We start from the raw sequence: 53,479 nt of genomic DNA on the forward strand, positions 1-53,479 counted from the left end.
CCCGGCGTGCGCGGCGCGCGCTGCCACGACGTGGGACTCGAAGACGCGCGCGTCCAACTCGCCCTCGCCGACCCGCAGGAGATACCCGGGCGGCATGGCCCGCAGCCGCTCCGGATCGTCGAGGAGTCGCCGCAGCCGGGTGACATGGTTCTGCAACGAGGCCTGCGCCGACGCGGGCGGCGCCCCGCCCCACAGCGCGTCCTTGAGCGCGTCCACCGAGACTACCCGGCCCGGCTCCAGGAGCAGTGCGACCAGCAGCGCGCGCATCTTGCCGCCGCCGATCGAACGGACCTCGCCGTCGGCGTCGTACAACACCGGCGGCCCCAGCAGCCCGAACCGCAGCCCGTACCGCATAGCCGCCCCACTGCCTTCCCGTGCGACCGACCCGACCGGTTCAGACCGGTACCGACCACACCCATGGCGACTTCGCGCCTTCTTGCGACGACTTCACGCCGACCGACTTCCGGTTTCCGGGTTTCCGGATGGAAACCCGTTGGCGACATGTTAGCGATCCGTTGGCGCGGGCTGATGAGATCACTGCATCGGATCTGGCCCGACGGTGCGCGCGTACAACGCGTAACTCGGGGGAGTGTCGCCGCCGTGGCCAGATCCGGGGACAGAGAGGGCCCCGGTCGTCGGAGGTGAGCGACCGGGGCCCTCGTCCGCTTTTGTCGTCCCGCACACGGGCGGAGGCGTGCGACCCGTACACGGGCAGCGGCGTGCGACCGGCCCGCGTTCATCAGATGACGGGCGGGCGTCCCAGCCGCGTGAGCCGCCACACCGTGCGCCACCGCATCGGCCGCCGCTCGCCGCCCGACTGCCGCAGCCCTTCCGCGAAGCCGCCGAACCAGGCCCGCAGCCCGCCGAGCGACCGCGTCCGTGCGAGCGTCAGCAGCATCCAGATTCCGAGGTGTACGGGGATGAGCGGCAGAGGCAGCCTGCGACGGGTGAGCCAGACCCGGTTGCGGGCGGTGACCCGGTAGTAGATGGCGTGCCGGGCGGGCGAGGTCTTGGGGTGCTGGAGCAGCAGTTCGGGCTCGTAGAGCACGGTCCATCCGTCGTCGACGGCCCGCCAGGCCATGTCCGTCTCCTCGTGCGCGAAGAAGAACTCGGCGGGCCAGTCCCCGATCCGGGCGAGCATCGGCATGGACAGCGCGTGTCCGCCGCCGAGGAACCCGGTGACCGGACCGCCCCGCATCGGGTCCTTGGCCCCGACCCGGGGCACGTGCCGGCGCTGGGTCTCCCCGTTCTCGTCGGCGATGCGGAAGCCGACGATGCCCAGGCGCGGATCGGCGGCGTACAGGTCCCGCACCTTGCGCAGCACATCCGCGTCGACCAGGAGTCCGTCGTCGTCCAGTTCGACGACGACGTCCACGTCCGCGAACTCCCTGAGCCGGGCGAGGCCCACGTTGCGGCCGCCCGGGCAGCCGAGGTTCTCGTCGACCTCGATGCCGGTCACCTCACCGGGCAGTCCCAGCCGCTCGGCGAACTCTGGCAGGGGACACCCGTTCCCCACGATCACGATCCGCGCGGGCGCGACGTCCTGCTTGGCCACCGAGGTGAGCAGCGCGTCGACCTCGTCGGGCCGGTTCCCCATGGTCACGACGGCAACGGCGATCCGAGGCCCTTCCGACACGACACCACTCCATCCCAGGCCGACAACTCTGCCCGCGATGCTAGCTGTTAACCCTGGGGCTCCCTCAGGTACGCCGCGTTTCCTCGCGCTCTCCGCATCTACTCACGCCGTACGAAGCGTTTTGCGCCGTACGAAGCTCTTTGCGCCGTACGAACTTCAGCCCCGACCAATCCTTCCCCAGCGCGGCCACCTTCACGTCGACCACCCCAAGCGGCAGAAAGTTCTCACGCAGGGCGTTCTCGGTGATGTCGCCGCGGTGCCCGGCCGCCTTGCGGGGCCAGGCGATCCAGAGCATCGCGTGATCGGCGAGGCCGTCCACCAGCGCGGGAGCCTCCGCGACCAGTTCCCCCGGGGACCGGTGGAAGACGACGGCGACACCGGCCCGCGCGGCCCCGTCGCCCCCTGTCTCCCCCGGACACGGCACATCCCTCGGGCGGTCCGGGGATCTCCCACCGTTCCTTTGGACTGAGCAGGTGTGAGCCCGATCAGCCGCACGTCCCGAACGGTCTTGGGCGCACTGGTCCCCGGCGTACTGGTCCCCGGCGTACTCGACCCCGGGGCGGCGACACGCATCCTGTGCGTGGTCCGATCCCGGGAGGCCAGTTCCCTGCGCGACCTGGCCATGTGGATACGGCCAGAGGCGACGGGGAGGCCCTGAACCATCACTCCGGTGGAGCAGGGGCCCCGCACGCCGACACCGCACCCGGCGTCCCAGATCGCACGACGACGCCAACCCGGACGGCCCAGGGCCCCGCAAGCCGACCATCACACGATCGGGCTAAGTATCCGGCCGATCACGGCGGAGACGCGGGGGCCACGGCCCGCGTGCGCGCCCCGAGTCTCGTCAACTCTCACCGACTCTTGCCGTGCGCACACCCACGCGGCCTCAGGCCGCGTACGCGCCCCGCACCTCGAAACGCTCGGCGGACGGCGGGGCGGCCAGCCAGTCCTTCAGGCCCGCCTGGAACTCACGGAACTCCTGGATCGCGGAGAGCGGATTCTCGATCCCGTCCGCGATCTCCAGTTCCGCGAGGTAGGTGACTCCGTCGGGGAGCCGGTACGACGCGTAGCGCACGCCCTTGGGCCGCACGGCCCCGATCGCGGTGAACATCTTCCGCAGCGCCGCTTCGAGCTCGTCGACGCATTCGGGCCTCACCGTGGCACGCACCATCAGAACAGCCATGTCGTCATCTCCTTCTCGTCCCTGTCGCATCTGTCGCGCCTGTCACACCGCTACCGGGTCACGTGGGTGGCGCCATCTCCCTGACGCGCCCGGAGGCGGAGGTGTGACGGGGAGGGAGAAGGAAATCCCCGACGGGTCAGGCGTTGGGGTCGAACGAGATGCCCGCCGGCATGGCCTTCGTGAGGTGGGCGGCGAAGTTGGCGTCCTTGAGGCCGAAGTTGGCGCTGCCGAAGTCGTAGGCGCTCAGCTTGTCGCGCAGACCCGCCGGGTAGCCGTTCCAGCCGACCAGGGCCGGGTACTGCCAGGTGTGGTAGCCGTTCTCCGGCGGCTCGTCGCCCGAGTTCGCGAGCCGGAAGTCATGGGTGCTCAGACCGTCCTTGTGGTAGACGATCTCGGGGTGCGTGCCGTCCCACAGGACCTGGTCGGCGCTGTAGACGTTGAAGTCCCCGTGCGCGGACGTGGAGACGTACTTGGCCTGGTTGTTCTGCACCCAGACCGCCACGTGCTCCCAGTCGTTGCGGTGCCCGCCGATCGTGGCCTGGTCCTTCTCGAAGTAGAGGCCGTAGAGGATCACGCACCAGCCGTTGTTGCACTTCTCGCGCGAGTAGCCGTTGGTGTTGTCGAGATCCGAGGTGTCGTGGCACTCACCGCTGGGTGAACCCGACGGCTTGAGGCCGCCGTTGATCGTCCCGTCGGGGCCGATGGCGGGCGTGGGGTAGCAGCCGTCCGTGTCGTAGTCGTACGCCGGTTGCCAGGTCTTCTCCAAGTCGTCCGCGTCGGCGGGCAGGGCCTTGGGCGGGGCGGCGAGCGCGCTGCCGGGGAAGGCGACGACCAGCGCGACAGCGCTGCCGAGGATGAGAGAGGCCCTGCGTACGCGCGAGCTCTTCTGCACTGCGTCCTCCTGAGGGACCACGAGGGGGGTGGGGCAAGCGGTTTCATTGGCATGCCCCAATCACCCTCACGTGACTCGTTGAGCACTCAAGCGGTGCCGGGTGTCCCGGGGGTGAAAGATCAACCAATAAAGGGGACGGGGGAGTTGCAACAAAGGGGACGGGGGAGTTGGCGCCAAACGGAAGCGGGGGCTCCTTCCCCAAGGGAACGCGAGAACAGGCGAAGCGACTGACAACGCCACCGGCAAAGCGACCGACGCGTGACCAGCAACGCGCACGCCACCTGGGTCGACACCTCAGCCGACACCTCCACCGACACCTCAGCCGACGTCTCAGTCGACGTCCAGGGGGAGTCGTTCGGATCGCCTCGGATCAGGCCGCGGCGCGTGGTGCGGCGCATGGTGCGGCGCGCCGCAAGGCGGAGCATCACCCGCGTACTGGGCGTACTCGGGTGAGGCGACAACACGGCGAGGTGCCGCGCCAGGCGTCACGGACCCGGGGTGATCCGAACAACACACCCCCGGGCGGCGCCGCGGCTCTCATCACGCCGTTCTGAACCACACCGGAGCGGGCCGGAGAACCGGCCCGCCCGACTCCCCCGCCCTCCCCTTCACCTGCTCAGCTGCGCGGCCAGGGACGCCCGTCGAGACGCTCGATGTCACGGTTGAAACGGCTGAGATAGGCGGCGAACTCGGCCACCTCCTCGGGATCCCAGTCGGTCATGATCTTCTCCAGACCGTCCAGGTTCTCGGCGCGGTGGGCGTCCAGTCGGCGCCCGCCCTCCGCGGTGATGGCGAACTTGCGGGCGATGCCCCCCTCGGGGTCGGGCATGCGTTCGACGACCCCGGCCCGCAGCATCGCGGCGGTCTGCCGGTTGAGGGTGGACGCGTCCAGGCCGAAGGCCTCTCTGAGCTCACCGATGGACATCGGGCCTTGCACCTGAATCCGGCTGAGCAGGACGTACGCGCTGCGGTCCAGCCGCTCCTCACTCATCCCGCGCCCCCGCGGGTTGATCATGTGCATGTGGCGCCCGAGCAGCATGGTCTCGAATTCCAGCAGGTCAAGTGGCTTGTCCACGCGAGGCATCCTTCGGCTCCCGGCTCGCTTCCCCTACAGGAAAGCTACCTCCCGCCAGGTATACCACCGTGATGTGTATGCTGCACTAGGCGTGCATGATGCACATCACGTGCAGCATGCAACTCGCGTGCGCCTTGCCCGCGAATCACCGTGATCCGGAGACACAGCCGGCCCGGAGATCCAGCCGGCCCCGAGATCCAGCCGGCCCGGAGATGCGGCCGGCCCGGATACGCAGCAGGCCCGGATGCGCAGCACAGCAACAAGCCCGGAAGAGCAACAGGGAGTACCCGTGGACAGTTCCCAGCCCGCAGCCCGCTCCGGCGGTGTTGTCGGCATCCTCGCCTTCGGCGGCATCGTGGCCGCGATCACCCAGACACTGGTGGTGCCACTGATCGGGGAACTCCCGACCCTCTTCGACACCACCGCCTCGAACGCCTCCTGGGTCGTCACCGCCACGCTGCTCGCGGCGGCCGTGATCACCCCCGTCGCCGGCCGCCTCGGTGACATGTACGGCAAGAAGCGCATGCTTCTGGCCTCCCTGGTCCCGCTCATCCTGGGCTCCGTGGTCTGCGCCCTGTCCTCCTCGGTCGTCCCGATGATCGCCGGACGCGGTCTGCAGGGCCTCGGCATGGGCGTGGTGCCCCTCGGCATCAGCCTGCTGCGTGACGTCGTACCGGCGGAGAAGCTCGGCTCGTCCATCGCGATGATGAGCGCGTCCATGGGTGTGGGCGGTGCGCTCGGCCTGCCGTTCTCCGCGGCGATCGCCGAGAACGCCAGCTGGCGCGTGCTGTTCTGGGTCGTGGCCGCGCTGACCCTCGCGGTCGCCACGCTGATCTGGTTCTTCGTGCCCGCGGGCCGCGAGAGCACCGCCTCGGGCAGCTTCGACCTGCTCGGCGCGATCGGCCTGGGCATCGCGCTGGTCTGCCTGCTCCTCGGCGTCTCCAAGGGTGCGGACTGGGGTTGGGGCAGCGGCACCACGCTCGGCCTGCTCGCCGCCGCGGTCGTCCTGCTGCTGGCCTGGGGCTGGTGGGAGCTGCGCAGCGCCGAGCCGCTGGTCGACCTGCGGGTGACCGCCCGTCCGCAGGTGCTGATGACGAACGCCGCCTCGATCCTGGTCGGCTTCGCGATGTACTCCCAGTCCCTCGTGATCCCCCAGCTGTTGCAGCTGCCCAAGGAGACCGGCTACGGCCTCGGCGAGTCGATGCTGGCCATGGGTCTGTGGATGGCCCCGGCCGGCCTCATGATGATGATCATGTCCCCGATCGGCGCCAAGCTCTCCGCCGCGAAGGGCCCGCGCATCACCCTGTCCGTCGGCGCCCTGATCATCGCCCTCGGCTACGGCCTGTCGTTGCCGCTCATCGGCAACGGCTCCCCCTGGGGCCTGCTCGCGGTGACCATCGTCTGCAACACGGGCGTCGGTTTCGCCTACGGTGCGATGCCCGCGCTCATCATGGGCGCGGTGCCCCAGTCGGAGACCGCCTCGGCCAACAGCTTCAACACGCTGATGCGTTCGATCGGCAGCTCCGTCTCGGCCGCCGTGATGGCCGTGGTCCTGGCCCAGATGACCACGAAGTTCGGCCCGGTCTCCCTGCCGTCCGAGAGCGGCTTCCGTGTCGCCATGCTGATCGGCTCCTGCGTCGGCATCGCCGCCGCGATCGTCGCCTTCCTCATCCCGGTCCGCCCCACGGCCGCCCGCCCGCAGGCCGAACCCACCCAGGACACGACCCCCGAGACGGTCGAGGCAAAGGCCTGAACCCGACCGGACCCCACCCGCGCGCCTGAGCGACAGTCAGCATCACAGAACCAGAGAAACCGCAGGTCGGATTCCCGGCCTGCGGTTTTCGTTTCCCCAGGTCAGGACCTTGGGACGTCCCCACGCGCCCCTGGGACGCCGGTAGGTCCGGCGCCCCGCCGACCTCCGATCCGGCAGTCGTGACCGCCCCGGGAAGGTCCCGGTTCAGGAAGGATCACGGTGAGACGTCGGGTGTGCCCCGCGGGCACCTGCGAACGGACGTACACGCGGCCACACGCCGCACCGCGGCGGGGGTGCACGGCTGGCGCGGGTTCCGGCTGACGCACGCGGCCCCCGGCGACGGCTGGTCATCCCGCGGGGAACGGTGTCCTTGGTGATCGGCTCCTGGCCGGAACCGGAGCCGGGCGGGCCGATGGGCGACCATGGCGGAGCGCACGTCCGCGCCACCACCTCCCTGGCGACCGATCTGCACACGCGGGCCCGGCACTTCGCGCGCCAAGAAGCCCTGCACGGCATCGAGATCACCCGCGCGCCCGCTGGGTCGCGCACCAGATCTCCGATGCGTCCATGAGCGATCTGGCGGACACCGTGGTCGCCCCCGGCCGGCCCGTTTCGCGCTGGTCGACTCGTCGCCGGTGTGGTGGACATGGCTGAGGCCTGTTTGACCGCCGGCAGTTCCGCACGCAGCGCTTCAACGGGTCTTCCGGCGGATGCCCCAGGGAGAAGTGCCCGAAGCCACAGTTCGCAGCGGATCCGCACGCCGAGATCATCAACATCTCGATGGGAAGCACGGCCCACCCAAAGCAGCGGACCGAGTCCGTCGACTACACCCTGTCCAAGGGAAAGTTGTTCTTCGCGGTCGTGGGCAACACTGGCGATGCATCACATACCGTGCAGCGAAGAAGAAGGGGCCCAAGGCGGACGGACCGGACTCGCGCGGGCCCTGTATTGGGCCCCATCGGGCCGCCTCGGGACCCGATGGGTATGCGGTCAGGCCAGAAGCCGTTCGAGGAAAAGCAAAAGCCCCAGGTCACGGCGAGTGAGAATCCTGGGGCTTCCACAGAGCCGCCTTCGGGATTCGAACCCGAGACCTACGCATTACGAGTTTCCTTGACGAGTGGTCACCGTAGTGCGCTGCCGGTCGTAAGTGCTGGTCAGAGCACATCTTTCGCGTCCGCGACCACCCCCGACCGAGGGCGAACCGCAACTAGGACTGCAACTTCGCTCGGCCTAGAGCTTTCGGTGCGCCCACGGGTCGCGACGACGTCACAGATCCGTGCGCGCGCCCTGCCCGGGGCGCACGAAACGGACGACGGTCTGCGGCCGCCAGACGGGAGACCGGTTGAACATGCGGTCCTCTTTCGGCAGCTCGCCCCGACCGCGCGAGCGATAGGTACGGATGGTCTGTGGGGTCACGCCCCAGTAGTCAGCCACGTCATTGATCGTCCAGTAGTCGGCGCTCACGTCAGCCATGCGGCACTCCTCGGATGCATGCAGTCAGGAACTTTGTCCATGCCGAGTCTACATAGTCGCAAGCAAGTGGCTCCACGTACTTGCGCGACCCTCCCCGACCCTCTACGATTCGAGTAAGCGACACCGCTTACGCAAGCGGCCCCGCTCGGTGCTACCAACACCGAACGGGGCCTCACGGAACTACCTGATCTCACCAGGAGCCCGCTGTGATCCACCTTCTCACGAGCCCCCGCACCACCCGCACGGTGCGCGGCCTGATCGGCACGGTTGCCGACGCCGTCCGCTCCGTCATCGCCCCCGCCTCGCTCGTCGAGGAGCAGGCGCCGGCCGTCGAGACCGTCCCGGACCCGGTCGACGTCCTCGCCGCCGACGAACTCCCCCCGGTCGAGCAGATCGAGGCCGCCGCCCGCGAGTACGAGCGCGCCGCCGACCAAGCCCGCCGCGCCGACCGCGGCAAGCGCGCCGCCAAGAAGGTCCTCGACAAGCTCCCCGCCGGCATCTACGGCACGTGGCGCGTCTTCCGCACCCCGTCCTCCCGTCAGACCCCCGACCTCGCCGAGATCACCCGCATCTTCAAGGCCAACAACCTCGGCCCGGTCCCCATGAAGCCCTGCGCCCCGTCCCTCAAGGTCGAGCTCGTCGAGGTCGCCCCGATGGACGTCGAGACGCTGGCGGGGGTGGCTGCCTGATGACCGAGACCGTGAGGCAGGCCCGCCCCGAGCGGGCCGCCCCCGGCCGACGCCTCGTCGCCGCGGGCATCATCCGCCGGACCCCCGACCGCACCATCACCTTCCGCGTCACCCAGGCCGGCGCCACCGGAGTCATCACTAAGCAGGTGACCCGATGATCCACACCTCCATCCACACTGTGGATAACCCCGCCGAGCCCAGCGAACTCGCCGTCGCCATCCGCATCGGCCAGTACATGCTCCACCAGTACGGCACCGTCGACACCGCCGACGTCTTCGCCTACGCCCAAGCTCACGGCGGGCTCGCCGAGTCCCTGCGCATCCTCCTGCGCGCCCTCGGCGCCGCGCCCACCGCGGAGCAGCAGGCCGCACCCCGCTGCCCGGCCGCCCACCCCGACGACCCGACCCCGTGCGACGGCCCGCCCGTCGTCCACATCCACGACTCGGCCAACGCGGGCGCCGAAGGCTGCGAACACCACGGCGCCCAGCTCCTCGCCGTCATCAAGGACGGCCGGTCTGTCGCCCTGCCCCACGCCGAGCCCGGTACCGCGTCCCGCGTCTTCACGGCCGCCGCGTCCATCCGCTTCTTCGCCTCGCACGACGGAGGTGGCCGATGACCGACCTCGACATCCCCGAGCCCCTCCGCCAACTGCTTGCCGCAATCGACGAAACGCTCACCCTCCCCGACCCGGCCGGCGACCGGGACGACCTCGTCCGCTACGAGATGTGCGTGTCCGACCGCATCCACCTGGTGCAGCTCGCCGTGCGCGACCTGCTCGCAGGCAAGTCCGCGAACGGCGTGCAGTGGGAGGCGGACTACCTGCGGAAGAAGAGCGCCGACAACCCGCCCCGCTATCGCAACTCCGAGCAGTACATCGCCGACCTCCGCAAGGCCGTGGCCAACCTCCGCACGGTGACCGACGAGGAGGTGGGCAGGTGACCGAGCCCCGCACCATCACCCTGCCCACCGCCGACTACGGCGACGTCACCCTGCCCGAACCCTCGTGGTGTATCGGCCACCCCAACCACCGGCCCGACGACCAGCGCGCCGACATCCACCACAGCGGCCCCGACATCACCCTCGCCTTCCGAGGCCACCACATCACCCACGCCTGCCTCGCGCAGTCCCCGTTCACACAGATCGACATCCCGGAACTGAGCAGCCGTACGCCCGGCGTGTCCGTCAGCGTCATCGCCCGCAACCTCGACCCCACGAGCCTGTACGAGCTCGCCGCGACGCTCGACACCTACGCCGACCAGCTCCGCGACCTCGCCGACCAGCTCGACACGCTCCTCGCCGGCGGTGACCAGTGAGCAGCCGCCACCGCTGCGGGCACATGCGCGGAGCCAAGGGCCGCCGCAAGCGCCTCGACCTCGCCAGGCGTGACGGCGCCCGCTGCTTCTACTGCCGCACCCCGTTCACCGACCCGGCGACCGAGGGGACGTTCGACCACTACCTGCCGTACGCGCTGTGGCCGACGAACGTCCGCTGGAACCTCGTCCTCGCCTGCCAGAACTGCAACACCGCCAAGGGCGACGCGCTGCCCCTCGGCCTGCTGCTCGCCCTGCGCCCGTGGCTCACCCGCGCACAGCTGGCGGTGGCCGCATGAGCCGCTCCCGCTCCCGCATCGCCCGCCCGACCGAGCACGCCGCCATCCGCGCGGCCTGCCGGACGGCCCGGCCACTCCCGTCTGTCCCCGCCCTCATGGCCGCGCTGCTCGACGCGAACACGCGCGGCGACCGCGAGGGCACCACCCTGGCCGCGCACCGTGTAGTGCGCGCCGCCGCCCCGGAGGTGGGCGAATGAACCCCGTACTGATGTGGGCCCAAGCCCACCCGCTTCCCACCGGCGCCGCCGCCACGCTGCTGCTCGCCGTCCTGGTGACGCTGCTCCGAGCAAGCCGCACCCCGGCCGCCGTGCTGGTCGCCTCACTCGCCGCGATGGCGTGCACCGCCTACAGCGGCGACACGTCCTGGCGCTTCGCCGAACACCGCCTCGGCATGACGTCCGCCGCGGAGCGCGGCGCGATGTTCGCCGCCGCGGAACTCGCCCTCTTCTCCTGCGCCCTGATGGCCAGGCAGAACCTGCGCGGACCGCAGGGAGCGCCCGGCACCCCGGGACTCCTCGTGTGGTTCATCACCGGTGTGCAGGTCATCCCCGCCTACTCCGAGTCCGGGTTCGTGGGCGGCACCGTGCGCGCCGTCGTCGGCCCCGTCATGGCCGCGATGCTGTGGCACCTCGCCATGGGCATCGAGCTGCGGCACGCCAAGCCCGGGGCAGGCTCGCAGTCCCTGCCCGCGGTCATCGCCCGGGAGCTCCGCGAGCGGCTGCTGTCCCGCCTCGGCCTCGCCACCCGGGACCGGACGGCGGAGCAGATCACCCGGGACCGGGCGACCGCCCGCGCCGTACAGCTCGCCTCCCGGCCGAAGCTGCGCCGATGGGGAAACGCTCGGCTTGCCGCCGCGGTGGCCCGCTCCGGGGTCGGCACGGACCCCGAGCAGCTGGACGTGATGATGCGGATGCTCGCCGCCCGCCGCGGCGCCGGCCGTCTCAGCGAGGTGGAACTCCGGTCGCCGTTCGAGCCGGAAGCGCCTGAGGTGGCCATCGAGGTACACCGTGTATCTGAGGTACCCGAGGCGTACCCGGCGATCGAGGTACACGTACCTGCCGTGCCCGAGGCTGTCCCTCCGGGCGCCCGGCTGCTGCCGCTGATGTCCGCCTGCGGACTCCGCCCGGTCGTCCGCGAGCCGGTCGTCGAGGAGCCCGTCCCCGCCCCTGAGGTACACGTACCCGAGCCCGAGGTACACCGCGGCTGGCGGCCGGTCGGAGCGACCGGCTACCTCGCGCCTCACCCTCGCGAGGAGCCGACCGAGGAGCCCGAGGAGGAAGAGGTGTACCCGGACCCGCTGATCCCTCAGGTACGGGCCGACTTCCCCGACGAGGTGCCCGGGGTACGGCGGCTGAAGGACACGTACGGCATCGGCCAGCCGCGCGCGCAGCGCATCCGCGACGAGCTGATGGGGGTGCGGGCATGAGGTGGCTTCTCCTCGGCGCCCTGTTGGGCCTGCTGCTCGTCTCCCCGCCCCTGCTGGCCCTGGTCCTCGCGGCCGTGACCGCGGCCCTGTCCAAGCCCCTGCTGGTGGCCGTTGGCCTCGGCCTCGCCGCCCGCCCGTACGTCGCCCGCAGGGCGCGGAGGTGGGCGCGATGACTGAGCCCGTACAGCGGCAGCAGATCGGCTACGACCTCGCCGGTAACCCCATGTACGCCGCGCCCGTCCAGTACGTCCAGCAGCCCGTCCAGCAGCAGCCGTTGCAGCCCATCAAGGCCCACCCGTGGGGCGCGTACATCGCGGGCGGATGCCTCGGCCTGCTCGCCCTGACGCTCGTCGTCGTCCTGGTCATGTTCGTGGTGTTCGGGTTCGCGATCCTCGCGGCCGTCCTCGGCCTGGTCGTCGTCGCCCTCACGATCTGCGTCCTGGTCCTGAAGTCCATGTGGACCCAGTCCCGCAAGGGCTGACCTGCCCTTCCGTCCTCCGCAGGGTTTCGCCACAACCGAAACCCTGCGGGGGTGCGGTGGGGCCGGACAGCCCGGCCCGTGACCAGGGAGACCCCCATGCCCCGCTACGTGTACACCGCGCCCGTCACCACGACGAGCGGCGAGACCCGCTACGAGACCGGGACCGTCGAGCAGCCCAGCCCGCTGTTCGTTCCGGCCCGCGCCCGGACCGAGGTCTCCAACCACGTCACGAAGACCGCGCTCAAGCCCGGCGAGACCGTCCAGACCGACAACATCCAGCTCCGCTCCTACTGACCCCGGAGAACTGACCATGCCCGAGCCGAAGACCCGACAGGACTACCTCGACACCGCCGACAAGGCCCTGCAGAAGGCCGGCCAGCTGGCCGACTACGCCGAGAGCGCCGCCCACAACCCCACCCCCCAACGCAAGGCCGCGGACCTCGCCGCCGCGGGCGCCCTGTACGCCGACATCGCCCGCAGCGCCGCCGCCATCGCCCAGGCCATGCCCGAGACCCCGGAGGACACCGATGCCTGAGCCGAAGGTGAAGCTCACGTTCTGGGAGAAGGCCCGCATCGTCGCCATCGAGGCGCAGGGCGTGAAACGGGCCGCCGCCGGCATCGAGCACCAGCCCGACATCGACCGCCGCGTCGAACGCGTCCGCGAGCAGGCCCGCAAGAGGGCCAAGCGCGGCAAGTAGGTACACCCCGGGGACGGCGTCAACCGCCAAGCAGACCGCCGTCCCCGGGCCCCGGACCGCCCAACAGAACGACCGGAGAGACCAGGATGACGGACACCGTTGCCCGACCGACAGACACCCCGCCGGGTACACCCGTACCCGCCGCTGCGAGTACACCTACCGACCCCGTACCCGGAGCGGCTGGCGGCACGGGTACACCCACCGATGCCGCGCCCTCCGCGCCCCCTTCGCTGGCCGTCGCGAGCGACACCGCGGCCGCCTTCGAGGGCGCACCGGGTACACCCGTACCCGTCGACAACCCGGCCCTGCCCGAGCCCGGGGTACGGACCGAGAAGCGGCGCCCGATCCTCGCCCCGTGGCTGCGCTCCCGCAGCGACTTCTCCGCCACCGTGTCCCGAGCGTCCGGCCACGCCGGGTACGCCACGATGTACCACGGGCTCCGCCTCCCCTGGTACGGCGTGCAGCTCGGCATGATGGCCCCGCGCGGCGCGGCCCGGTTCGTCACGTCCACGAACCGGTGGGTATGGGACCGCGAGGCCGCGCCCCTACGGGACTACGCCGTGCGTACCGAGGACGCCGAGGAATACATGCGCCTCGCCCGCCTTCGGGCCGGACGCGTCCGCCTGCGCGGGTTCGTGACCGTGGTCGCCGCGGTGTTCGGCCTCAGCTTCGCGATCTGGCTGTACGTCATGGCGCCCGAGTACCTCTACGTCTTCGCGGCCGGCGGGGTCCTGACGCTCGGCTACTTCGGCCAGCAGCCCGACGCCCCGGTCATCGGGCCCGCGGTCATGCGTACCGAGCTGCAGAAACTCACCGGCTCCATCGTGCTGCGCGCCCTCGACTCCATCGGCAACCCGAAGATCTCCGCCGCCGTGAAGAAGGGCGGCGACATGAACGGCATGCGCTTCACCAGCGAGATCACCCGAGACGGGCCCGGCTACCGGGCCGACCTCGACCTGCCTTACGGCGTGGTGCCCGAGGACGTGATGGAGGAGCGCCAGGCCCTCGCCTCCGGGCTGCGCCGCAAGCTCGGCTGCGTCTGGCCCACCGGTGACCCTGACGAGCACGAGGGCCGCCTGATCCTGTGGGTGGGCGACAAGCCTATGAACGAGACCACGAAGCCCCCGTGGCCGCTCCTGAAGGAGGGGCAGGTCGACCTCTTCAAGCCCGTGGTGTTCGGCAACGACCAGCGGATGCGGGACATCGTCGTCACTCTGATGTTCGCCTCGATCGTGATCGGCTCCATCCCCCGCATGGGTAAGACGTTCCTGCTCAGGCTGCTGCTGCTCATCGCCGCCCTGGACCCGCGCGCGGAGCTGTACGGGTTCGACTTCAAGGGGACCGGCGACCTCGGCCCGTTGGAGCCCGTCATGCACCGGTACCGGTCGGGCGAGGACGACGAGGACATCCTGTACGTCCTGCACGCCCTGCGGGAGCTGAAGGAGGAACTGCGCCGCAGGGCGAAGGTGATCCGCAACCTCCCGCGCTCCCGCTGCCCCGAATCGAAGGTGACCCCGGCCCTGGCCAGCGACAAGACCCTTGGCCTTCACCCGATCGTGGTCGGCTTCGACGAGTGCCAAGTCCCCTTCGAGCACGAGAAGTACGGCGCGGAGCTCACGTCGATCTGCACGGACATCGCCAAGCGCGGCCCGGCCCTCGGCATCGTCGGCATGTTCGCCACCCAGCGACCCGACGCGAAGAGTCTGCCGCCCGGCATCAGCGCGAACGCAGTACTCCGCTTCTGCCTGAAGGTCATGAGCCACACCGCGAACGACATGGTCCTCGGCACCGGCGCGTACAAGGCCGGCATCCGCGCCACCATGTTCAGCCGCTCCGACCGCGGCATCTGCTGGATGTCCGGGGAGGGCGACGACCCGCTCATCGCCGCCTCGGCGTTCGTCGATGGCCCGGCCGCCGAACTGGTCGTTGCCCGGGCCCGGGTGCTGCGCGAGGAGTACGGCAACGTGAGCGGCCATGCCCTCGGCCAGGGGCCGTCCGAGTCGCGCGGGATGGACGTCCTCGGCGACGTGCTGAAGGTGTTCCGCGCCGACGAGGACCAGCTGTGGTGCGAGCGGATCGCCGCCCGTCTCGCGGAGTGCTGGCCGGACGTCTACGGCGAGTGGAACAAGGGGAACGTCGCCCCGGCGCTGCGCCCGTTCGGCATCACCACCGCGGACGTGTGGGGCACCACCGACGAGGGCGAGAAGACCACCAGGCGCGGCATCAAGCGGGCCGACGTCGCCGCCGCTGTCACTCGCCGTGACGCCGATCGGGTCGCCGCGTAGCCCACGGACGGCAGCTAGGCCTAGCACCGCGTCCTGCTAGGCCTAGCACCCCCGCTAGCACCAAAACATGCCCTTGACCTGTTACCTAGCGCCTAGCAGCACGGGCGCGGGAAACGGGAAACACCCACCTCAGAGAGGAAACCCGCCCTCATGCTCGCTGCTTGCGCCCTGCTTGTCCTCGCGCTCGGATGTTACGCAGTGTTGTGCGCGGTCAAGCCGTTCGCTCCGTGCCGGAAGTGCGCGGGCACGGGACAGATCGAGCGCTTCCGGAAGGTGCGCACTTGCCCGCGCTGCCATGGCCACAAGCTTCGGCTGCGGGTCGGCCGGCGGGCTCACAACGCCTGGCGCCGCACGCACGACGCGGGCACCCGCTGACGCCCGTCGACTGTCAGAGCAGCCTCGTACCCTGAAGCTAAAAGCGCCCCCTGCGCGGTCATTACGACTGTGCAGGGGGCCTTCGCATGTCCGGGGCGCTAAGCCTCGCTGCGCCGCGACCAGGAAGCGGACAACACCGCCGCGTGTCACGAGACAGCCACACCGCGTACAGGCGCGCCCCGTCCGGCGCATGATGCCCCCTCAGCAACAGCACGTCCTTGGGGGGACCATGTACGCCCGTAGAGCCGCCGTAGCCGCCCTGCTCGTCGCAGCCACCGTCACCGCCTGTAGCAGCAACAGCGCCGACGATAAGGCGCAGAGCAAGCCCACCAAGGCCGCCGCCAGCAAGGCCCCGGCCACGGCAACGCCGGCGCCGGGCCCTCTGAAGTTCGGCTCTCAGTGGCGCTGGTCCGACACCGACGACGACGGCAAGCCCATCAGCGGCACCACGACCGTCCTCAGCTACACCCAGCCTGCCAAGGACGTCGACCTCACGAAGGAAGTCTCCGACTTCGCACATCCCGTCTGGTCCGTCCTCGAAGTCAAGGTGTGCGTCGCCGCCAAGAGCAGCCCCGTGACCGTCTCCCAAGGCCCTTGGGCCCTCGGCTTCCCCGACGACACCCGCCTCGACTCCCCCAACATCAGCGGCTCCGGAGTGCCCAAGCCCGAGTACGCCAGCAACGGCGCCACCGTGAACGCCGGCAGCTGCCTTCGAGGCAAGATCACATACTCGGTCGAACGAGGCACCCGCCCCGACCGTATCGTCTACGGCTCAGCAGGCCGCGACACCGTCGAATGGGCAGTGCCCAAGGCGTAGACGGAGGCGCTCGCTGCCGGGCGTTGCGAGTTGGGCGCTGACGCAGTTGCGCGCAATTGGCAGCAGCTCGTCGTGTCGAGCAATCCTGAGCAATCCGCCAGCGGCCGCGTGGAACTCCGAGCATCCTGAGACCTCCAACCCGGCCAGACGGAGGACGACATGACGCTCAGGTTCATCGGCACGACGAGCGACGATGGCGACTGCCCGACCCTGTACGAGATCCCCGAGACCGATGAGTGCCTCGTCCAGGGCGAACGGGAAACCGACCCCGAACACCTCGCCGCGCTGCGGGACGTCAAAGAGTCCGAGACCTTCGTACGCGTCCCCCGCTCCCTCCTCACCCGCTACGCCCCGAAGGCCGAGGCGCCCGAGCTGGTCCCGTTCGCCGAGGTGTCCCACCTCTTCCGCGAGTTCCGGCACACGGCATGGCGCCTGGAGACCCGCCGCGGCTATGCCTCCGACCGCAACAGCCCGAAGTGGGCGCGCTTCCTGGCAGGCGAGGACATCGCCGCCGACCCAGACAACGCGTGGCGTGACAACGTCCGCGCGCAGACGGCGCAGGGCAAGCGCTTCGAGCGCGTGCGTCTGGTCGACGAGCCGCCCACCCAGGGGCAGAAGTTCCTTCTGGCCAGCGGGCTCGGGAACGTTGCTGCGGGCGAGGACATCCGCAACCTGCCCCGCGCCGAGGCCGAGCGGCTGCGCCTGCCGGACTTCGACTTCTGGCTCTTCGACTCGAAGACCCTCGTACGGTTCGCCTTCGACGACGAGGACACCACCTTGGGCGTCTACGTCACCGAGGACCCTGCCGAAGTCCTCGCCGCCTGCCAGGCCAGGGATACCGCGTGGCACTACGCGACCCGTACCGCTGAGTTCCAGCAGCAGGTACGTTCGGCCATGTGAGCACGGACTTCCAGTCGTCGCGAGAGGCGCTCGGTGCGCGGCTGCGTGAGCTGCGCACCGAGGCCAGCGTGGAGGGCAAAGACCTGGCCGCGAAGCTCGGTTGGCAGGCGTCGAAGGTCTCCCGCCTCCAGAACGGCAAGCAGACTCCCACAGCCACCGACATCGCCGCATGGGCGCAGGGAGTCGGCCGCCCGGATGCCGAGGCCGAACTCCAAGGCCTGCGCGCCGGGCTGGAGATGAAGCACCGGTCCTGGAGGCGCCAGCTCGCCGGCGGGCACCGCGGCCGCCAAGCTGTGGCCATCAAGGAGACCGAGGCCACGCAGACGATCCGCGGCCTGGAGGTCTCACGCATCCCGGGGCTGTTCCAGACGCAGGAGTACGCGCGTGCCATCTTCGATGCGAATGCTGAGTTCCGCGGCATCCCGTCGACTACCGAGGCCGCCGTCGAGGCTCGGACGCGCAGGCAGGATGCGTTGTACGAGCCGGGCAAGAGCTTCCGGTTCCTCGTGTGCGAGGCCGCTCTGTACTACCGGTCGTGCCCCGCAGATGCGATGGCTGAGCAGCTCGATCGGCTCTACAACGTCGTCGGCCTGCGGTCGGTGGAACTAGGCATCCTCCCCTTCGGGGCGGAGCTGCGCCGTACCGTGCCGCACGCTTTCTGGATCTATGACAAGCGGCTGGTCATCGTCGAGACGATCAGCGAGGAGCTGTGGCTTACCGCCGAGGACGACATCCTCCTGTACGAGCGGGCATGGGACTGGCTCTCCGAATCAGCTGAGTACGGGCCTCCCGCGCGGCGCCTCATCGGCCGCGCAAGGGCCTCTCTCGACCTCGCGTAGCAATCAGCCGCAAGCCCCCGGCCTGTAGGCGCAATCCCGCGCAATCGATCATCCGAGGCGCAATCGGACTGTCTACGGTCCTGGTCATGGCCCTACACCCCGCCTCATACGCCCGGGAAGCAGGACAGGACTGGCTCCTCTCCTGCGCCGACACCCCCGCCCTGATACGGACCCGGTGGGACGCTGACGAGCTCGGCGAATTCCCGAGCGGCGGCCACTGGATGGTGGCCGAAGCGTCGCTCGCGTACTCCATGGACGCGCTCAAGCGCATCGACCCATCGCGCCGCGGCCCGGTCCTGTCCGACGTCACCCAGGGGATCGCCTGGTGGCTGCTGCCGCCGACCCTCGGCGACGAACTGGACGACGTCCACACGATCACCGTGCACCGCCGGGGCTGGGTGCTTCGGTGCCCGCCGGTGCTGTATCCGGTGCGCGGGCGCGTGTGGATCGAACGGCCAGACGGCACCGGCCGGCTCACCGACCCCGTCCTCCTCGGCGCCGCGCTCGGCCCCGCTGGCGGGCCCCGACTTTCTGCGGAGGCATTCGGATGACCCTCACCTCAGCCGAGACCACGGACGGCTTCATGCTCGAGCGGCGCGGGAAGAGGCTGATCGAGTCGGCGAAGTCCGACCGGGAGCGGGCTGCCGCGCAGGCCCTCGTCGAGGAAGAGACGATCCTCGCCCACAGCAGCGTGCAGGGCGCGCTCGGTCTCCTGGACATTCCCAGCAAGGCCAAGGTCGGGTGGGAAGGACTGATGGGCCGCGTCTACAGCCTCGGCCTGGACGACGAGCAGCGCGCGTTCCTCGGGCTGACGCTGTCGATGGTGGGCATCGGAGGCGTCTCCCTGGCTGCGGTGTCCGAGCTCGGTGAGCGCCGTCTCGCCGTCATGCTGCGAGCAATCGCACGGCTGGCGGGCAACGACACGATCGCGGTAGGTACGCGGATGTGAGCTCTCGCCGTCGGCTCCCCTGTCCGGCGGTGAGAAGGGGCGGCCGCCCTACGTCCCCGCATGGGGCGGCCGCCCTACGAACGCCCGCCCGTCCTCGGCCCCCCAGGCAAGAGGGCGGGCGGGTGACCGCGTCCGCTACGCCGGGCGCCTGGCACTGACGCCGCGGTGTTCGCGTCTCCGCCGCGCGTCGCCCGGGGCCTCCCGTCCGAATACCGGCGGGAGGCCCTGCTGTGTCCGGCCCGACGAGGCGGCCGAGGAGCGCGATACGCCGCGCCCCCTGCGTGCCAACTCCGTGCCGAAGGCTCGTAAAACAGCAGCTCAGGACACGTGCAATCGCATCCACTATGCGGTTGGACCCTTGGGGTATCCCGGGGCAGGAAGCCTTGGAACAGCAGCGAGGGGCGCACCAGACCGGTACGCCCCTCGCCCACTACGGGCGTCCAGTGAGGACGACGTTGACGTTGCCGCCGCGGACGCGAATCGAGCGGCGCAGCCGCCTCAACAGCAGCTCGTCCTCGTCACTGCCGCTGGAGCGGATCTCCAGCTCCACCCGCGCCACCCCGCCACCTCCGCCGGCCATGCGGCGCGAGTCCGGCCCGGACCACACCCGCGACCCGACCGGGAGATCGAGAAGCTCGGGCTCGTGCTCGCCGACCCACGTCAGGCCCCCGCGGAGACCACCTGACGCCGCGGCGCCGACGATGCCGCCGGCCGCTTTCTTCCCGATGGCCTTCGAGATCGACTTCTCCATGACCGACGCCAGGTGCGCCATGGCCTTTTCCAACTTGGCCTGCTGGCCCTTCAGGGAGTCGACCAGCTTGGCCTGCGCCTTGATTGCCGCCCCGTACACCGCGTCCGCTGTGGTTGTCCCGGCGCTGGCCGCGGCCTTCGCGATCTGCCCCTGAAGGTTGTTGATCGAGGAGATCTCCGACCCCGAAGCCCCCAGCAGCGCGCCCGCGGTCTCCAGGCCGCCGCCGTTGACACCCGCTTCGCCGATCTGCTGAATCAGATCCTTCGACAGGCCCTTCGACTTCAGGCCCTTCAGCGCGTCGGCGAACGCGCTGGCCTTGTCCCGGGATTGGGTGAGGCCGCCCATGATCGAGGCGACGGTGACGGTCTGACCGCTCGCGCCCTGGGTGATGTTCGCTGACGACAGCACGTTGCCCTTGACGCTGTCCGACAGCTGCGACGCGCTGTTCTTGAGGCTGTCCAGCTTGGACTTCGCGCCGTCGAGACTGCGGGTGACGTTGTACAGGCTCTTGTCGTACCGGATCAGGCTCTTGCCTACGGAATCCAGTTCCTTGAGCAGGCCCGTTTCTTTCCGCCCGCTGAACGCAGCCTTGATCTGGCTGGCGGCCTCGTTCAGCGCCTGCGTCAGGCTTCCCAGATCGGCAGGGCTCCCGAGGGACCGTTCGAACGGCGTCGTGTGATATCCGGCCATCCGGCCGAAGTGGGAAATCCCGAACCCGCCGGCCAACGCAGAGCGGGCACTCTTCTCCGCCGCGGTGACGCCGCCCTTCGCGAAATGCGGCACCCTGTCCTCGTTGATCGCCTCCAGCATGGACCGGTACTTCTGCGTCTGCCGCTTGTTGACGATGAACTCCCCGCCCATCGCCAACAGCGGCACATCGTCCCGCGTGCCGGAGCCGCCCTCAATGGAGCCGCCCTCCGCATAACGCCGGCGGACCATGCCGCCCTGCGCGTAGTTGCCACCCTCGTGGAAGACCGAGCCCGCGTTCGACGTCTGCGTCTTCATCAGCACATAGGTGACCGCGGTCTTGCCGTCGATCTCGTTGAGCTTCCGCTGCGCAACACTGATCTTGTACAGCAGGTCGGAGATGTTGCCCTGGATCGACGACCTTTTCGACGACGGCACCTTGCCCAACTGGGCCCGCGCCGAGCTGACCTTCTTCTGAAGATCTTCGATGTTGCCCTTCAGATAGGCGGTCTTCTGCGGAGTATCCAGGATCTGCTTCGCCAGCGCCTGAGCCTGCTTCCGCGTGTCACCCATCGCCATCGCTGCAGCGATGAGCTTCTGCCGACCCCGGCTGTAGATCTCGTTCGCCTTGCCCCAGCTGCCCGTACTCGCCACCGATGCGGTCGCCGCCTCATCCGTGGCCGCCGCCAGTTGGGACAAGGCGTCTCGGTTCGCTCGGCCTTTCTCCGTGTGGACGTCGAGAGTCCTGCCGTTGTCCTTGATGGACTTGGTGGCCGCGTCGATCGCCGCCTCGAACTTCGTCTCGTCGTCGTAGGCGGACCGGTGCGCCTCATTGAGAGCCATGATCGACTGCCGCAGGCCGTCCGCCGCGTTCTTCTGCGCGTTCAACTTCGCCTGCGTGTCCTGAGCCGCCTGCCCGAACAGGCCCTGCGACTGCGCGGCCAGTTTCGCTTCGAGGGCCTGATCTGCCAGCGCGGACTTGAAGCCGTCGAGCTTGTCCTTGAACTTGGCGATCTGATCGGGCCGCATGCCCTTGATCATGTCCGCGAGCGCAGTCTTCGCCAGATCCGCCTTACCCCCCTTGACCAGATTGGCAAGGGAAGTATCGATCGCGTCAACGGATTCGGTGAACTCCTGCGTGGCATCGCCAGGCTTCAGCGCCCCCCAGATGCTGTGCCCCCAGTTGTTGACGCTCTCCGCCACGCTGGGGTTGATGACCTTGTCCATCTGGGACTTCAGCTTTTCGAAGTGCGTCCCGAACTTGTCCGCTGCCTCACCAGTGACCTGCCCGGTGGCGCCGAGCCTGCCCAGCGCCGTGGTGAGCTTGTCGACATCCGGAGGCGCCGACTTACCCATCGACGACAGCTTCGAAAACACAGCCACCACCGCGGCGATACCCGCGACCACGAGCGTGGCCTTCGTCGCCGTGCTCAGCCCCATAAACGCGGCCCGCAGCCCAGCCACGCCACCGCCAGCCGCGGCCGACGCCGCACGCAACGCGGTGATCTTCGTGGCCAAAGTCTCGAAACCGCCCGCGACCGCTCCCATGCCAGCACCAGCCAGCTTGATCAGCTTGAAAGCGCTGTACACCGACATGAGAGTCCCGATCAACTGCGGCGGCACCGCAGCAACCAGCTTCGCGAACGCGTCAACCAGCGACAACAGCCCCGGGCCCGCCTGCGCGGCACCCTGGAGAATGTTCGAAACCGCCTTCGCCAGGTTCATCAGCGTGTCCTTGACCGCCGGGCCCTGTGCCTTGGCGTAGGCAAAGAACGAAGCGATCGGGCCAGACGCTTTGCCCTCGGACATCACCCGAGTGAAGTGAATCGCCCCGTCAACAGCGGACTTCAGCGAGTTGTTCGCGAAGTCACTGACCTTCTTCGACAGGCCGTCGAACCCAGCGCTGTTGACCGCGCCACCAGCCACCTTCATCAGCCGGTCCAACTGGGTCGACGTGCCCCGCACCATCGGCGTCAACTTCGGGATCACAGCGCCGAGCACCGCGAAACTGTGCTCGACCGGCACCATCGTGAACTTCGCCGTCGAATCCGAGAAACCCTTGAACTCATCCCGCAGGTTCGAATACCCCATCGCCGCACGCTGCGTCGCCGCCGGCATGCCCTTCAGCTGATCGGCGACGGACGCCTGCGCCTGCGCCGCCTGCTGCGAGTTCGCCCCGTACTTCGTGACCGCCTGCGTGTACTTGTCCTGCGCCTTCGCAACATCGCTGAGGTTGCTGATCTGCGGCTTCAGCGCGGCACCGAACGACGCCACCGCGAGCCCGGCCGCGCCCGCATGCACTGCGATCGGAGCGAGGGAGGCAGCGACCGGGACCGCGGCCGGGGCGAGGGACAGCATCGTCGCCCGCATGTCGACCATGGCCTTATCGACCTTCGACGATGACCGCTGCATCGACCCGGCCGCAGTCGCGAATCGTCCGTCCAACGTCCGCAGCCGTCCATCCACATCACGGAACCCGGCCGCAGTCCGGTCAGCTACCCGGACTGTGATCGTCACGTCGTCGCTCATGAGATCGCCCCGTTCAGCAGCTGGCGCAGCTCGGCGTCCATGTCGACGCCCCATCCGCTGACCGGAAGCCCGACCATGGCGAAGAGGTCCAAGACCTCGTCCATCGACCACTCGTAGGCCATGAAGTCGAGCCCGAGGACCTGGAAGAGACCGAGCACCACCAGGAGCGCCGCATCGTTCGGCTGCCCCGCAGCGCAAGCCTGGCGCGCCTCGTGCACGTCCTGGTCAGACAGTCCGTAGAGCGTGAAGAACATCCCCTTGTGCTCGCCCTCGGCGATCGTGATGTTCGTGCGCTTCGCGGTCGCTTCTCCGAGGTTGACGGCACGCGGCCGCCTCTGCCGCCTCGGCTTCTTCCGGCTCACCGGGCATCCCCGTCCGCGATCGTCGCGGTGGCCGCGTCCAGCAGGCGCAGGCGGACCCGCCCGACGTCCGCCCGGAACTCGGGCCGCTGCCGCCACCGGCGGACCGTGGACCCGTCCACTCCGAGGGCCCGGCCCACCCGGTCCGGAGGCTCGCCCAACGCGAGGTAGATAGCCGCTCTCCCCCGAGGGGAAAGCGGCAGGAAAACTTGCGCAGATTCGTGCACCTGAGGTGTCGTCATGAGGAAATTTTACGGTCTACGTGCCGCAATTCAGGAAGTCTTCCCGTGAAGAACGTGCAGTCACTTCCTGGCACTGAACACCGAGCCAGCAAGACGAGCAGCACCAACACGACAAAAGGCCCGGCACCCCGAAAGGGCACCGGGCCTCACGCCACAGAGTCAGCCGCCGACCCGCAAACGCGGCACCTCAGGGAACACCCGCCGCCCCGGCGCCGGCAGCTTCCCGAACAGGCCGTCCTCCCGCTCCTCCGGCACGACACGGCCCATGTTGTACTCCAACATCCCGACCATGACGCTCGGGTACTCCAGCCGCGCCTCCGCCACCCGGTGCGCCACACACGCCAGCACCGACCCCGACCCCGCGGTCCGGTAGGCAGTGCCGCGCGCCTTCACCGTCCACCCTTGGAAGCTCGAAGCCCCACCCGAGTCCCCGCCAACGTCCAGCCCCATCCCGGCCAGAGACTCCGCGTGCTGCTGCACGAGCGCGTCGTGGGCCTCGGCCGCCTGCATCAGCGCCACCAGCCCGGCCTGCGCTGCGACGGCCGCACTCTCCAGCTCCTCCCGCGCGCTCTTCAACGCCCGGCCCGCCGCCGTGATCTCCTTACCCGCGGCCTTCTCCAGCTCCTCCCGAGTCGCCGCCGCACGTTCCGCAGACACCTGCCACTCGCGCTCCTCGCGCAGCTCACGCGCGTTCGTCCGCCCCTGCGCCACCCGCCGCAACGCGGCCGCCAACTCCTGCGCCTTCAGCGTGCTGTTCGGCGACTCCATCAGCGCCTCCTCCGCCGCCGCACGCACCCTCTCCGCCTCGGTCACCTCGGCCTCGGCCGCAGCCACCATCTCCGCCGTAATCGACACCATGCCGCTCATCTCCTGTTACCCCTTCACGCACTCAACCGGTAACCCGGTGGGCATACCGCCGCCCGGGCCAATGCTCACCACCAGGGGCACGAAGCCCCGCGCTACGCCGCCAGCCAGAACCCGGGCGGCCCCCGATCCCCCGACTCCCCCCGCCGCAGCGCCTGCCGCTCCCGTCGCGTCGTCCCACCCCAGACGCCCCACAGCTCCGCGTTCGCCAGTCCGTACGCGAGGCAGGCCTCGAGGTAGCCACACCCCGCGCACAACTCCCGTGCCGCCGGCGGCCGCACCCCATCCGCGACGTACGCATCCGGATCGGCACGACACCGCAGCGGCTCCCGCGCCTCCGCCACAAAGCCCGGAATACCGAGCGCCACAACCGGCCGCGCACCCGCAGCGTGATGCTCACTCACCCGCGCCCTGCTCCATCCGCCAGTTCAACGCCAACACCGACACCCCAGCAGCCGCGAACCCCGCCACCGTCGACCAGCAAAACGCCGACGTCGACAACAGCCCGAGTCCCACCGCGTCCAGCGCATCCGACCTCGCAGCGCGCACCGCCCGGACCACCCGCTCCACACGCCCACTCACGACTGATGCACCTGCCCCTCACGCCACCGCTCCGCCGCAATCACAAGCGCCGCCTGGCGCCGCGGATCCGACGGCTCCAACCCATGCCACGCCACCGACCCGTACTCCGGAACCTCCGCCAGGTGGACGAGCTCCTCCCTCGCCCAACTCGCCGTCTCCTCAGCACCCATCGCCACCGCCTCGCCGCGCACACCCACGCACACGCAACCCCACGCACACGCCACAGGCTCGGCCCCGTCGTCGGCTGCGCCGGTAGCACTCATCACCACTCGCCTCGCCCCTCACGCAACGCCCGCTGCGCCGCCTCTGCGATCTGCTGCTGTAGCGCGTCCCGGCCCGCGGCGTTGTGCGCCTGCACCGCCCGGAACTCCTCGTCCGGTGTACGCACGTCCTCGGGCTCCGTCTCCGGGCTCGGCTCGCCCGCCGCCCGTTCCCGGAGCGACGCCTTCACTGCCGCCCACAGCAGGGCGACGAACACCGCCGTCACGCACACGACCGTGATCGCGGCAAACGCCCAACCATTCATCGACTGACCTCATTTCCTACGACACCAACCGACTTGCGGCCCTTGCCAGCCACCCCACCGGCACAACCGAACGCCACCCCAACGCCAGGCAACACGGACCGTCTCGTCTCGCATGACGGCGGGCGGCCCGGCCCGTTGGCAGACCCCCCGCATCGAGGCCTCACGACGCGACCCCGGGGTCGTGGTTGGGGCGGTAGACGACGGAGCGATTGAACGCCTTAAAGGCGTCTGCGGTCATCAGGAGCGGGGGCGCGCAGGTGCCACCGTCGACGAACGGAAGGAGCGTCGGCTCTCCGTCGGTGTCGGCGCCGGCCAGCCAGGCGATGACGGCGTCCAAGCTCTCGCCTTGCTCGTCGACCTCGCGGAGGTACCAGCCGGGCGCTGCGGGGATCAGGTGGGGCATGAGGGCTCCGTTCAGGGGCGGAAGGTGGCGGGGATGTCGGCTGCTCGGGCGATGTCGCCGATGGCGCTGACGTGCCCGTTGAGGACGGGGCAGTTGTCGTCGTGGCGGATGTGCGCGTTGATCAGGCCGGTGTTGTCGGTGACGAGGGTGTCGACCTCTCCGCCGCAGCTTCCGCACTGGTAGTTGCTGACGAGGGCGGCGAGGGTCTCGGGTGCGCCGGCGGCAAGGGTTGTGAAGGCGGGTTCGGGGCTCATGCGGACTCCTTGGTTGTGGAGGGTGTGGTGGGCCAGCCGCCTGGCCGACGACGCTGGGGTTTGTTGTTGTGGTTGCGGAACCAGGCGGCGACCAGGGCGGCTTGCTCCCAGCCAAGGCGGTCGTAGAGCGGCTTGATGTCCTTGTGGAGCGGGTGGCCGCCTGCCCATCCGTAGACGTGGCCTCGGAGGGCTGTGGCGACGTCTGTTGCTCCGGTCCAGGTGAGTTGCCGGGTGAGGTCGCGGGCGAAGTCCGAGTAGCTGTAGGCGCCTTCGCCTCGTACGCGGTCGGCGAGGGTGAGCCAGGGGTTGATGTCCACGGCTGGTCCTCAGCATCCGGGGTGCCGGTCGTGGCCGTGGCTGGCGAAGAAGGCGTCGAGTTTCCCGTGGCACCCGGCGCACTCTGGTCCCTCTTGCACCACCGGTCCTCTCCTTAGAGAGGAGGGAGAGGACCGCCGGTTTTCTGGTGCCGGTCCGGGGTGGTCCTGTACCGGTCCGGGACCGGTCTGACCTGCGGAATCAGCCTTAGCGGTCCCGTCATCCAGGACCGTTTGGGTTACTTGCGAGTAGGACCGCTCCTGGGACCGCTGCTTCCGGAGTCCAGCCACCTCGTTCAGTCGGTCGTTGCCGACCTTGAAGCCGAGCCTCTGGCACTCCTCAGCCAGCCGTCGTCGGCCGAACTCGACAGGAACGTTGGCTCGGTCGAGTTGCAGCGCGATCCACTCCACCGATCCTTCTTCGGGCTCCCTCTCGTGCGCCGGAACAGCGCTGAGGGGTTGCAGTACGAGGGATGTCACGGGCCGGCCGTCAGGCTTCCACTCGCCGTCGATGGCCAACTTCTTCAAGCAGAACTCGAACTCGTCGCTTTGGTCCTCGTCCTTCTGCTTGCCGGACTTCACCGTGAGGACGATGTTCGAGAGCTTGTCGCCCTTGCGGGACACGTTCAGCTCGGACTGCAGCGCCCCCTTCACCGCGGAGGCACCACGGCCGTGCTCGCCCTGGTGGCCGGTGTGGTGGACGATGACGACGCAGGCCCCGGTCGCCGTACGGAGCTGGTCCATCCGGTCGACGACCTGCCCCATCTCCTTGTTGGAGTTCTCCTCGACGCCGACCGTGACGCGGGCCTGCGTGTCGACGACGACCAGGACCGGGTCAATCTCTTGCAGGGCGGCGATGAGGACCTCCCACTCGGGGCTCATCGCCTGGACGGGCCGCGGCAGGAAGCGCACGTTCTCCATGCGCAGCCCGTACTGCTGCTCCCACGCGCGGACCCGCTTGCGGATGCCTTGCTCGCCCTCGGCGACGAGGTAGACGACCGTGCCCTGCTTCACGTACTGGCCGTGCCACGGCACGCCGGTGCCGATGCAGCCGCACATGTCGAGCAGGACGAACGACTTGAACGAGCCGGACGGACCGACCGCGCGGCACAGGGTGTTGACCTGCAGCAAGTCGCCGAGCAGCGGTTCGAGTGGGGCGATCTTGTCGAGGTCGTCGGTGTCGAGGAACTCGCTGAGCATCGCCTTCACGCGGGCCGCGAAGTACTCCTCGGACGACATCGTCTCGGGGTCGAGGTGTACGGGCTGCTCCTCGTCGTCCTCCGGCGGAAGGAGTGCGGAGAAGTCGTTGCGGTCGTCGACCGGCGGTGCGGGCGCGTCGAGTGGCACGAGGGCGTCGATGCTGTGCCCGGCGGCGAGGTGGTCTGTCAGGTCTGCCTTGTCCCTGTCGACCAGGCCGCGGACGACGCGCACGGATGCCGCCTTGCGTCTGAGATCGGCATACGCGGCAGCAGCGTGGGCGCGGCCGGCGTCGTCGTTGTCGGCGACGATGACGACGTGGGCGCCCTTGAGCATGTCGCCGTACTCGGGCCGCCACTTGGGACGCTGGTCGGACTTGGCGGCACCCTCGTAGTTGCAGGTGGCCGTGACGCCCGCCCGCTCGGCGGAGGCGACGTCCTTTTCGCCCTCGACGAGGTAGACCGGTTCGCCCTCGGCGATGGCCTTCACCACGGCGGGGAGTCGGTACAGGACGCGGCGGGTCGGCTTGGGGCCGCCGAACACGTCCTTGTACTGGCGGCGGCCTCCGGTGAGGGGCCGGTACTGGCGGAACGTCTTGGGCTCGCCCCGTTCCTTGACGAACAGGACGGCGCCACGCTCGTCCGTGTACTCGTACTTCGCGATCCACGACGTCTTCCCGGGCTCTGTCTGGGGACGGAGCTGGGACCAGCTGGTACCGATCGAGGCCAAGACATCGTTGGTGTCGCATCCGGCCTGGCAGTAGACCAGGGCCTTGCCGTCCCTCTCGTTGACCGAGAGGGACGCCACACGGTCATCATGAGCCAAGCACTGCCACCCCGAGGCGCCGCTGCGGCGGCTCCCGTGGGCGTTAAGGCCCTCGATGATCTGCTCGTACTCGCTCACGTGGTGCGGTCCTTGCGGTCGGCGGTGAAGCGGAGCCGGATCTCCCACAGCTGCCAGCCGTTCGCGGCGCAGCGGCGGATCTCGGCTCTGATCTCCCGGAGGGAAAGGCCATACGGGTTGCTTAGGAGTGCACTGCGGGCGGGCCCCGCCACTGTGGTGGCGGGGCTACCCGTGGGGGTGCGGGTGGTCATCCGCGGGCCTCGTCGATGACCATGCGGAGCGCGGTGCGGAGGCCCTGAGCCGTGCCCTCGGGATCCGGAGACAGCTTCAGCGCCTGCGCCATCGCGTAGGTCGCGGTGCTGAACGCCTCGGCAGACTCAGCCCTTTCGAGGCTCATGTCGCCCACCGTCGGGAGGGCGAGGTGCTCGGCCTGCGCGGCGTCGATGGCCGTGTGCAGCCGCTCGGCAACGTCCCGGCGGTGGGTGGTGAGTCCGTCGAGCGCCGTGGTCACGGCCGCGGTGATGGCGTCCGCAGCAGCGGCGATCGTGCGCTCGATGCGGACCCGCTCGACCACGCGGGGCACCTCGGCCCTGATGGCCTGCGGGTCGGCGCCGCGCTTCAGGCTGTCCGCCAGGACGTCGAGGACGTATCCGTAGTCGCCACCGATGTCGGCGCGAGCGTGCGCGACGGCGGTGAATGCCCGGATGCGGTCGGCAATCGCAGGCAGCAGGACCGCGGCGAGGTCGGACGCGGTGCCCGTGGTCTTGAAGGCCTCCGGCAGGATTTCGGGCAGGGCGCCGCTGATGTCGTCGAGCATCGCGGCCGGGTTGTTGGCCGTGAGGGCCTCGTCGTACGCCTTGTTGGCCACGTAGACCGCGGCGGCCTGGTAGGTGACGCCGGTCTCGCTGTCGTCGTGCTCGCGGGCGCCGTCGGTGGTGCTGGCCTCGTCGGCGCGCTGGCGGGCCGGCTGGAGGGCGACGGCCGCGATGGCGGGTGCACTGGTGCTCTGTCGGCTGCGGGTCGTAGGCTTCACGTGAAGCTCCTTTCGACGGCGGCGCAACGGGTTCACGGCCCGCGCCGCCGTTCGGCTGTTCAGGACTGGATGGCGATAGGCGCTTCGAAAGACGGCGTCGGGGCGGCAACCCTGGCGCCGTCGCCGTTCTGTTCGGCGTCGAGCTGCTGCACGTATTCGTGCAGTGCTTCCGCAGGAACGCGGCGGGCCCGGCCGATCTTCACGCTGCGCAGGACGCCGCTCTTGATGAGCGCCTTGGCAGTCGTGAGACCGACGCCGAGTTGCTCTGCGACCTCGTCGGTGGGGTACAGGATGCGAGCCATTTCGATCTCCCGAGTAGGTGGCGGCGCGTACCTGTCGCCGCTTGCTCGTCACCAACACTAGAGGGTCGCCGAGGGTCGCGCAAGTACCTGGTGGCACTTGCTCGCGTGCGTGGTGGCACTTGCTCATTCAGTGGCGCGCTGCCATGCTCGGCGGCATGGACCTACTGACCGACGTATGGGATATCGACGTCCGCCCCGGCGGCTGGTTCCGGCTGAGGGAGCGGGCGGGCGGCCCGTTGATCTACCTGCACTACGCCATTGCGGGACCGGTGGGACAGGAACGGATCGATCTACGCTCCGTTGTCATGCTGGCCCGTGGGGATGAGGCTTTGAGCGGGCGAATCTGGCGCCGCCTCCCCCTGTCCAACCTTGAGACGATGCTGTCCTTGACCCTGCTTGCCGACCCGGTGCCCACGGAGACCGGGCCTCGCACGCAAGCCCAGGCGCGCGACGCTTTCACAGCCGGGGTCGATGCCTTCGAGACCGACGCCAAAGCGCCAACGCTGGACACCCTCGACCAGTACTTCGAGGCCACCGAGGACATCACCACGATGTACTTCAACCCCATGCCGAGCGGCATGCTCGTAAGCGACAAGGGACGAATTCCGCAGATCAAGGCCCCGGAGGGACGCCTCACTGACGACTTCTTGAAGGACGTTGCCGACGTCTACCGGTGGGCAACGGACTCTCAGCAGGCGCCCGCTCCCGTCATCTCGGAGCTCGCGGACGTCCCCGTACGCACCGTGCATCGGTGGGTGTACGAGGCCCGCAAGCGCGGCATCCTGCCGCCTGCCCGGACAGGCCGAGCAGGGTGAGCGGGCGCCGGAGCAACGGCGAGAGCAGCGTCTACTTCTCCGATGCCGACGGGAAGTGGCACGGATGGGTGACGGTGGGCACGAAGCCGAACGGCGCTCCAGACCGCCGACACCGCATGGGGCCGGACGAGAGCGTCGTGCGTGCGAAGGTCCGCGAGCTGGAGCGCGAGCGCGATGCGGGCAAGACCCGGAAGGCCGGCCGCGCGCCGACTGTCGAGCAGTGGCTCACGACGTGGATGGACACGGCCTGTGCCCGCAAGGTCGCCGACGGCACGATGGCACCGCGGACCCTGGACGACTACCGCTCGAAGTGCCGCCTGTACCTGTTCCCCGGGATCGGCAAGCACCGCGTGGACAAGCTCGCCGCGGAGCACCTGGACGCGCTGTACCTGGACATGCTCAAGCGTGAACTGTCCAGCGGAACCGTGTTGAAGACGCACCGGATCATCGCCCGTGCGCTGAAGGTGGCCATGCAGCGCGACATCGTCCACCGGAACGTGGCGACGCTGGTTGAGCCGCCGCAGCCTGCCGAGGTGGAGATCGAGCCGTACAGCCAGGCCGACGCGCGCGCGTTGCTCACCGAGGCCGGGCGCCGGCGCAACGGTGCACGCTGGTCTGTCGCACTCGCCATCGGCCTGCGTCAGGGTGAAGCGCTGGGGCTGCGGTGGAAGTACGTGGACCTGGACACCGGGGTCATGAAGATCTGGTGGCAGCTACAGCGCCTCACCTGGCGCCACGGGTGCGAGGACGCGCATGCCTGCGGCGAGAAGCATCACCGCAAGGGCTGCAAGGCCACGTGCAAGCAGCACTTGAAGCTGAAGAACGGTTGCCCCAAGCCGTGCCGCAAGGGCTGCACCGCGCACGCCAAGACATGCCCGGAACGTACGGGCGGGGGCCTGGTGTTCCGGGAGCCGAAGGGCAAGAACAAGCGCATTGTGACGATCCCTCCCCCGCTGATTCCGGTACTCCGGGCACAGCGCGCGGAGCAGCTGCGCGAGCGCCTGGCGGCTGGCCAACTCTGGGAAGAGAACGGCCTGGTGTTCTGTCAGGAGAACGGGCGGCGCATCGATCCCCGGCAGGACTGGGACGAGTGGAAGGACATCCTCGCGGCGGCCGGACTGCGGGACGCGCGGGTCCACGACGGCCGGCATACCGCGGGCACGCTGATGATCGAGTCCGGCATCAGCCCCCGCGTTGTGATGGAAGTCCTCGGGCACTCTTCGATGCGAATGATGGTGCGCTACACGCACGTTGGATCACCGCTTGCGCAGGACGCGGCGCAGCGGATGGGAGACGCGCTGTGGGGGTGAACGAATGTTCTATCGCAACTAGCACTGCAACTAGGGGACAGTAGCGCCCGGCTCTCACAGGAAGCGTGGTGGGCAATGAACAAGCAAAAGCCCCAGGTCACGGCGAGTGAGAATCCTGGGGCTTCCACAGAGCCGCCTTCGGGATTCGAACCCGAGACCTACGCATTACGAGTGCGTTGCTCTGGCCATCTGAGCTAAGGCGGCGCGCTGTCCGCACTATGGTGCGATCAGCAACGTCGGTAAGTCTACACAGTTTCCGAGGGTGCTCTGTACACGCCCCGGGAGGGCCGCTTCCGGGGCGTGTGGGAGGGCTATGAGCAGCGCTTTCCCTTCGCGGGAGGGGTGCCCTGGAGGAGGTAGCGGTCGATCGTGGAGTCGATGCAGACGCTGCCGCGGCCGTACGCGGTGTGACCGTCGCCGACGTAGGTGAGGAGGACTCCGGAGGAGAGCTGGGAGGCGAGGGACTTGGCCCAGGCATAGGGGGTGGCCGGGTCCCGGGTGGTGCCGACCACGAGGATCGGGCCCGCGCCCTTCGCCTCGATGCGGTGCGGCTCGCCGGTGGGCCTCACGGGCCAGTACGCGCAGTTGAGGGAGGCCCAGGCCAGGCCGTCACCGAAGACGGGGGACGCCTTCTCGAAGCCGGGAAGACCCTTCTCCACCTGGTCGGGTGTGGAGAAGGCCGCCGGGAGGTCGAGGCAGTTCACGGCCGCGTTGGCGAACATCAGGTTCGCGTACTTGCCGTCGGCGTCGCGCTCGTAATAGCTGTCGGAGAGGGCGAGCAGGCCCGCGCCGTCCTTGTCCTTCATCGCCGCGGTGAGCGCCTCGCGCAGCTGCGGCCACGCCGCCTGGTCGTACATCGCCGCGATCACGCCCGTCGTCGCGAGCGCCTCGCCGAGCTTGCGGCCTCCCGCGTCGCCCGTCGGGATCGGCTTCGCGTCGAGCTTCTTGAAGAAGGCGCTGAGGTTCTTGCCGACCTGGTCCGGGCTCGCGCCCGGGCCACCCAGCGGGCAGTCGCTGTGGCGCACGCAGTCCTTCGCGAAGGACTGGAACGCCGTCTCGAAGCCCGCCGTCTGGTCCTGGTTGAGTTTGCGTGCGGACAGGGACGGGTCCATCGCGCCGTCCAGGACCATGCGGCCCACCCGGTCCGGGAACAGGCCCGCGTACGTCGCCCCGAGGAACGTCCCGTACGACGCCCCCACGTAGTTCAGCTTCTGGTCGCCCAGGACCGCGCGCAGGATGTCCATGTCCCGGGCCGCTTCGACCGTGGACACGTGCCGCAGCAGGTTCGGCGAGTGCCGGCCGCAGCCCTCGGCGAACTTCTTGTACGCGTCGACCAGTTCACCCGTCTCCTTCTTGTCGTCGGGGGTGACGTCCGTCTCCGTGTACGTGTCCATCTGGTGGCCGGTGAGGCACTCGACGGGCTCGCTGCGGGCCACCCCGCGCGGGTCGACCGCGACCATGTCGTAGCGGGCACGGACCTCAGCCGGGTAGCCGATCCCCGCGTACGACTGCAGGTAGCCCACCGCCGAGCCGCCCGGGCCGCCCGGGTTGACCAGCAGCGAGCCGATGCGCTTGCCGGGACCCGTCGCCTTCTTGCGGGCCACGGCCAGCTTGACGTCGCCCGAGGCCGGTTTCGCGTAGTCGAGAGGCGCCTTCATCGTGGCGCACTCGAAGCCGGAGGCGCCGCAGCTGCGCCAGGCCAGCTTCTGGTTGTAGTACGACGACAGCGTGGAGGGTGTGGCGCGGGGCAGTGCGGCCAGCACCGCGTCCGCCGACGTCGTGGCCGTCCTGGTCGAACTTCCCGTGGAGCAGGCAGAGACGAGCAGCGCGGTGGCGGCGAGCAGCACGCCGCCCGCACGGACGGTACGCATCGCGCGGATCGCACCGCGGGGTCGGTTCGGCCGACGGGACCGGGGCGGCCGGGGGGTGCGCCTGAAGTACCTGGAGTACATCTCGCGAGCGTAACCCTGAGCGACTCGATGATCACCAACAGTCGTGGATGTGCCTCGTACGAGTGATTCCGTCAACACGGCGACTCAACTCCTGGTCCCCACACCTCGCCTCAGCTCCTCACTCCGGCTCCCGGGCACGGCCCGGCCCGGCCCGGCTGTCGGCTGGTCGCTGTCGGCTCCAGTTCATCGGCTCGAGCGTGCCGTCGAGACTCTCGGCTCAGCCCGCCCGCAGCGCCATCGTCATCGCCTCCACCGCCAGCAGCGGGGCCACATTGCGGTCCAGTGCCTCGCGGCACGCGGCGATCGCGTCGATCCGGCGAAGGGTCGCCTCCGGCGAGCTGCCGCGGGCTAGGCGCTCGAGTACATCCTCGGCCTCCGTGTTGGCGAGGGCCACCCGGGAGCCGAGCTGGAGGGCGAGGACGTCGCGGTAGAAGCCGGTGAGGTCGATGAGGGCCAGGTCCAGGCTGTCGCGCTGCGTACGCGTTCTCCGGCGCTTCTGCCGGTCCTCCAGCTCCTTCATGACGCCCGCGGTGCCACGCGGCATACGGCCGCCCTGCGACGCGCCGAGGGCCGTCTTCAGGTCTTCGGTCTCCTTGACGTCGACTTCCTCGGCGAGCTGCTTGGCGTCCTCCGAGGCCGTGTCGATCAGCTCCTGGGCCGCCTTGAGACAGCCGCCGATGTCGTCGACCCGCAGCGGGAGCTTGAGGACGGCGGCCCGGCGCTCACGGGCACGCTGGTCCGTGGCGAGACGGCGGGCGCGCCCGATGTGCCCCTGTGTCGCGCGGGCGGCGGCCGCCGCGACAGCGGGCTCGATGCCATCACGGCGGACGAGGATGTCGGCCACCGCGTCCACCGGCGGGGTGCGCAGGGTGAGCAGGCGGCAGCGGGAGCGGATGGTGGGCAGGACGTCCTCGATGGAGGGCGCGCAGAGCAGCCAGACCGTACGGGGGGCCGGTTCCTCTACGGCCTTCAGAAGGACGTTGCCCGCGCCCTCCGTGAGGCGGTCCGCGTCCTCCAGGACGATGACCTGCCAACGGCCGGTCGCCGGGGACATCTGGGCGCGGCGGACCAGGTCGCGGGTCTCCTTGACACCGATGGAGAGGAGGTCGGTGCGGACGATCTGCACATCGGCGTGCGTCCCGATCAGGCTGGTGTGGCAGCCGTCGCAGAAGCCGCAGCCGGGAACTCCGCCCAGCGCGCGGTCGGGGCTCACGCACTGGAGCGCCGCCGCGAAGGCCCGCGCCGCGGTGGAACGCCCGGAGCCGGGCGGGCCGGTGAACAGCCAGGCGTGCGTCATCTTGGACGCCTCGGGGAGCGGGGTGTCCGCGGCGACCGCCGAAACGAGGGCGTCGGCGTCACGAGCGGCGGCGGCGAGCTGCTCGCTCACCTTGTCCTGGCCCACCAGGTCGTCCCATACAGGCACGGGGCACCGCCCTTTCGTCGCACTTTGCCTTGCCGCGTCCATTGTGCGGGTCGCCACTGACAACAGGTCCCCGGACCGCTCCACGAACCACGAACCACGAACCTCGAACCACGGCCAGGCAGCGGTGCCGCCGCTCTCGGCAGCCGCTCTCAGGAGCGGCTCCCAACGGCGGCTCAGCGACGGCGGCGACCGCGCCGTCCCTCGCTCCCGTCGTCCTGCTCGTCGTCGTCACGCGGGCCCAGCAGCTCGTCCGCCAGGGTCGGGAGATCGTCGAGCGGGGTTTCCTCCGCCCAGTCGGAACGAGGGCGGCGGCGCGGTGCGCCTTCGGCATTGACCTGGGGCAGTTCGCGCGTACGGTCACCGGCCCTCTCGGGCCGGGGCTCGGGCCGCTCGTCCCGGAAGAACCCCGGAGGCACCCGGTCCGCGGGATCACCCGCACCGGCGTCCGGGGCGGCACCCGCGCCCGCGTCGCGTACCGGAGGAAGCACCGCCGTCTCGTCGGCCGCGCCCGGCGCCACCGGCGGCAGCACGGTCGTCTCGTCCGCGGCCCCCGGAACCACCGGCGGGAGCACGGCCGTCTTCTCGGCCGCTTCCTCGGGCACGGGCGGCTTCGGCAGCTTGGCCGTCTCCTCCGAGTCGGAACGGGAACCCTCGCGGCTCTCTCCGGAGCGCACGGGCCGCAGCACCGTCGTCTCGTCCACCGAGCCGCCCGAGGTGCTCGGGGGCGTCACGACCGGCGTGGGCACCGTCGTCTCGTTGTCTGCCACGGGACCCGCGGCCGACGACTCGCCAGAACCCACAGGTGCCGAAGCGGAAGGAGAAGCCGACGCAGGAGCTGAAGCAGAAGCCGCGGTCGAAGCAGAAGCGGAAGCGGACGTCGAAGCCGCCGCGGCCGCCGCTGCTGCCGCTGCCGCCGTCTCCGTCGCGGCCCGTCGCGCCTCCTCGGCCCGCAGCAGCGCCTCCTCGGCCTTGCGCTGCTTCTCCAGGCGGCGCTCCTCGGCCTCGGCCCGCAGCCGTGCCTGCTCCTCGGCCAGCCTGCGCAGCCGGTCCTGCTCGGCGGCCTGGGCCTGCTCCTCGGCCAGCAGCCGCGCCCGCTCCTCCTCGGCCCGGCGGCGGGCCTCCTCGGCGCGCTGTCGGGCCTCCTCCGCCTGACGCTCGGCCTCGCGCCGCTGAGCCTCCTCCAGCTCGCGCTGCTTGCGCTCCTCTTCCTCCGCACGCAGCCGGGCGAGCTGTTCCTGGCGCTCGCGCTCCAGTCGCTCTTCCTCGGCCTTGCGGGCGGCCTCTTCCTCAGCCTTGCGCCGGGCCTCCTCCTCGGCCGCCTTGCGTGCCTCCTCCTGGGCCTTCACCTCGGCCTCGGAGAGGGGCAGCATCACGTCGAGCCGGTGCCGGACGACGGTGGTGACCGCCTCGGGCTCCTGGGCGGCGTCGACGACCAGGTACCGGCCCGGGTCGGCGGCGGCCAGCGTCAGGAAACCGGACCGTACGCGCGTGTGGAACTCGACCGGCTCCGACTCCAGCCGGTCGGGCGCCTCCGTGAAGCGCTCACGCGCCGCCTCCGGGGAGACGTCGAGGAGCACCGTCAGATGCGGCACCAGTCCGTTGGTCGCCCATCGGTTGATGCGGGCGATCTCGGTCGGGGACAGGTCCCGGCCGGCTCCCTGGTAGGCCACCGACGAGTCGATGTAGCGGTCGGAGATGACGACGGCGCCCCGCTCCAGCGCGGGCCGCACCACCGTGTCCACGTGCTCGGCGCGGTCGGCGGCGTACAGCAGCGCCTCCGCGCGGTGTGACAGGCCCGCCGACGACACGTCCAGCAGGATCGACCGCAGCCGCTTGCCGACCGGCGTGGCGCCCGGCTCGCGGGTCACCACGACCTCGTGGCCCTTCGCGCGGATCCACTCCGCGAGCGCTTCCGCCTGCGTCGACTTCCCGGCCCCGTCGCCGCCCTCCAGGGCGATGAAGAACCCGTTCGCGGTGGGATTCTGCACCGGGTCGTCGCCGCCGCGCAGCGCGTCCAGCAGGTCGTGCCGCAGCGGCACTCCGGAGCGGTCGTCGACCTTGGCGAGCACCAGGGCGGCGACCGGCAGCAGCAGGGCACCCACCAGCATCAGCGTGAAGGCGGCGCCTCCGTGCGCGAACACGAACTTGCCGTTCTCGAGCCGGTGCGGGCCGATCGCTGCGGCCACCACGGGCGCCAGCAGGGCGCCGAGCGCCACAGAGACCCGTACGACAGCGTGCAGATGTTCCGTCGTACGCGCCCGCCGGTACTCCTCGGTCTCCTGGTCGAGCAGCGCGTGCCCGGTGTTCGCGGCGACGCCCGCGCCGACGCCCGCGAGGGCGGCGATCAGCAACACCGTGGTGACGTCCGGGACCAGACCGGCGGCCAGCAGCGCGATCCCGGTGAACGCGATCGCCAGCGAGAGCAGCCTGCGCCGCGACAGCGACGGCAGCACGGAGGGGGCCGTCCGGATGCCGATGACGACACCCCCGGTCAGCGCCAGCACCAGCAGGCCGTACGTGACCGGCCCGCCGCCCAGGTCCTTGGCCTGCAGCACGGAGACGGCGACGGCGGCCGCGACCGCCGCGGCGACGGCCGCGCAGGCGAGCACCAGGAGCGGGATCGCGCCGGTACGGCCCTTGTCGACGCCCGTGCCCGTCTTGGGGCGGCGCAGGCCCTCCAGGGGCGAGCGCGCACGCGGGGTGCGGGTGTCGGGCAGTTCGAGGAATGTGAGCACCGAGAGCGAGGCGGCGAACAGTCCGGCGGCGACGTACGAGGCGAGCGCCCCCTGGTGCTGGTCGAACCAGGCGATCCCGGCACCCAGCAGGTTGCTGACGAGCGACACCACGACGAGCGTGGCGGCCGCGATCGGCACCGCCACGAAGGCCGTTCGCAGTGACAGGCGCCGCAGCGCGTCCAGGTGGTCCGGCAGTGGGCGTACGGTGGCGCCCTCCAGCGGCGGCGCGGGCAGCAGCGCGGGCGCCGCGCTCTCCCGGCACACCGTCCAGAAGCGCTCGGCGACGCCGGTCACGAAGGCGAGGACGAGGAGGGCGGCGAGTGCGTTGTCCGGGGTCCAGTCGATCCACAGGGGCGCGAGGAGCATGAGCACGGCGCGCAGTCCGTCGGCTCCGACCATGGTCCAGCGCCGGTCGAGCGGCCCCTCCTGGGACGTCAGCGAGGTGAGCGGCCCGAGGAGTACGGCTCCGAAGAGCAGCGTGGCCAGAATGCGTGCCCCGAAGACGGCCGCCACGGCCAGGGCGACCCCGCGGTAGCCACCGCCGAAGGAACCCTCCGCGATCGCCGCCTGAAGGACGAGGATGACCAGCACGAGCAGGGCCAGGGTGTCGCCGACACCGCCCACCAGGTGGGCGCTCCACAACCGTTTCAGCTGAGGTCGGCGCAGCAACGCGCGGACGGCGCGCTCGCGGGAATCTGCGACCAGGGCGTCGTCGGGGGCCGGAGTGGGGGCCGTTGGCTGCTCGGCTCGCGTCATCCTGCAAGCCTATCCGGCCCCACTGACTGCCCGTAGGGGTGCCCGAACATGTGGACGCCCCCACACCGAAAGGTGTAGGGGCGTCCACATCTGAATCTGACAGAGGCCGCGAGACCTGGCCGAGCCGCCGAGACCTGACAGCGGCCGCCGAGACCTGACAGCGAGCCCGGACCTCAGTTCTCCGAAGCCGCCGTCTTCTTGGCAACGGCCTTCTTGGCCGGAGCCTTCTTGGCAGCCGTCTTCGAAGTCGTCGTCTTCTTCGCGGCGGTCTTCTTGGCAGGGGCCTTCTTGGTCGCCGTCTTCTTGGCGGCGGCCTTCTTCGCGGTCTTCTTGGCGGGAGCCTTGGCGCGCTTCTCCGCCAGCAGCTCGTAGCCGCGCTCCGGAGTGATCTCCTCGACGCTGTCGGCGGAGCGCAGGGTCGCGTTGGTCTCGCCGTCGGTCACGTACGGCCCGAAACGGCCGTCCTTGACCACGACGGGCTTCCCGCTGACCGGGTCCTCGCCCAGCTCCTTGAGCGGCGGCTTGGCGGCCGCGCGCCCGCGCTGCTTGGGCTGGGAGTAGATCTCCAGCGCCTCTTCGAGGGTGATGGTGAAGAGCTGGTCCTCGGACTGCAGGGAGCGCGAGTCCGTGCCCTTCTTCAGGTACGGCCCGTAGCGCCCGTTCTGCGCGGTGATCTCCACGCCCTCGGCATCCTTGCCGACGACGCGCGGCAGGGACATCAGTTTGAGGGCGTCGCCGAGCGTCACCGTGTCGAGCGACATCGACTTGAAGAGTGAGGCGGTACGCGGCTTGACGGCGTTCTTGCCCGTTTTCGGGGTGCCCTCGGGGAGCACCTCGGTGACGTACGGGCCGTAGCGGCCGTCCCTGGCGATGATCTGGTGGCCCGACTCCGGGTCCGTACCTAGCTCGAAGTCACCGCTCGGCTTGGCGAGCAGCTCCTCCGCGAGCTCGATGCTCAGCTCGTCCGGGGCCAGGTCCTCGGGCACGTCCGCGCGCTGGTGGTTCTCGGAGTCCTTCTCACCGCGCTCGATGTACGGGCCGTAGCGGCCCACACGCAGCACGATGCCCTCGCCGACCGGGAAGGACGACACCTCGCGGGCGTCGATGGCGCCCAGGTCGGTGACGAGCTCCTTGAGGCCGCCCAGGTGGTCCCCGTCGCCGTTGCCGGCCTCGGCTGCGCCCGCGGCGTCGCCCTCGCCGAAGTAGAACCGCTTGAGCCACGGCACGGCCTGCGCCTCGCCCCGCGCGATGCGGTCGAGGTCGTCCTCCATCTTGGCCGTGAAGTCGTAGTCGACGAGCCGTCCGAAGTGCTTCTCCAGGAGGTTGACCACGGCGAAGGACAGGAAGGACGGCACGAGTGCCGTGCCCTTCTTGAACACGTATCCGCGGTCGAGGATCGTGCCGATGATCGACGCGTACGTCGACGGGCGGCCGATCTCGCGCTCTTCGAGCTCCTTGACCAGCGACGCCTCGGTGTAGCGGGCCGGGGGCTTGGTGGCGTGCCCGTCGACCGTGATCTCCTCGGCGGACAGCGGGTCACCCTCGTTGACCTGCGGGAGACGGCGCTCACGGTCGTCGAGCTCGGCGTTCGGGTCGTCCGCGCCCTCGACGTACGCCTTCAGGAAGCCGTGGAAGGTGATCGTCTTGCCGGACGCGCTGAACTCGGCGTCGCGGCCGTCGGAGGCCGTGCCCGCGATCTTCACGGTCACGGAGTTGCCGACCGCGTCCTTCATCTGGGAGGCGACGGTCCGCTTCCAGATCAGCTCGTACAGCTTGAACTGGTCGCCGGTCAGGCCCGTCTCGGCCGGGGTGCGGAAACGATCACCCGAGGGACGGATCGCCTCGTGCGCCTCCTGCGCGTTCTTGACCTTCCCGGCGTACGTCCGCGGCTGGGCCGGCAGGTAGTCGGCGCCGTAGAGCTGCGTGACCTGGGCGCGGGCGGCGGAGATCGCCGTTTCCGAGAGGGTCGTGGAGTCCGTACGCATGTACGTGATGAAGCCGTTCTCGTACAGCTTCTGGGCCACCTGCATGGTGGCCTTCGCGCCGAAGCCGAGCTTGCGCGAGGCCTCCTGCTGGAGGGTCGTCGTGCGGAACGGCGCGTACGGCGAGCGGCGGTACGGCTTGGACTCGACCGAGCGGACCGCGAAGTTCGTGTTCTCCAGGGCGGCGGCCAGCGCACGGGCGTTGGTCTCGTCCAGGTGCAGCGTGTTCGCGCTCTTCAGCTGACCGAGCGAGTCGAAGTCGCGGCCCTGGGCGACGCGCTTGCCGTCGACCGTGGTGAGGCGGGCGACCAGGTTGGACGGGTCGCTGGCGTCACCGGCGCGGCCGGTGAGGAAGGTGCCGGTCAGGTCCCAGTACTCGGCGGAGCGGAAGGCGATGCGCTCGCGCTCCCGCTCGACGACGAGCCGGGTCGCCACGGACTGCACACGGCCCGCCGACAGCCGCGGCATGACCTTCTTCCACAGGACCGGCGAGACCTCGTAGCCATAGAGGCGGTCGAGGATACGGCGGGTCTCCTGGGCGTCGACGAGCTTCTGGTTGAGCTCGCGCGGGTTGGCGACGGCGGCCTGGATCGCGGCCTTGGTGATCTCGTGGAAGACCATCCGCTTGACCGGGACCTTGGGCTTGAGCACTTCCTGGAGGTGCCACGCGATGGCCTCGCCCTCGCGGTCCTCATCGGTGGCGAGGTAGAGCTCGTCGGAGTCGCGCAGCAGGTCCTTGAGCTTCTTGACCTGGGCCTTCTTGTCGGCGTTGACCACATAGATGGGCTGGAAGTCGTGCTCGACGTCCACGCCGAGGCGGCGCACCTCGCCGGTGTACTCCTCGGGCACCTCCGCGGCACCGTTGGGGAGGTCGCGGATGTGCCCGACGCTCGCTTCGACGACATAGCCGGGGCCGAGATAGCCCTTGATCGTCTTCGCCTTGGCAGGCGACTCGACGATGACGAGTCGGCGGCCGCCGTGTGCGGTGTCGCTGGTCGGGGACAACTTCGCTCTTCTCTCCGGTCGACGCAGGGGGTCTCCCCAGGCCTTGGTCCCGGGGGTCGGGTCATGCTGACGCTGCGGAGTGTGACGGTACATCCCGCCCCCGTGTCAAACGGGAAAAGCCCGCAACGGCCACTCGAACGGTAACCCGACTACCGCCATTCCTGCCGCCCGGAGTGTCCAGCAGCCCTTTCAGGCCTATCCGGAGCGTGACCTCTCAGTTACCGGAGACCCGCCTCTCACGCGCGCGTAAAACACCACATCCCCAGTACCAGCGCACCCGCTCCGGCGACGCCGGCGAGCGTCGCCGATGCGACGCGGTTCACACCGGCGGCGACGGGCTCGCCGTGTCGCACCCGCACCGCGGTCCAGACCAGCAGTCCGCCTCCGAACAGGGCGAACACCGTCCCCACGAAGATTGCCGGTCCGCTTTCCATTGATATGTCCTTCCACCCCGGGCCCCCGGGTGGGGAGGCTGCCACTCCCCGGAAGCCGACGTGCGAACCTGCGGTGAACGCCGGGAAGACGGCGCACCATGGACCGCTCAGACCGTGGCGGGGTCGGGTATCCGCTCGCTCGTCCGCGTGCCGTCGACCCGTCTCACGGTGCACACGACTTTGCTGAAACCTTGATTCCACTCCTCCTCACCGGCCAGCCAACCCGAGACGGTGTGCTCCGTGTCGGACGCCCAACTCGACGCGAACTTGTTGGTACGGAGCTTGCCTCCCTGGGCGAGGGCCTTCTTGTAGTCCATGCCCGCCGCGGCCTGCGCGGTGCCGATCACCTGGTCGGTATGCGGCTCGCCGCAGTCCGCCAGGTGAGCATCGAAGCTCTTGTCCTTCTCCGCGTAGTTCCAGCAGTCCCCGGTGCCCATCTGAGTGGGCCACAGGTTCACGCCCGCGTCCCGGAACCGCCCCACCTCGCCGCCTATCGCGACATGCCGTCCGAGCACGAGACATGCCGTACCGCCTTTGGCCGCGCCGAACCCGTCCTTCGTCGGTACGACGGCGTACACACCCGCGTCGGGCAGGGCGTCGGCCGTCGCCGTGCTCTGGCTGGTGCAGCGCTGCGCGCCATGGGCGAGGGCGTCGGCGTAGTCGTCGGCCGTGTCGACGGCCACGACCTGGCCGTCCGGCCAGTCCTTGGCGCAGTTCACGACGCCCAGGTTGAGCGCCGACTTGAAGGTGGGCCCCGACCAGACCGCCTTCACACAGTCCCCGGCCTGCAACGGCTTGGTGAGGCCCACCTGTTCACCGTACGGATACACCGGCCCCGTCGGTCCCGGCGACGGACTCCCCGTGGGGCGCTTCTTCGCCGTCGTGTCCTTCGTGCCCCCGTCGTCGCCCTCGTCGTGGGCGTCCGAGCCGGTACCGGCCGCCGATGACCCTGACCTCGCCCTGATCCGGCGTCTCCCCCGCCATGGCACCTCCCCCGAGACAGCGCGCCTCCCCCGAGGACGCATGGAGCTTGTCTCTTGAAGGTAGCTTCGCACGCACCACTGACAGGAGCCCTTTTACCGACCAATCCTGATCAATGTTGGCCCAATCCCGCCAGAACAGGCACATGCGACCCAGCCCTTCACTCCGCGGGCTCGAGGAACCCCTGCTCCACCAGCAGCCGGATCTGCGCGGGCGTCCGGTCACGCAGCAACACCGGGTCCTCGCCGACCAATTGGGCGATGGCGTCCAGGATCCGCCCGGCGCTCAGCGTGCCGTCGCACACGCCCGCGAAGCCCGCGCCGACCGTGTCCACCTTGGTGGCCCGGCGCATCCCCCGGTGCTGACGCAGCACCACGTGCTCCGGGTCCTCGGCGCCGGGCAGCCCGACCTGCTCCTGGACGACCTCGGCGACGAGCCTGAAGTGACCGGCGAGCAGGGCCGCGTCGTCGCTCGCCCGCAGGTAGTCGACGCGGTCGAAGTGCGCGCGCACGGTCTCGCCGAGCGGCTGCTCGATGGAGTGCGGCCACTCCTCGACCGTGATGGACGGCTCGGCGGCCGCCGTTCTGCGCAGCGTGATCCATCCGAAGCCGACGGCCTTGACCTTGCGGGCCTCGAACTCGTCCAGCCAGGCGTCGTACCGCGCCTGGTACTCGGCAGGGTCGTCGCGGTGGTCGCCCGCGTCGCGCAGCCACAACTCCGCGTACTGCGTGACGTCCTGCACCTCGCGCTGCACGATCCAGGCGTCACAGCCGCGCGGCACCCAGGAGCGCAGCCGGTCCTGCCAGTCCTCACCCTCCACGTGCTGCCAGTTGGCCAGGAACTGCGCGTACCCCCCGTCACTGAGCCGCTCTCCCGCCTGCTGAACGAGCGTGCGGCACAGATCGTCCCCGCCCATCCCGCCGTCGCGGTAGGTGAGCCGGGCGCCGGGCGAGATCACGAAGGGCGGGTTCGAGACGATCAGGTCGTACGTCTCGTCGTCCGCGATCGGTTCGAAGAGGGAGCCCTCACGCAGATCGGCCGCCGGGGCACCGGAGATCGCGAGGGTGAGCGCGGTGATGTGCAGGGCGCGCGGGTTGAGGTCGGTCGCGGTCACGCGCGTGGCGTGCTGCGCGGCGTGCAGGGCCTGGATCCCGGAGCCGGTGCCGAGGTCGAGCGCGGAGGAGACGGGCGTACGGACGGTGATGCCGGCCAGGGTCGTGGACGCGCCGCCCACACCGAGGACGACACCCTCCTCGCGGCTGCCGATGCCGCCCGCGCCGCCGACGGCACACCCCAGGTCGGACACGATGAACCAGTCCTCGCCGCCGGGCCCGCCGTACGGCCGGATGTCCACGGTCGCGGCGATCTCGTCCGCGCCCGCCCGGGTCAGCCAGCCGCTCGCCAGGCAGTCCTCCACCGGCAGTACGTCCGCCACGCGCGCGTGCGGCACGGGCTGCTGGAGCAGGAACAGCCGTACGAGCGTCTCCAGCGGTGTGTCCCCGCGGGTCGCCCGGAGCGCGGGCACGGTCTCGCTGCGCGCCAGCGCCGCGTACGCGGGGGCGCCGAGCAGGTCGAGCAGGCCGTCGGCGGTGAAGGAGGCGCCGAGCAGGGCGTCCCGCAGCCGAGCGGCGACGTCGACGCGGTCGGACGAGGGCAACGGTGACAGGCTGGTGTGACTCACGTCCCCCATTGTGTCCGTTCCCGCCGAAAGGGACGCACACCTATGGACAGAGCCCGTGCCAATGCGGACAAGCCCGCACGAGGAGTCGTGGGGGCTTGCGCCGGTAGCCGTGGGCATGCGTCGTCGACAGTCGTGGGCTTGCGCCGAGAGCTGTGGGGCATGCGCCACGGGCCCGGTACGCGCGCGTACCGGGCTCTTTCCGGGTGACGGGGCGGATCCCGCTCTGCGGTCGCTCCGCGGTCGTTCTCCGGGGGTCAGCCCTGGGTGGTCGCCGGCGAGGCGGACGCGGAGGCGGACTTGCAGCTCACCTGCTTGGCCATCGCCTTGCCGACGTCGCCCGCTTCGAGCTCCTTCAGGGCGTCGGTCCCGGTCTTGCTGAGCTTCTCCAACTGCTTGGCGACGCCGTCGAGACCGTCCGCGAACTTCGCCTGGTCCTTCGTGTTCAGCGCGTCGGACTGCTTCCCCAGATCGGCGTAGGAGGCGGAGAGGGCGTTGAGCTCCTTGACCGCGTTCTCCTGCTTGGTCTTGCCGCCGTCCACGTCCGGCGGGCCGGCCTTCTCGATGGCGGCCGCCATCGCCTTGTAGGCGTCGGAGATGTCCTGGAAGCCCTTGGAGTCGGCCTTCTGCACGTCCGCCGGTGCGCTCTGGTCCGTGGTCTCCTTCTGGATCGCGGTGTTGGCGGCCGCGATCTTCTGGACCTGCGGCTGCACCGCGTCACAGACCTGCTTGGCCCAGGGGTCCAGCTTGTCGTCCTTGCTACTACTACCGCTGCTGCATGCCGACAGCGCCAGCACCAGTACCGCACCGCCGGACAGTGCGGCCGTGAGCTTCTTGTTCACCGGATTGGTCCCTTCCGTGGCTCTCGGCCCCGGAACTTACACGCCGCACGGGTGTCACCCCCATGGTGAATTTCCGATTTAGTCTCTATTGCGGCTATTTGCTCCACGCGAGAGAAGGCTCACGACACAGGTGTGAACACACACGAACGACGGGCGGGCGGCACGTCGCTGCGTGCCGCCCGCCCGTGGGGACCTGCCCAAAGACCCGAACCCTACGAAACCACCGCGGCGTCGTGAGACTTCGACACTCGTTCCGCGTTGCCTTCGTCACCCACGGCGATCCCGCGCCGCTTGGAGATGTACACCGCGCCCACGATCACAAGGATCGAGAGCACCGCGATCAGGATGCGCATACCGAGGTTCTTGTCGTCGCCGTACGAGAACTTCACGACCGCGGGTGCGATCAGCAGCGCCACCAGGTTCATCACCTTGAGGAGCGGGTTGATCGCGGGGCCCGCGGTGTCCTTGAAGGGGTCACCGACGGTGTCGCCGATCACCGTGGCGGCATGGGCCTCGCTGCCCTTGCCGCCGTGGTGGCCGTCCTCGACGAGTTTCTTCGCGTTGTCCCAGGCACCTCCGGAGTTGGCGAGGAAGACCGCCATCAGCGTGCCGGTGCCGATCGCGCCCGCCAGATACGAACCGAGCGCGCCGACGCCGAGCGTGAAGCCGATGGCGATGGGCGCCAGGACGGCGAGCAGACCCGGAGTGGCCAGCTCCCGCAGGGCGTCCTTGGTGCAGATGTCGACGACCCGCCCGTACTCCGGCTTCTCCGTGTAGTCCATGATCCCGGGGTGCTCGCGGAACTGCCGCCGCACCTCGTAGACCACGGCCCCCGCGGACCGGGACACCGCGTTGATCGCGAGGCCCGAGAACAGGAAGACGACCGCCGCGCCCGCGATCAGGCCCACCAGGTTGTTGGGCTGCGAGATGTCCATCATCAGGTTCAGTGGCGCGCCGGGCCCGGAGACCTTCTCGCCCACGTCGTTCGCGGCGGTGAGGATCGCGTCCCGGTACGAGCCGAAGAGCGCCGAGGCCGCGAGGACGGCCGTGGCGATGGCGATGCCCTTGGTGATGGCCTTGGTGGTGTTGCCCACCGCGTCCAGGTCGGTGAGCACCTGGGCGCCCGCGCCCGTGACGTCGCCGGACATCTCGGCGATGCCCTGCGCGTTGTCGGAGACCGGACCGAAGGTGTCCATGGCGACGATGACGCCGACCGTGGTGAGCAGGCCGGTTCCGGCGAGCGCCACCGCGAACAGCGCGAGGATGATCGACGTACCGCCGAGCAGGAAGGCCCCGTAGACGCCGAGGCCGATCAGCAGGGCGGTGTAGACGGCCGATTCCAGACCGATGGAGATACCGGCCAGGACAACGGTGGCCGCGCCGGTGAGCGAGCTCTTACCGATGTCCCGTACGGGACGACGGGTGGTCTCGGTGAAGTAGCCGGTCAGCTGCTGGATGAGGGCGGCGAGCACGATGCCGATGGCCACCGCGACGACCGCGAGGATCCGCGGGTCGCCGTCCTTGGCCCTGATCGCCGCGTCCGTGACGCCGTCGAGGTCGGCGTACTTCCCCGGCAGGTAGACGAAGACGGCCGCCGCCACCAGCACCAAAGAGATCACCGCGGAGATGAAGAAGCCGCGGTTGATCGCGGACATGCCGCTGCGGTCGGAGCGCCGGGGTGCCACCGCGAAGATGCCGACCATCGCGGTGAGGACGCCGATCGCGGGCACGATCAGCGGGAAGGCGAGCCCGGCGTCGCCGAACGCCGCCTTGCCGAGGATCAACGCGGCGACGAGTGTGACGGCGTACGACTCGAAGAGGTCCGCGGCCATGCCGGCGCAGTCGCCGACGTTGTCGCCCACGTTGTCGGCGATGGTCGCGGCATTGCGCGGATCGTCCTCCGGAATGCCCTGCTCGACCTTGCCGACCAGGTCGGCGCCGACGTCGGCGGCCTTGGTGAAGATGCCGCCGCCCACACGCATGAACATGGCGATCAGCGCCGCGCCGAGACCGAAGCCCTCCAGGACCTTCGGCGCGTCGGCCGCGTACACCAGCACCACACAGGAGGCTCCCAGCAGACCGAGCCCCACCGTGAACATGCCGACGACGCCGCCGGTACGAAAAGCGATCTTCATGGCTTTGTGCGAGACGGCGGTGAGATCCTTTTCGGGTTCACCCTCGGCCGGAGTCGCTTCCCTTGCCGCGGCGGCCACGCGGACGTTGCTGCGTACGGCGAGCCACATACCGATATAACCGGTGGTCGCCGAGAACGCCGCGCCGATCAGGAAGAAGATCGATCGTCCGGCGCGCTGATTCCAGTCGTCCGCGGGCAGCAGCATGAGCAGGAAGAAGACCACGACGGCGAATACACCGAGCGTGCGCATCTGCCGGCCCAGGTAGGCGTTCGCGCCTTCCTGGATGGCCGTCGCGATCTTCTTCATGCTGTCGGTGCCCTCGCCTGCCGCGAGCACTTGCCGTACCAGCACCCCGGCGACCGCCAGGGCCGCCAGGGCCACGGCACCGATGACCATCACGATCAAGCGATTGTCATTGGTCAGTACTGCGGATGCGAAGGTTGTGGGATGGTCAAACTGATGAGGGGTAGAAAGCCCCGCCATTCGTCCTCCTTGACGCCTGTGCTGAGCTCAAGATGTGGACGGATTGTAGGTACCGGAACCTGATCAAAACAGTGCCCGGTAAGCGGAATTCGCCTTCACATGCCCATCAGCAAATGATCGACGGGCATCGATGGAACCCAAAAGAAGTAATGCCCTAAAAGCGTTGACGCTTGATCCAATAATCGCGTGATTGATCGTGAATGAATTCACGAAAAGGCCGGGCGGGACCCCGGCCGGAGCGGGCATACAAAAAGGGCCCTGCTCAGCAGGGCCCTTCGAGTGTGTTGCGGGGGTGCGATCAGGGAACGAGCGCGGCCGGCGGCGTGGTCGGCCAGCTCATCTTGATCAGTCCACCGTGTGCACCGGCGGTGACTTCGACATCGTCGACGAGGCCACTGATGACCGCGAGGCCCATCTCGTCCTCCTCGGCATCCATGTCCGGATCACCCGAGGCACCGGGTGCCGTCTCACCGGGCGCCGAACGCGGCGCCTCGTCGCCGACCTCGATGGAGAACTGCTTCTCCTCCTCGATCAGCTTCACCTGCACCGGCGCCGAGATGCCGTTGCTCTGGTGCAGTCCGACGGCACGAGTACAGGCCTCGCCGACGGCGAGTCTGACCTCGTCGAGGACGGCCTCGTCCACTCCGGCCCTGCGCGCCACCGCTGCCGCCACCAGTCGGGCGGTCCTGACGTGCTCGGGCAGCGCGCTGAAGCGGAGTTCAACGGTGGCCATGCATCCCCCTCAACTACGGGCGTGCTGTCAGGGGGCCAGGCCGCCGAGGCCCGGTCCCCCGTCCATTGCTTCTACCGTCTCGGACGCCACATCACTCGTGAGGCCCGGGTACGGGGTCAGTCGGTGGCCGCTACCGCTTCCTCGACCGAGGTGTGGATGGGGAACACCTTGGTGAGACCGGTGATGCGGAAGATCTTCAGAATGCGCTCCTGGTTGCAGACCAGTCGCAGCGAGCCCTCATGGGCACGCACACGCTTCAGGCCGCCCACCAGCACGCCGAGCCCGGTGGAGTCGAGGAAGTCCACGCCCTCCATGTCGACGACAAGGTGAAAATTGCCGTCGTTCACCAGCTCGACCAGCTGCTCGCGCAGCTTGGGCGCGGTATATACATCGATTTCGCCACCGACCTCGACGACCGTACGATCGCCGACGGTACGGGTCGACAGGGACAGGTCCACGGATCCTCCAGCACCTTGCTATCGAGCGGTCATCCCAAGGGACACCTCGGCAGAGCCCCCGGGACGGTTCGCCAGCCGCGATGGCATTCAATCACTTACCGGCAGGCGTGCACGACGCCTTGGGCCCATTGTCGGTCACGCCAGTGACACACTCGGTGCCGATGGCCAAGAATCACCGATCCGATCGACCCTCGACGGACACCGCTTCCCGCCCCGATCCGGGCACGGTCCTTGACCGGCTCGCCTCGGGGCCGAGCCGGGCTTCGCGCATCACTCATACGGAGCACTTGCCCCCGCGGGCGGGTCGCCATGCAGTGTGGCCCGACCGGATCCGTCCGGAGGTCATCGCCGCGGTGCAGGCCGCGGGCATCGAGCACCCCTGGGCCCACCAGGCACTGGCCGCCGAGCACGCTCTGGACGGCGACTCCGTGATCGTCGCCACCGGCACCGCCTCGGGAAAGTCCCTGGCGTACCTCACACCGGTCCTGACGGCCCTCCTGGACGGCTCCGAGGCTCCGAACGGCCGGGGGGCCACCGCGCTCTATCTGGCCCCCACAAAGGCCCTTGCAGCCGATCAGCGCCGTTCGGTGAAGGAACTTTCACAACCTTTGGGCAATGCGGTTCGCCCAGCCGTGTACGACGGCGATACTCCGTTCGAGGAACGCGAGTGGGTACGGCAGTACGCCAACTACGTCCTGACCAACCCCGACATGCTGCACCGCGGGATATTGCCCTCCCACCCCCGCTGGTCCTCCTTCCTCCGCGCCCTGAAGTACGTCGTCATCGACGAGGTCCACACCTACCGCGGCGTCTTCGGCTCCCACGTGGCCCAGGTACTGCGCAGGCTGCGCCGTCTGTGCGCCCGCTACGGCTCCTCCCCGGTCTTCCTGCTGGCCTCCGCGACCGGCGCGGAGCCCTCGGTCGCCGCCCGTCGGCTGACCGGCCTCCCGGTCGTCGAGATCGCCGACGACGCCTCCCCTCGCGGCGAACTCGTGTTCGCACTCTGGGAGCCCCCGCTCACCGAGCTGCACGGCGAGAAGGGAGCACCTGTTCGGCGTACCGCCACCGCCGAGACGGCCGACCTCCTCACCGACCTGACCCTCCAGGGCGTGCGCTCCGTCGCCTTCGTACGGTCCCGCCGCGGCGCCGAGCTGATCGCGGTGATCGCCCAGGAGCGTCTCGCCGAGATCGACCGCTCACTGGCCCGGCGCGTGGCCGCCTACCGCGGCGGCTACCTCCCCGAGGAACGCCGCGCTCTGGAGCGCGCCCTGCACTCCGGCGAACTCCTCGGCCTCGCCGCCACCACCGCCCTCGAACTCGGCATCGACGTCTCCGGCCTGGACGCCGTCGTCATCGCGGGCTACCCGGGCACCCGGGCCTCCCTGTGGCAGCAGGCGGGCCGCGCCGGCCGCTCGGGGCAGGGCGCACTCGCCGTCCTCGTCGCCCGCGACGACCCGCTGGACACATTCCTCGTGCACCACCCCGAGGCCCTGTTCGACCAGCCGGTGGAATCCACCGTCCTCGACCCCGACAACCCGTACGTCCTCGCCCCGCACCTGTGCGCCGCCGCCTCCGAGATCCCCCTCACCGAAGAGGATCTGGAGCTCTTCGGCCCGGCCGCCGCGGATCTGCTGCCACAGCTGGAGGCCGCGAAGCTGCTGCGCCGGCGGACGACGGCGTGGCACTGGACCCGTCGGGAGCGGGCCGCCGACCTGACCGACATCCGCGGCGAGGGCGGCAGTCCGGTACAGATCGTCGAGGCCGGGACCGGGCGGCTGCTCGGCACGGTCGACGCGGGCTCCGCGCACACCACGGTCCACGAGGGCGCGGTCCACCTCCACCAGGGCCGTACGTACCTGGTGAAGCACCTGGACCTGGAGGACTCCGTCGCCCTGGTCGAGGAGGCCAACCCGCCGTATTCGACGGTCGCCCGCGACACGACGTCCATCTCCGTCCTGGAGACGGACACCGAAGTCCCCTGGGGCGAGGGCCGGTTGTGCTACGGCTCCGTCGAAGTCACCAACCAGGTCGTCTCCTTCCTGCGTCGTCGTGTCATCACCGGTGAAGTGCTGGGCGAGTCGAAACTCGACCTCCCTCCTCGTACGCTCCGCACCCGCGCCGTGTGGTGGACGGTCACCGAGGACCAGCTGGACGCGGCCCGGATCAGCCCGGAGATCCTCGGCGGCGCTCTGCACGCCGCCGAGCACGCGTCGATCGGCATGCTCCCGCTGTTCGCCACCTGCGACCGCTGGGACATCGGCGGCGTGTCCATCCCGCTGCACCCGGACACGCTCCTGCCCACGGTCTTCGTCTACGACGGCCACCCGGGCGGCGCGGGCTTCGCGGAGCGCGCCTTCCACACCGCCCGCGCCTGGCTCACCGCCACCCGGCAGGCCATCGCATCCTGCGAGTGCGAGGCCGGCTGCCCGTCGTGCATCCAGTCCCCCAAGTGCGGCAACGGCAACGAGCCGCTGCACAAACGGGGCGCTGTGCGGCTGCTCACGGAGCTGCTGCGGGGGACGCCGGAGGGCTAGGCCCCGGCTCCTGTGGTCTCGCGGGACCGGCTCTGGACCTGACCTCCGCGTCGAAGGGTCCGGCGCCCGACGCGGCCGTGACGTCCGAGATCTCGCCCTCCACGGCGCACCGCACCAGCCGGGCCCGCTGGGCCCGCGCCACCCGGTCCGCCTGGGCGCAGGCCGCGGTGCCGCCGTCCGACCAGTGGTCCGCCGCGGCGAGCGCGGCCAGGTCGGCCGCCCCCGCCGCGCGGTGCCGGACCACGACCGCCTGTCCCATGGCCAGGACGGCCCCGAACACGACACACAGCACGGCGATCGCCCCGACGGTCCAGACGGTGGCCGATCCTCTGTCCGAGCAACGGGTCCGGTAGGTGTGCCATCTGTCCCACGCGGCCGTCCGCGCGACGTGACCGCGGCTCCAGACCCTCATCCCGTCACCACCCCCACCGTCTCCTCCGCCAGTGCCACGGCCTCGTCGCTCAGCTCCAGCGACAGTCCGTCCGGTCCCGGCGCGCTCGCCTCGACCGTGACCCGGACGAGGGCGCCCTCCCGGGTCACCGTGACCCTGGCGCCGCGCGGTGCCGCGCGGCGGGTCGTCGCCACCACCGTGTCCGGCGGGTCCTGGCGGGCCGCCGCCCGGGCGCCCGCCCTGGCCGCGTCCACGCACTGGATCTGCGCCGACGCGGCGAGCAGGGCCCAGACCAGCGCCATTCCGACGAGCACCAGAGAGGGCAGCACCACGGCGGCCTCGGCGGTCACAAATCCCCGGTCCCGGCCCCGGCTTCGGTCCCGGCCCCAACCCGCCGTCCCGCGTTCACATCGGGGCATTGAGCGCCCGCCCCACGATGTCCTGCAACTCCGCGCCGACCTGGCCACTCGTCACCACCTTGTAGAGCACCGCCGCGAAAGCCACCGCCGCAAGGACACCCACCGCGTACTCGGAGGTGACCATTCCCGCGTCCCTACGCACCACCAGACCCAGCAGCCACGCCCGCATCCGTACGCCCACCGTCTTGCACATCTCAACCCCCGTAAGGTTCGACCCTGTTGATCGTCCGTCGTTCAGCTGATCGTCCGTTGCTCAGCCCAAGCCGTAGCCCGTCATCCGCCACCCCCTCCCAGCACCCCGTCCGCCAGCCCGATCACCACGGGCAGGACGCCCATCGCGAGGAACGCGGGAAGAAAGCACAGCCCCACGGGCGCGGTGACCATGACAGCTGCCCGACGCGCCCGCGCCGTCGCGGTGCGGCCCCGCTCGGCGCGGGCCTCCATGGC

Annotated in this window: 60 protein-coding genes and 1 tRNA gene (1 of these 61 cut by a window edge); 25 read left to right on the plus strand and 36 right to left on the minus strand. The window is 69.9% G+C overall.

Features of this window, described 5'->3' with window-relative positions:
* From ABZ656_RS04195 to ABZ656_RS04215, 5 genes are all read right to left on the minus strand, one after another.
* Positions 1-354: the start of a BTAD domain-containing putative transcriptional regulator gene (locus ABZ656_RS04195; protein ID WP_360264260.1), read on the minus strand. The gene continues 2,904 nt to the left of window position 1, outside the view; 354 of the gene's 3,258 nt are visible here — the first part of the coding sequence; its start codon is at positions 352-354; its stop codon lies off the left edge, out of view.
* 385 nt (positions 355-739) lie between these two features.
* On the minus strand, positions 740-1,636 hold the full coding sequence (locus ABZ656_RS04200; RefSeq protein ID WP_360264263.1) for a glycosyltransferase: 897 nt from the start codon (positions 1,634-1,636) through the stop codon (positions 740-742).
* A 64-nt stretch (positions 1,637-1,700) separates the two neighbouring features.
* Positions 1,701-1,955, minus strand: coding sequence for a hypothetical protein (locus tag ABZ656_RS04205; RefSeq protein WP_180361997.1), 255 nt, complete (start codon positions 1,953-1,955; stop codon positions 1,701-1,703).
* Positions 1,956-2,522: 567 nt separating this feature from the next.
* Positions 2,523-2,819 carry a hypothetical protein gene (locus tag ABZ656_RS04210; protein WP_360264267.1) on the minus strand — a complete coding sequence of 99 codons (297 nt, stop codon included), beginning with the start codon at positions 2,817-2,819 and terminating at the stop codon, positions 2,523-2,525.
* Between the two features lie 136 nt (positions 2,820-2,955).
* On the minus strand, positions 2,956-3,711 hold the full coding sequence (locus ABZ656_RS04215) for an NPP1 family protein (RefSeq protein WP_360264270.1): 756 nt from the start codon (positions 3,709-3,711) through the stop codon (positions 2,956-2,958).
* A gap of 258 nt (positions 3,712-3,969) precedes the next feature.
* Between ABZ656_RS04215 and ABZ656_RS04220 the strand changes: the two genes are divergently transcribed.
* Entirely contained in the window at positions 3,970-4,164 is a 195-nt protein-coding gene (locus ABZ656_RS04220; protein ID WP_360264273.1) for a hypothetical protein, read from the plus strand.
* 163 nt (positions 4,165-4,327) lie between these two features.
* Here the strand turns inward: ABZ656_RS04220 and ABZ656_RS04225 are convergent, their stop codons facing one another.
* Positions 4,328-4,786 carry a MarR family winged helix-turn-helix transcriptional regulator gene (locus tag ABZ656_RS04225; RefSeq protein WP_101399861.1) on the minus strand — a complete coding sequence of 153 codons (459 nt, stop codon included), beginning with the start codon at positions 4,784-4,786 and terminating at the stop codon, positions 4,328-4,330.
* Positions 4,787-5,075: 289 nt separating this feature from the next.
* Between ABZ656_RS04225 and ABZ656_RS04230 the strand changes: the two genes are divergently transcribed.
* Complete coding sequence (locus ABZ656_RS04230) at positions 5,076-6,539, plus strand: MFS transporter (RefSeq protein WP_101399860.1); 1,464 nt, start codon at positions 5,076-5,078, stop codon at positions 6,537-6,539.
* Between the two features lie 373 nt (positions 6,540-6,912).
* Positions 6,913-7,110 carry a hypothetical protein gene (locus ABZ656_RS04235; protein ID WP_360264278.1) on the plus strand — a complete coding sequence of 66 codons (198 nt, stop codon included), beginning with the start codon at positions 6,913-6,915 and terminating at the stop codon, positions 7,108-7,110.
* A 695-nt stretch (positions 7,111-7,805) separates the two neighbouring features.
* Here ABZ656_RS04235 and ABZ656_RS04240 read toward each other — a convergent pair.
* Positions 7,806-8,012, minus strand: a complete 207-nt coding sequence (locus ABZ656_RS04240) for a MarR family transcriptional regulator (protein ID WP_360264281.1) — start codon at positions 8,010-8,012, stop codon at positions 7,806-7,808.
* 206 nt (positions 8,013-8,218) lie between these two features.
* Between ABZ656_RS04240 and ABZ656_RS04245 the strand changes: the two genes are divergently transcribed.
* From ABZ656_RS04245 to ABZ656_RS04335, 19 genes are all read left to right on the plus strand, one after another.
* A complete protein-coding gene (locus ABZ656_RS04245; protein WP_360264284.1) occupies positions 8,219-8,701 on the plus strand; it encodes a hypothetical protein in 483 nt (160 codons plus the stop codon).
* Positions 8,701-8,859 carry a hypothetical protein gene (locus ABZ656_RS04250; protein ID WP_360264287.1) on the plus strand — a complete coding sequence of 53 codons (159 nt, stop codon included), beginning with the start codon at positions 8,701-8,703 and terminating at the stop codon, positions 8,857-8,859. The genes ABZ656_RS04245 and ABZ656_RS04250 overlap by 1 nt, the downstream gene beginning before the upstream one ends.
* The gene (locus ABZ656_RS04255) at positions 8,856-9,317 is read left to right on the plus strand and encodes a hypothetical protein (RefSeq protein ID WP_360264290.1); all 462 of its coding nucleotides are present in this window, start codon (positions 8,856-8,858) and stop codon (positions 9,315-9,317) included. The genes ABZ656_RS04250 and ABZ656_RS04255 overlap by 4 nt, the downstream gene beginning before the upstream one ends.
* Complete coding sequence (locus ABZ656_RS04260; RefSeq protein ID WP_360264293.1) at positions 9,314-9,640, plus strand: hypothetical protein; 327 nt, start codon at positions 9,314-9,316, stop codon at positions 9,638-9,640. Before ABZ656_RS04255 ends, ABZ656_RS04260 begins: the two co-directional genes overlap by 4 nt.
* Positions 9,637-10,014 (plus strand): hypothetical protein, encoded by a 378-nt coding sequence (locus ABZ656_RS04265; protein WP_360264296.1) that lies wholly within the window; start codon positions 9,637-9,639, stop codon positions 10,012-10,014. Before ABZ656_RS04260 ends, ABZ656_RS04265 begins: the two co-directional genes overlap by 4 nt.
* A 23-nt stretch (positions 10,015-10,037) precedes the next feature.
* A complete protein-coding gene (locus ABZ656_RS04270; protein WP_360264299.1) occupies positions 10,038-10,310 on the plus strand; it encodes an HNH endonuclease signature motif containing protein in 273 nt (90 codons plus the stop codon).
* Positions 10,307-10,507: a hypothetical protein gene (locus tag ABZ656_RS04275; RefSeq protein WP_360264302.1), complete on the plus strand. Its 201-nt coding sequence runs from the start codon at positions 10,307-10,309 to the stop codon at positions 10,505-10,507. The genes ABZ656_RS04270 and ABZ656_RS04275 overlap by 4 nt, the downstream gene beginning before the upstream one ends.
* The gene (locus ABZ656_RS04280; RefSeq protein WP_360264305.1) at positions 10,504-11,736 is read left to right on the plus strand and encodes a hypothetical protein; all 1,233 of its coding nucleotides are present in this window, start codon (positions 10,504-10,506) and stop codon (positions 11,734-11,736) included. Before ABZ656_RS04275 ends, ABZ656_RS04280 begins: the two co-directional genes overlap by 4 nt.
* Positions 11,733-11,909: a hypothetical protein gene (locus tag ABZ656_RS04285; protein ID WP_360264308.1), complete on the plus strand. Its 177-nt coding sequence runs from the start codon at positions 11,733-11,735 to the stop codon at positions 11,907-11,909. Before ABZ656_RS04280 ends, ABZ656_RS04285 begins: the two co-directional genes overlap by 4 nt.
* On the plus strand, positions 11,906-12,217 hold the full coding sequence (locus ABZ656_RS04290) for a hypothetical protein (RefSeq protein WP_360264311.1): 312 nt from the start codon (positions 11,906-11,908) through the stop codon (positions 12,215-12,217). The genes ABZ656_RS04285 and ABZ656_RS04290 overlap by 4 nt, the downstream gene beginning before the upstream one ends.
* Before the next feature lie 96 nt (positions 12,218-12,313).
* On the plus strand, positions 12,314-12,511 hold the full coding sequence (locus ABZ656_RS04295; RefSeq protein ID WP_360264314.1) for a hypothetical protein: 198 nt from the start codon (positions 12,314-12,316) through the stop codon (positions 12,509-12,511).
* A 16-nt stretch (positions 12,512-12,527) separates the two neighbouring features.
* Entirely contained in the window at positions 12,528-12,752 is a 225-nt protein-coding gene (locus tag ABZ656_RS04300; protein WP_360264317.1) for a hypothetical protein, read from the plus strand.
* Positions 12,745-12,915 (plus strand): DUF6257 family protein, encoded by a 171-nt coding sequence (locus tag ABZ656_RS04305; protein ID WP_360264320.1) that lies wholly within the window; start codon positions 12,745-12,747, stop codon positions 12,913-12,915. The genes ABZ656_RS04300 and ABZ656_RS04305 overlap by 8 nt, the downstream gene beginning before the upstream one ends.
* A gap of 86 nt (positions 12,916-13,001) precedes the next feature.
* Positions 13,002-15,200, plus strand: coding sequence for a cell division protein FtsK (locus ABZ656_RS04310; RefSeq protein ID WP_360264323.1), 2,199 nt, complete (start codon positions 13,002-13,004; stop codon positions 15,198-15,200).
* Between the two features lie 604 nt (positions 15,201-15,804).
* Positions 15,805-16,392: a hypothetical protein gene (locus ABZ656_RS04315; RefSeq protein ID WP_360264326.1), complete on the plus strand. Its 588-nt coding sequence runs from the start codon at positions 15,805-15,807 to the stop codon at positions 16,390-16,392.
* Positions 16,393-16,551: 159 nt separating this feature from the next.
* Positions 16,552-17,292 (plus strand): DUF6879 family protein, encoded by a 741-nt coding sequence (locus ABZ656_RS04320; protein ID WP_360264329.1) that lies wholly within the window; start codon positions 16,552-16,554, stop codon positions 17,290-17,292.
* Positions 17,289-18,131: a helix-turn-helix transcriptional regulator gene (locus ABZ656_RS04325; protein ID WP_360264332.1), complete on the plus strand. Its 843-nt coding sequence runs from the start codon at positions 17,289-17,291 to the stop codon at positions 18,129-18,131. The genes ABZ656_RS04320 and ABZ656_RS04325 overlap by 4 nt, the downstream gene beginning before the upstream one ends.
* Positions 18,132-18,217: 86 nt before the next feature.
* Positions 18,218-18,682, plus strand: coding sequence for a hypothetical protein (locus ABZ656_RS04330; RefSeq protein ID WP_360264335.1), 465 nt, complete (start codon positions 18,218-18,220; stop codon positions 18,680-18,682).
* Positions 18,679-19,080, plus strand: coding sequence for a hypothetical protein (locus ABZ656_RS04335; protein ID WP_360264338.1), 402 nt, complete (start codon positions 18,679-18,681; stop codon positions 19,078-19,080). The genes ABZ656_RS04330 and ABZ656_RS04335 overlap by 4 nt, the downstream gene beginning before the upstream one ends.
* A 430-nt stretch (positions 19,081-19,510) precedes the next feature.
* Here the strand turns inward: ABZ656_RS04335 and ABZ656_RS04340 are convergent, their stop codons facing one another.
* The 14 genes from ABZ656_RS04340 to ABZ656_RS04405 all read right to left on the minus strand — a co-directional run bounded on the left by ABZ656_RS04340 (position 19,511) and on the right by ABZ656_RS04405 (position 29,966).
* Positions 19,511-23,047 carry a phage tail protein gene (locus ABZ656_RS04340; protein WP_360264341.1) on the minus strand — a complete coding sequence of 1,179 codons (3,537 nt, stop codon included), beginning with the start codon at positions 23,045-23,047 and terminating at the stop codon, positions 19,511-19,513.
* Positions 23,044-23,409, minus strand: a complete 366-nt coding sequence (locus ABZ656_RS04345; RefSeq protein ID WP_360264344.1) for a hypothetical protein — start codon at positions 23,407-23,409, stop codon at positions 23,044-23,046. The genes ABZ656_RS04340 and ABZ656_RS04345 overlap by 4 nt, the downstream gene beginning before the upstream one ends.
* Positions 23,406-23,648 carry a helix-turn-helix domain-containing protein gene (locus ABZ656_RS04350; RefSeq protein ID WP_360264347.1) on the minus strand — a complete coding sequence of 81 codons (243 nt, stop codon included), beginning with the start codon at positions 23,646-23,648 and terminating at the stop codon, positions 23,406-23,408. The genes ABZ656_RS04345 and ABZ656_RS04350 overlap by 4 nt, the downstream gene beginning before the upstream one ends.
* Before the next feature lie 159 nt (positions 23,649-23,807).
* Positions 23,808-24,506, minus strand: coding sequence for a hypothetical protein (locus ABZ656_RS04355; protein ID WP_360264350.1), 699 nt, complete (start codon positions 24,504-24,506; stop codon positions 23,808-23,810).
* Between the two features lie 101 nt (positions 24,507-24,607).
* Positions 24,608-24,916 carry a WhiB family transcriptional regulator gene (locus ABZ656_RS04360; RefSeq protein ID WP_360264353.1) on the minus strand — a complete coding sequence of 103 codons (309 nt, stop codon included), beginning with the start codon at positions 24,914-24,916 and terminating at the stop codon, positions 24,608-24,610.
* On the minus strand, positions 24,909-25,094 hold the full coding sequence (locus ABZ656_RS04365) for a hypothetical protein (protein WP_360264356.1): 186 nt from the start codon (positions 25,092-25,094) through the stop codon (positions 24,909-24,911). The genes ABZ656_RS04360 and ABZ656_RS04365 overlap by 8 nt, the downstream gene beginning before the upstream one ends.
* A gap of 262 nt (positions 25,095-25,356) precedes the next feature.
* Positions 25,357-25,620, minus strand: coding sequence for a hypothetical protein (locus tag ABZ656_RS04370; protein WP_360264358.1), 264 nt, complete (start codon positions 25,618-25,620; stop codon positions 25,357-25,359).
* 160 nt (positions 25,621-25,780) lie between these two features.
* Positions 25,781-26,023: a hypothetical protein gene (locus ABZ656_RS04375; protein ID WP_360264361.1), complete on the minus strand. Its 243-nt coding sequence runs from the start codon at positions 26,021-26,023 to the stop codon at positions 25,781-25,783.
* Between the two features lie 11 nt (positions 26,024-26,034).
* Positions 26,035-26,277: a hypothetical protein gene (locus tag ABZ656_RS04380; RefSeq protein ID WP_360264364.1), complete on the minus strand. Its 243-nt coding sequence runs from the start codon at positions 26,275-26,277 to the stop codon at positions 26,035-26,037.
* Complete coding sequence (locus ABZ656_RS04385) at positions 26,274-26,594, minus strand: hypothetical protein (RefSeq protein ID WP_360264367.1); 321 nt, start codon at positions 26,592-26,594, stop codon at positions 26,274-26,276. Before ABZ656_RS04385 ends, ABZ656_RS04380 begins: the two co-directional genes overlap by 4 nt.
* 9 nt (positions 26,595-26,603) lie before the next feature.
* Positions 26,604-28,691: an AAA family ATPase gene (locus ABZ656_RS04390; RefSeq protein WP_360264370.1), complete on the minus strand. Its 2,088-nt coding sequence runs from the start codon at positions 28,689-28,691 to the stop codon at positions 26,604-26,606.
* Positions 28,688-28,882: a hypothetical protein gene (locus tag ABZ656_RS04395; RefSeq protein ID WP_360264373.1), complete on the minus strand. Its 195-nt coding sequence runs from the start codon at positions 28,880-28,882 to the stop codon at positions 28,688-28,690. The genes ABZ656_RS04390 and ABZ656_RS04395 overlap by 4 nt, the downstream gene beginning before the upstream one ends.
* Positions 28,879-29,664 carry a hypothetical protein gene (locus tag ABZ656_RS04400; protein ID WP_360264376.1) on the minus strand — a complete coding sequence of 262 codons (786 nt, stop codon included), beginning with the start codon at positions 29,662-29,664 and terminating at the stop codon, positions 28,879-28,881. Before ABZ656_RS04400 ends, ABZ656_RS04395 begins: the two co-directional genes overlap by 4 nt.
* A gap of 59 nt (positions 29,665-29,723) precedes the next feature.
* Positions 29,724-29,966 carry a helix-turn-helix domain-containing protein gene (locus ABZ656_RS04405; RefSeq protein WP_360264379.1) on the minus strand — a complete coding sequence of 81 codons (243 nt, stop codon included), beginning with the start codon at positions 29,964-29,966 and terminating at the stop codon, positions 29,724-29,726.
* Positions 29,967-30,121: 155 nt separating this feature from the next.
* On the opposite strand from ABZ656_RS04405, the gene ABZ656_RS04410 reads away from it, so the two are divergent.
* Both ABZ656_RS04410 and ABZ656_RS04415 read left to right on the plus strand, forming a co-directional pair.
* Positions 30,122-30,781, plus strand: coding sequence for a hypothetical protein (locus ABZ656_RS04410; RefSeq protein ID WP_360264382.1), 660 nt, complete (start codon positions 30,122-30,124; stop codon positions 30,779-30,781).
* A gap of 74 nt (positions 30,782-30,855) precedes the next feature.
* Positions 30,856-32,091, plus strand: a complete 1,236-nt coding sequence (locus ABZ656_RS04415) for a site-specific integrase (RefSeq protein ID WP_360264385.1) — start codon at positions 30,856-30,858, stop codon at positions 32,089-32,091.
* 130 nt (positions 32,092-32,221) lie between these two features.
* Here the strand turns inward: ABZ656_RS04415 and ABZ656_RS04420 are convergent.
* The 12 genes from ABZ656_RS04420 to bldG all read right to left on the minus strand — a co-directional run bounded on the left by ABZ656_RS04420 (position 32,222) and on the right by bldG (position 49,688).
* Positions 32,222-32,295 (minus strand) — tRNA-Thr (locus ABZ656_RS04420).
* 107 nt (positions 32,296-32,402) lie between these two features.
* Complete coding sequence (locus ABZ656_RS04425; RefSeq protein ID WP_360264388.1) at positions 32,403-33,962, minus strand: alpha/beta hydrolase; 1,560 nt, start codon at positions 33,960-33,962, stop codon at positions 32,403-32,405.
* 298 nt (positions 33,963-34,260) lie between these two features.
* Positions 34,261-35,466, minus strand: coding sequence for a DNA polymerase III subunit delta' (locus tag ABZ656_RS04430; RefSeq protein WP_360264391.1), 1,206 nt, complete (start codon positions 35,464-35,466; stop codon positions 34,261-34,263).
* A 173-nt stretch (positions 35,467-35,639) separates the two neighbouring features.
* On the minus strand, positions 35,640-38,957 hold the full coding sequence (tmk, locus tag ABZ656_RS04435) for a dTMP kinase (RefSeq protein ID WP_360264394.1): 3,318 nt from the start codon (positions 38,955-38,957) through the stop codon (positions 35,640-35,642).
* A 173-nt stretch (positions 38,958-39,130) separates the two neighbouring features.
* Positions 39,131-41,944: a type I DNA topoisomerase gene (topA, locus tag ABZ656_RS04440; protein WP_101399654.1), complete on the minus strand. Its 2,814-nt coding sequence runs from the start codon at positions 41,942-41,944 to the stop codon at positions 39,131-39,133.
* A gap of 236 nt (positions 41,945-42,180) precedes the next feature.
* Positions 42,181-42,378 carry a hypothetical protein gene (locus ABZ656_RS04445; protein WP_101399652.1) on the minus strand — a complete coding sequence of 66 codons (198 nt, stop codon included), beginning with the start codon at positions 42,376-42,378 and terminating at the stop codon, positions 42,181-42,183.
* 107 nt (positions 42,379-42,485) lie between these two features.
* Entirely contained in the window at positions 42,486-43,187 is a 702-nt protein-coding gene (locus ABZ656_RS04450) for a hypothetical protein (protein ID WP_360264398.1), read from the minus strand.
* 332 nt (positions 43,188-43,519) lie between these two features.
* Complete coding sequence (locus ABZ656_RS04455; RefSeq protein ID WP_180361985.1) at positions 43,520-45,049, minus strand: class I SAM-dependent methyltransferase; 1,530 nt, start codon at positions 45,047-45,049, stop codon at positions 43,520-43,522.
* A gap of 245 nt (positions 45,050-45,294) precedes the next feature.
* Positions 45,295-45,879, minus strand: a complete 585-nt coding sequence (locus ABZ656_RS04460) for a small secreted protein (RefSeq protein ID WP_101399648.1) — start codon at positions 45,877-45,879, stop codon at positions 45,295-45,297.
* A gap of 212 nt (positions 45,880-46,091) precedes the next feature.
* Positions 46,092-48,497, minus strand: a complete 2,406-nt coding sequence (locus tag ABZ656_RS04465; protein ID WP_101399646.1) for a sodium-translocating pyrophosphatase — start codon at positions 48,495-48,497, stop codon at positions 46,092-46,094.
* A 298-nt stretch (positions 48,498-48,795) separates the two neighbouring features.
* Positions 48,796-49,230, minus strand: coding sequence for an ATP-binding protein (locus ABZ656_RS04470; protein WP_101399644.1), 435 nt, complete (start codon positions 49,228-49,230; stop codon positions 48,796-48,798).
* Positions 49,231-49,346: 116 nt separating this feature from the next.
* Positions 49,347-49,688, minus strand: coding sequence for an anti-sigma factor antagonist BldG (gene bldG / locus ABZ656_RS04475; RefSeq protein WP_010986038.1), 342 nt, complete (start codon positions 49,686-49,688; stop codon positions 49,347-49,349).
* 80 nt (positions 49,689-49,768) lie between these two features.
* Here bldG and ABZ656_RS04480 point away from each other — a divergent pair, with 80 nt between their 5' ends.
* Positions 49,769-52,222 (plus strand): DEAD/DEAH box helicase, encoded by a 2,454-nt coding sequence (locus ABZ656_RS04480; RefSeq protein WP_360264402.1) that lies wholly within the window; start codon positions 49,769-49,771, stop codon positions 52,220-52,222.
* Here ABZ656_RS04480 and ABZ656_RS04485 read toward each other — a convergent pair.
* From ABZ656_RS04485 to ABZ656_RS04495, 3 genes are read right to left on the minus strand one after another with little or no spacing between them, the layout of a single operon-like run.
* The gene (locus ABZ656_RS04485; RefSeq protein WP_101399640.1) at positions 52,188-52,634 is read right to left on the minus strand and encodes an Rv3654c family TadE-like protein; all 447 of its coding nucleotides are present in this window, start codon (positions 52,632-52,634) and stop codon (positions 52,188-52,190) included. The genes ABZ656_RS04480 and ABZ656_RS04485 overlap by 35 nt on opposite strands.
* A complete protein-coding gene (locus tag ABZ656_RS04490) occupies positions 52,631-53,032 on the minus strand; it encodes a TadE family type IV pilus minor pilin (protein WP_101399639.1) in 402 nt (133 codons plus the stop codon). Before ABZ656_RS04490 ends, ABZ656_RS04485 begins: the two co-directional genes overlap by 4 nt.
* Positions 53,019-53,225, minus strand: a complete 207-nt coding sequence (locus tag ABZ656_RS04495; protein ID WP_101399637.1) for a DUF4244 domain-containing protein — start codon at positions 53,223-53,225, stop codon at positions 53,019-53,021. The genes ABZ656_RS04490 and ABZ656_RS04495 overlap by 14 nt, the downstream gene beginning before the upstream one ends.
* Positions 53,226-53,479: the final 254 nt, after the last annotated feature.

It is taken from the genome of Streptomyces sp. NPDC007095, assembly GCF_040634475.1.
Taxonomy (GTDB): domain Bacteria; phylum Actinomycetota; class Actinomycetes; order Streptomycetales; family Streptomycetaceae; genus Streptomyces.

Excerpts from the sequence above, each read along its gene's own strand:
- ABZ656_RS04485 (WP_101399640.1), bottom strand. The coding sequence starts at position 52,634 with ATGAGGGTCTGGAGCCGCGGTCACGTCGCGCGGACGGCCGCGTGGGAC.
- ABZ656_RS04300 (WP_360264317.1), top strand. The coding sequence starts at position 12,528 with ATGCCCGAGCCGAAGACCCGACAGGACTACCTCGACACCGCCGACAAG.
- ABZ656_RS04305 (WP_360264320.1), top strand. The coding sequence starts at position 12,745 with ATGCCTGAGCCGAAGGTGAAGCTCACGTTCTGGGAGAAGGCCCGCATC.
- ABZ656_RS04260 (WP_360264293.1), top strand. The coding sequence starts at position 9,314 with ATGACCGACCTCGACATCCCCGAGCCCCTCCGCCAACTGCTTGCCGCA.
- ABZ656_RS04280 (WP_360264305.1), top strand. The coding sequence starts at position 10,504 with ATGAACCCCGTACTGATGTGGGCCCAAGCCCACCCGCTTCCCACCGGC.
- ABZ656_RS04240 (WP_360264281.1), bottom strand. The coding sequence starts at position 8,012 with ATGGCTGACGTGAGCGCCGACTACTGGACGATCAATGACGTGGCTGAC.
- ABZ656_RS04495 (WP_101399637.1), bottom strand. The coding sequence starts at position 53,225 with ATGTGCAAGACGGTGGGCGTACGGATGCGGGCGTGGCTGCTGGGTCTG.
- ABZ656_RS04410 (WP_360264382.1), top strand. The coding sequence starts at position 30,122 with ATGGACCTACTGACCGACGTATGGGATATCGACGTCCGCCCCGGCGGC.
- ABZ656_RS04425 (WP_360264388.1), bottom strand. The coding sequence starts at position 33,962 with ATGCGTACCGTCCGTGCGGGCGGCGTGCTGCTCGCCGCCACCGCGCTG.
- ABZ656_RS04490 (WP_101399639.1), bottom strand. The coding sequence starts at position 53,032 with ATGCCCCGATGTGAACGCGGGACGGCGGGTTGGGGCCGGGACCGAAGC.
- ABZ656_RS04295 (WP_360264314.1), top strand. The coding sequence starts at position 12,314 with ATGCCCCGCTACGTGTACACCGCGCCCGTCACCACGACGAGCGGCGAG.
- ABZ656_RS04310 (WP_360264323.1), top strand. The coding sequence starts at position 13,002 with ATGACGGACACCGTTGCCCGACCGACAGACACCCCGCCGGGTACACCC.
- ABZ656_RS04250 (WP_360264287.1), top strand. The coding sequence starts at position 8,701 with ATGACCGAGACCGTGAGGCAGGCCCGCCCCGAGCGGGCCGCCCCCGGC.
- ABZ656_RS04405 (WP_360264379.1), bottom strand. The coding sequence starts at position 29,966 with ATGGCTCGCATCCTGTACCCCACCGACGAGGTCGCAGAGCAACTCGGC.
- ABZ656_RS04355 (WP_360264350.1), bottom strand. The coding sequence starts at position 24,506 with ATGGTGTCGATTACGGCGGAGATGGTGGCTGCGGCCGAGGCCGAGGTG.
- ABZ656_RS04340 (WP_360264341.1), bottom strand. The coding sequence starts at position 23,047 with ATGAGCGACGACGTGACGATCACAGTCCGGGTAGCTGACCGGACTGCG.
- ABZ656_RS04315 (WP_360264326.1), top strand. The coding sequence starts at position 15,805 with ATGTACGCCCGTAGAGCCGCCGTAGCCGCCCTGCTCGTCGCAGCCACC.
- ABZ656_RS04210 (WP_360264267.1), bottom strand. The coding sequence starts at position 2,819 with ATGGCTGTTCTGATGGTGCGTGCCACGGTGAGGCCCGAATGCGTCGAC.
- ABZ656_RS04320 (WP_360264329.1), top strand. The coding sequence starts at position 16,552 with ATGACGCTCAGGTTCATCGGCACGACGAGCGACGATGGCGACTGCCCG.
- ABZ656_RS04350 (WP_360264347.1), bottom strand. The coding sequence starts at position 23,648 with ATGACGACACCTCAGGTGCACGAATCTGCGCAAGTTTTCCTGCCGCTT.
- ABZ656_RS04370 (WP_360264358.1), bottom strand. The coding sequence starts at position 25,620 with ATGAATGGTTGGGCGTTTGCCGCGATCACGGTCGTGTGCGTGACGGCG.
- ABZ656_RS04290 (WP_360264311.1), top strand. The coding sequence starts at position 11,906 with ATGACTGAGCCCGTACAGCGGCAGCAGATCGGCTACGACCTCGCCGGT.
- ABZ656_RS04395 (WP_360264373.1), bottom strand. The coding sequence starts at position 28,882 with ATGACCACCCGCACCCCCACGGGTAGCCCCGCCACCACAGTGGCGGGG.
- ABZ656_RS04380 (WP_360264364.1), bottom strand. The coding sequence starts at position 26,277 with ATGAGCCCCGAACCCGCCTTCACAACCCTTGCCGCCGGCGCACCCGAG.
- ABZ656_RS04285 (WP_360264308.1), top strand. The coding sequence starts at position 11,733 with ATGAGGTGGCTTCTCCTCGGCGCCCTGTTGGGCCTGCTGCTCGTCTCC.
- ABZ656_RS04335 (WP_360264338.1), top strand. The coding sequence starts at position 18,679 with ATGACCCTCACCTCAGCCGAGACCACGGACGGCTTCATGCTCGAGCGG.
- ABZ656_RS04375 (WP_360264361.1), bottom strand. The coding sequence starts at position 26,023 with ATGCCCCACCTGATCCCCGCAGCGCCCGGCTGGTACCTCCGCGAGGTC.
- ABZ656_RS04465 (WP_101399646.1), bottom strand. The coding sequence starts at position 48,497 with ATGGCGGGGCTTTCTACCCCTCATCAGTTTGACCATCCCACAACCTTC.
- ABZ656_RS04470 (WP_101399644.1), bottom strand. The coding sequence starts at position 49,230 with ATGGCCACCGTTGAACTCCGCTTCAGCGCGCTGCCCGAGCACGTCAGG.
- ABZ656_RS04330 (WP_360264335.1), top strand. The coding sequence starts at position 18,218 with ATGGCCCTACACCCCGCCTCATACGCCCGGGAAGCAGGACAGGACTGG.
- ABZ656_RS04480 (WP_360264402.1), top strand. The coding sequence starts at position 49,769 with ATGGCATTCAATCACTTACCGGCAGGCGTGCACGACGCCTTGGGCCCA.
- ABZ656_RS04275 (WP_360264302.1), top strand. The coding sequence starts at position 10,307 with ATGAGCCGCTCCCGCTCCCGCATCGCCCGCCCGACCGAGCACGCCGCC.
- ABZ656_RS04445 (WP_101399652.1), bottom strand. The coding sequence starts at position 42,378 with ATGGAAAGCGGACCGGCAATCTTCGTGGGGACGGTGTTCGCCCTGTTC.
- ABZ656_RS04255 (WP_360264290.1), top strand. The coding sequence starts at position 8,856 with ATGATCCACACCTCCATCCACACTGTGGATAACCCCGCCGAGCCCAGC.
- ABZ656_RS04455 (WP_180361985.1), bottom strand. The coding sequence starts at position 45,049 with ATGGGGGACGTGAGTCACACCAGCCTGTCACCGTTGCCCTCGTCCGAC.
- ABZ656_RS04270 (WP_360264299.1), top strand. The coding sequence starts at position 10,038 with ATGCGCGGAGCCAAGGGCCGCCGCAAGCGCCTCGACCTCGCCAGGCGT.
- tmk (WP_360264394.1), bottom strand. The coding sequence starts at position 38,957 with ATGACGCGAGCCGAGCAGCCAACGGCCCCCACTCCGGCCCCCGACGAC.